At 59.1% G+C, this 56691-nt stretch carries 52 protein-coding genes, 1 tRNA gene and 1 CRISPR repeat array (2 of these 54 only partly in view); of the genes, 31 read left to right on the forward strand and 22 right to left on the reverse strand.

Annotated elements, in window-relative coordinates; all coding sequences use genetic code 11:
* The 6 genes from NW851_RS03595 to NW851_RS03620 form a co-directional block, all read left to right on the forward strand.
* Positions 1–117, forward strand: the 3' portion of a protein-coding gene (locus tag NW851_RS03595) for a cytochrome b6f subunit family protein (RefSeq protein ID WP_414332503.1). The gene continues 81 nt to the left of window position 1, outside the view; the window shows 117 of its 198 coding nt (coding positions 82–198); its start codon lies beyond the left edge, outside the window; it ends in the stop codon at positions 115–117.
* A 56-nt stretch (positions 118–173) separates the two neighbouring features.
* Entirely contained in the window at positions 174–470 is a 297-nt protein-coding gene (locus NW851_RS03600; protein ID WP_414337078.1) for an HU family DNA-binding protein, read from the forward strand.
* A gap of 12 nt (positions 471–482) precedes the next feature.
* Positions 483–1937, forward strand: a complete 1455-nt coding sequence (locus tag NW851_RS03605) for a DASH family cryptochrome (RefSeq protein WP_414337079.1) — start codon at positions 483–485, stop codon at positions 1935–1937.
* Positions 1938–2039: 102 nt separating this feature from the next.
* Positions 2040–2111: transfer RNA gene (locus NW851_RS03610), tRNA-Met, on the forward strand.
* A gap of 252 nt (positions 2112–2363) precedes the next feature.
* Positions 2364–3035 (forward strand): aminoacyl-tRNA hydrolase, encoded by a 672-nt coding sequence (gene pth, locus NW851_RS03615; RefSeq protein WP_414332575.1) that lies wholly within the window; start codon positions 2364–2366, stop codon positions 3033–3035.
* Between the two features lie 337 nt (positions 3036–3372).
* The gene (locus NW851_RS03620) at positions 3373–4821 is read left to right on the forward strand and encodes a cation:proton antiporter (protein ID WP_414332577.1); all 1449 of its coding nucleotides are present in this window, start codon (positions 3373–3375) and stop codon (positions 4819–4821) included.
* Position 4822: 1 nt separating this feature from the next.
* Here NW851_RS03620 and NW851_RS03625 read toward each other — a convergent pair whose 3' ends face one another.
* Entirely contained in the window at positions 4823–5413 is a 591-nt protein-coding gene (locus NW851_RS03625) for an FHA domain-containing protein (RefSeq protein WP_414337080.1), read from the reverse strand.
* A 104-nt stretch (positions 5414–5517) separates the two neighbouring features.
* Here NW851_RS03625 and NW851_RS03630 point away from each other — a divergent pair, with 104 nt between their 5' ends.
* The 4 genes from NW851_RS03630 (at position 5518) to NW851_RS03645 (ending at position 7864) form a co-directional block, all read left to right on the forward strand.
* Complete coding sequence (locus NW851_RS03630) at positions 5518–5736, forward strand: NAD(P)H dehydrogenase subunit NdhS (RefSeq protein ID WP_414332511.1); 219 nt, start codon at positions 5518–5520, stop codon at positions 5734–5736.
* 35 nt (positions 5737–5771) lie between these two features.
* Positions 5772–6515: a low-complexity tail membrane protein gene (locus tag NW851_RS03635; RefSeq protein ID WP_414332513.1), complete on the forward strand. Its 744-nt coding sequence runs from the start codon at positions 5772–5774 to the stop codon at positions 6513–6515.
* Positions 6516–6613: 98 nt separating this feature from the next.
* A complete protein-coding gene (locus NW851_RS03640) occupies positions 6614–7414 on the forward strand; it encodes a hypothetical protein (protein WP_414332515.1) in 801 nt (266 codons plus the stop codon).
* Between the two features lie 213 nt (positions 7415–7627).
* On the forward strand, positions 7628–7864 hold the full coding sequence (locus NW851_RS03645; RefSeq protein WP_414332517.1) for a DUF2949 domain-containing protein: 237 nt from the start codon (positions 7628–7630) through the stop codon (positions 7862–7864).
* An 89-nt stretch (positions 7865–7953) separates the two neighbouring features.
* Here NW851_RS03645 and NW851_RS03650 read toward each other — a convergent pair whose 3' ends face one another.
* Positions 7954–11151, reverse strand: a complete 3198-nt coding sequence (locus NW851_RS03650) for an efflux RND transporter permease subunit (RefSeq protein WP_414337081.1) — start codon at positions 11149–11151, stop codon at positions 7954–7956.
* 55 nt (positions 11152–11206) lie between these two features.
* The gene (locus NW851_RS03655) at positions 11207–12502 is read right to left on the reverse strand and encodes an efflux RND transporter periplasmic adaptor subunit (protein WP_414337082.1); all 1296 of its coding nucleotides are present in this window, start codon (positions 12500–12502) and stop codon (positions 11207–11209) included.
* A 280-nt stretch (positions 12503–12782) separates the two neighbouring features.
* Here NW851_RS03655 and NW851_RS03660 point away from each other — a divergent pair, with 280 nt between their 5' ends.
* Positions 12783–13562, forward strand: coding sequence for a hypothetical protein (locus tag NW851_RS03660; RefSeq protein ID WP_414332523.1), 780 nt, complete (start codon positions 12783–12785; stop codon positions 13560–13562).
* A gap of 37 nt (positions 13563–13599) precedes the next feature.
* On the opposite strand, the gene NW851_RS03665 is transcribed toward NW851_RS03660, so the two are convergent.
* The 7 genes from NW851_RS03665 to NW851_RS03695 form a co-directional block, all read right to left on the reverse strand.
* The gene (locus tag NW851_RS03665) at positions 13600–14895 is read right to left on the reverse strand and encodes a class I SAM-dependent methyltransferase (protein ID WP_414337083.1); all 1296 of its coding nucleotides are present in this window, start codon (positions 14893–14895) and stop codon (positions 13600–13602) included.
* A 30-nt stretch (positions 14896–14925) separates the two neighbouring features.
* Positions 14926–16008, reverse strand: coding sequence for a glycosyl transferase (locus tag NW851_RS03670; protein ID WP_414337084.1), 1083 nt, complete (start codon positions 16006–16008; stop codon positions 14926–14928).
* A gap of 4 nt (positions 16009–16012) precedes the next feature.
* Complete coding sequence (locus NW851_RS03675; protein WP_414332529.1) at positions 16013–16906, reverse strand: DMT family transporter; 894 nt, start codon at positions 16904–16906, stop codon at positions 16013–16015.
* Positions 16906–17241, reverse strand: coding sequence for a hypothetical protein (locus tag NW851_RS03680; RefSeq protein ID WP_414337085.1), 336 nt, complete (start codon positions 17239–17241; stop codon positions 16906–16908). The genes NW851_RS03675 and NW851_RS03680 overlap by 1 nt, the downstream gene beginning before the upstream one ends.
* A 66-nt stretch (positions 17242–17307) precedes the next feature.
* Positions 17308–17604 (reverse strand): hypothetical protein, encoded by a 297-nt coding sequence (locus NW851_RS03685; RefSeq protein WP_414337086.1) that lies wholly within the window; start codon positions 17602–17604, stop codon positions 17308–17310.
* A gap of 89 nt (positions 17605–17693) precedes the next feature.
* Positions 17694–18686, reverse strand: coding sequence for a leishmanolysin-related zinc metalloendopeptidase (locus tag NW851_RS03690; protein WP_414337087.1), 993 nt, complete (start codon positions 18684–18686; stop codon positions 17694–17696).
* Between the two features lie 203 nt (positions 18687–18889).
* The gene (locus NW851_RS03695; RefSeq protein ID WP_414332537.1) at positions 18890–19357 is read right to left on the reverse strand and encodes a hypothetical protein; all 468 of its coding nucleotides are present in this window, start codon (positions 19355–19357) and stop codon (positions 18890–18892) included.
* A gap of 673 nt (positions 19358–20030) precedes the next feature.
* Here NW851_RS03695 and aroA point away from each other — a divergent pair.
* Positions 20031–21365 carry a 3-phosphoshikimate 1-carboxyvinyltransferase gene (gene aroA / locus NW851_RS03700; RefSeq protein ID WP_414332539.1) on the forward strand — a complete coding sequence of 445 codons (1335 nt, stop codon included), beginning with the start codon at positions 20031–20033 and terminating at the stop codon, positions 21363–21365.
* Between the two features lie 24 nt (positions 21366–21389).
* Positions 21390–21719, forward strand: coding sequence for a TIGR03792 family protein (locus NW851_RS03705; RefSeq protein WP_414337088.1), 330 nt, complete (start codon positions 21390–21392; stop codon positions 21717–21719).
* On the opposite strand, the gene NW851_RS03710 is transcribed toward NW851_RS03705, so the two are convergent.
* Positions 21720–22490, reverse strand: coding sequence for a DUF502 domain-containing protein (locus tag NW851_RS03710; protein ID WP_414332543.1), 771 nt, complete (start codon positions 22488–22490; stop codon positions 21720–21722). It lies immediately after the preceding gene.
* A gap of 286 nt (positions 22491–22776) precedes the next feature.
* Here NW851_RS03710 and NW851_RS03715 point away from each other — a divergent pair, with 286 nt between their 5' ends.
* From NW851_RS03715 to NW851_RS03725, 3 genes are all read left to right on the forward strand, one after another.
* A complete protein-coding gene (locus NW851_RS03715) occupies positions 22777–23244 on the forward strand; it encodes an SRPBCC family protein (RefSeq protein ID WP_414332545.1) in 468 nt (155 codons plus the stop codon).
* Positions 23245–23323: 79 nt separating this feature from the next.
* Positions 23324–23827 carry a GNAT family N-acetyltransferase gene (locus NW851_RS03720; RefSeq protein WP_414332547.1) on the forward strand — a complete coding sequence of 168 codons (504 nt, stop codon included), beginning with the start codon at positions 23324–23326 and terminating at the stop codon, positions 23825–23827.
* A gap of 122 nt (positions 23828–23949) precedes the next feature.
* Positions 23950–26049 carry a thioredoxin domain-containing protein gene (locus NW851_RS03725; RefSeq protein ID WP_414337089.1) on the forward strand — a complete coding sequence of 700 codons (2100 nt, stop codon included), beginning with the start codon at positions 23950–23952 and terminating at the stop codon, positions 26047–26049.
* 63 nt (positions 26050–26112) lie between these two features.
* On the opposite strand, the gene NW851_RS03730 is transcribed toward NW851_RS03725, so the two are convergent.
* A complete protein-coding gene (locus NW851_RS03730) occupies positions 26113–26535 on the reverse strand; it encodes a Fur family transcriptional regulator (RefSeq protein WP_414332551.1) in 423 nt (140 codons plus the stop codon).
* Positions 26536–26736: 201 nt separating this feature from the next.
* Between NW851_RS03730 and NW851_RS03735 the strand changes: the two genes are divergently transcribed.
* From NW851_RS03735 to NW851_RS03755, 5 genes are all read left to right on the forward strand, one after another.
* Positions 26737–27918, forward strand: a complete 1182-nt coding sequence (locus NW851_RS03735; RefSeq protein ID WP_414337090.1) for a metallophosphoesterase family protein — start codon at positions 26737–26739, stop codon at positions 27916–27918.
* 138 nt (positions 27919–28056) lie between these two features.
* Entirely contained in the window at positions 28057–28401 is a 345-nt protein-coding gene (locus tag NW851_RS03740; protein WP_414332555.1) for an ArsR/SmtB family transcription factor, read from the forward strand.
* Positions 28402–29178: 777 nt separating this feature from the next.
* Entirely contained in the window at positions 29179–29724 is a 546-nt protein-coding gene (locus tag NW851_RS03745) for a DUF3110 domain-containing protein (protein WP_414332557.1), read from the forward strand.
* Positions 29725–29764: 40 nt separating this feature from the next.
* Positions 29765–30490, forward strand: coding sequence for a hypothetical protein (locus NW851_RS03750; RefSeq protein ID WP_414332559.1), 726 nt, complete (start codon positions 29765–29767; stop codon positions 30488–30490).
* A 33-nt stretch (positions 30491–30523) separates the two neighbouring features.
* Positions 30524–30898, forward strand: a complete 375-nt coding sequence (locus NW851_RS03755) for a hypothetical protein (protein WP_414332561.1) — start codon at positions 30524–30526, stop codon at positions 30896–30898.
* A 24-nt stretch (positions 30899–30922) separates the two neighbouring features.
* Here NW851_RS03755 and NW851_RS03760 read toward each other — a convergent pair whose 3' ends face one another.
* The 3 genes from NW851_RS03760 to larE form a co-directional block, all read right to left on the reverse strand.
* Entirely contained in the window at positions 30923–31204 is a 282-nt protein-coding gene (locus NW851_RS03760; RefSeq protein ID WP_414337091.1) for a DUF1830 domain-containing protein, read from the reverse strand.
* Between the two features lie 280 nt (positions 31205–31484).
* On the reverse strand, positions 31485–33305 hold the full coding sequence (locus NW851_RS03765) for a DUF3769 domain-containing protein (protein WP_414337092.1): 1821 nt from the start codon (positions 33303–33305) through the stop codon (positions 31485–31487).
* A 48-nt stretch (positions 33306–33353) separates the two neighbouring features.
* Positions 33354–34229, reverse strand: coding sequence for an ATP-dependent sacrificial sulfur transferase LarE (gene larE / locus NW851_RS03770; RefSeq protein WP_414332567.1), 876 nt, complete (start codon positions 34227–34229; stop codon positions 33354–33356).
* Positions 34230–34485: 256 nt separating this feature from the next.
* Between larE and ebsA the strand changes: the two genes are divergently transcribed.
* From ebsA to NW851_RS03815, 9 genes are all read left to right on the forward strand, one after another.
* Positions 34486–34857: a type IV pilus biogenesis protein EbsA gene (ebsA, locus tag NW851_RS03775; protein WP_414332569.1), complete on the forward strand. Its 372-nt coding sequence runs from the start codon at positions 34486–34488 to the stop codon at positions 34855–34857.
* On the forward strand, positions 34847–36538 hold the full coding sequence (cimA, locus tag NW851_RS03780; RefSeq protein ID WP_414332571.1) for a citramalate synthase: 1692 nt from the start codon (positions 34847–34849) through the stop codon (positions 36536–36538). The genes ebsA and cimA overlap by 11 nt, the downstream gene beginning before the upstream one ends.
* A 116-nt stretch (positions 36539–36654) precedes the next feature.
* Positions 36655–37314 (forward strand): dephospho-CoA kinase, encoded by a 660-nt coding sequence (coaE, locus tag NW851_RS03785; protein ID WP_414337093.1) that lies wholly within the window; start codon positions 36655–36657, stop codon positions 37312–37314.
* 36 nt (positions 37315–37350) lie between these two features.
* On the forward strand, positions 37351–37878 hold the full coding sequence (locus tag NW851_RS03790; protein ID WP_414335938.1) for a hypothetical protein: 528 nt from the start codon (positions 37351–37353) through the stop codon (positions 37876–37878).
* A gap of 98 nt (positions 37879–37976) precedes the next feature.
* The gene (locus tag NW851_RS03795; RefSeq protein WP_414337094.1) at positions 37977–40208 is read left to right on the forward strand and encodes a DNA polymerase III subunit gamma/tau; all 2232 of its coding nucleotides are present in this window, start codon (positions 37977–37979) and stop codon (positions 40206–40208) included.
* A 40-nt stretch (positions 40209–40248) separates the two neighbouring features.
* A complete protein-coding gene (locus NW851_RS03800; protein WP_414335941.1) occupies positions 40249–40791 on the forward strand; it encodes a hypothetical protein in 543 nt (180 codons plus the stop codon).
* 50 nt (positions 40792–40841) lie between these two features.
* Positions 40842–41744 carry a PD-(D/E)XK nuclease family protein gene (locus NW851_RS03805; RefSeq protein WP_414337095.1) on the forward strand — a complete coding sequence of 301 codons (903 nt, stop codon included), beginning with the start codon at positions 40842–40844 and terminating at the stop codon, positions 41742–41744.
* A 417-nt stretch (positions 41745–42161) separates the two neighbouring features.
* Positions 42162–43286, forward strand: coding sequence for an ABC transporter ATP-binding protein (locus NW851_RS03810; protein ID WP_414337096.1), 1125 nt, complete (start codon positions 42162–42164; stop codon positions 43284–43286).
* Positions 43280–44224 (forward strand): ABC transporter permease, encoded by a 945-nt coding sequence (locus NW851_RS03815; protein ID WP_414335931.1) that lies wholly within the window; start codon positions 43280–43282, stop codon positions 44222–44224. Before NW851_RS03810 ends, NW851_RS03815 begins: the two co-directional genes overlap by 7 nt.
* Here the strand turns inward: NW851_RS03815 and NW851_RS03820 are convergent.
* On the reverse strand, positions 44207–45226 hold the full coding sequence (locus NW851_RS03820) for a Rieske 2Fe-2S domain-containing protein (RefSeq protein ID WP_414337097.1): 1020 nt from the start codon (positions 45224–45226) through the stop codon (positions 44207–44209). The genes NW851_RS03815 and NW851_RS03820 overlap by 18 nt on opposite strands.
* Before the next feature lie 275 nt (positions 45227–45501).
* Between NW851_RS03820 and crtH the strand changes: the two genes are divergently transcribed.
* The gene (gene crtH / locus NW851_RS03825) at positions 45502–47025 is read left to right on the forward strand and encodes a carotenoid isomerase (protein ID WP_414337121.1); all 1524 of its coding nucleotides are present in this window, start codon (positions 45502–45504) and stop codon (positions 47023–47025) included.
* A gap of 45 nt (positions 47026–47070) precedes the next feature.
* A CRISPR array of direct repeats spans positions 47071–49095; the repeat unit is 36 nt; unit sequence GTGCTCAACGCCTTACGGCAATCAAAGGAAAATCAT.
* 176 nt (positions 49096–49271) lie between these two features.
* Here the strand turns inward: crtH and cas2 are convergent.
* The 6 genes from cas2 to cas3 all read right to left on the reverse strand — a co-directional run.
* Positions 49272–49565 carry a CRISPR-associated endonuclease Cas2 gene (gene cas2 / locus NW851_RS03830; RefSeq protein WP_414335565.1) on the reverse strand — a complete coding sequence of 98 codons (294 nt, stop codon included), beginning with the start codon at positions 49563–49565 and terminating at the stop codon, positions 49272–49274.
* Positions 49566–49568: 3 nt separating this feature from the next.
* Positions 49569–51317: a type I-MYXAN CRISPR-associated endonuclease Cas1 gene (cas1, locus tag NW851_RS03835; RefSeq protein ID WP_414335567.1), complete on the reverse strand. Its 1749-nt coding sequence runs from the start codon at positions 51315–51317 to the stop codon at positions 49569–49571.
* Positions 51318–51379: 62 nt separating this feature from the next.
* Entirely contained in the window at positions 51380–51979 is a 600-nt protein-coding gene (gene cas5, locus NW851_RS03840; RefSeq protein ID WP_414337098.1) for a type I-MYXAN CRISPR-associated protein Cas5/Cmx5/DevS, read from the reverse strand.
* Entirely contained in the window at positions 51976–52896 is a 921-nt protein-coding gene (locus NW851_RS03845; RefSeq protein ID WP_414335571.1) for a DevR family CRISPR-associated autoregulator, read from the reverse strand. The genes cas5 and NW851_RS03845 overlap by 4 nt, the downstream gene beginning before the upstream one ends.
* A gap of 85 nt (positions 52897–52981) precedes the next feature.
* The gene (gene cas8a1 / locus NW851_RS03850; protein ID WP_414337099.1) at positions 52982–54541 is read right to left on the reverse strand and encodes a type I-MYXAN CRISPR-associated Cas8a1/Cmx1; all 1560 of its coding nucleotides are present in this window, start codon (positions 54539–54541) and stop codon (positions 52982–52984) included.
* Positions 54538–56691 carry the 3' portion of a CRISPR-associated helicase Cas3' gene (gene cas3, locus NW851_RS03855; protein ID WP_414337100.1) on the reverse strand. The gene runs 264 nt beyond the window's last position, so only the last 2154 of its 2418 coding nucleotides appear in the window; its start codon lies off the right edge, out of view; the stop codon is at positions 54538–54540. Before cas3 ends, cas8a1 begins: the two co-directional genes overlap by 4 nt.

Consider the following 56691-nt stretch of genomic DNA (forward strand, 5'->3'; position numbering starts at 1 on the left):
AAAGAGGCTGTGGTGCTGGCCCGGCGGGTGGTCGATGGCAGCGGTGTCGGCTACGTTTTGGAGTTTCCTGATCGCTCTCGACACTGGTTTTTCGAGAGCGAGCTGGAAGCGCTCTAGGCCCCTGTCTGTGTTGCTGTTGTCTGGACGGTCGGTTGGTGGCTCCTCCTCCCCATTTGAATCGCCGTTTGCTGGCCCGCCAGATGGCCGCCCAGGTGGATGGCCTGACGGTGGAGCTGGCTGCTGCTGCTCTGGAGGCTATGCTGGATAGCATCAGTCAATGCCTGGCCCAGGGCGGTTCGGTGCGGCTGTCTCGCTTCGGCACGTTCTCGCTGCGCCATCGTCCTGCCCGGCAAACCTACCACCCGCGCACCAAGGCTCCCATTTACATCCCGGCTGCCAATGTGCCCCATTTTGTTCCCAGCCCTGAGCTGGGACGGGCGCCTAAGTCTGAGTCTGCGGGATCCGTCTAGGGTAGCTGCAGAATGACCGTCCTGCTCTGGTTTCGCACCGACTTGCGCCTGCTGGATCACCAGCCGCTGACGCGGGCTTGCCAACAGGGATCTCCCCTGATTCCCTTGTATTGTTTGGATCCCCGCCAGTTCGGTCAGGCTTCCTTGGTACTCCGCCCCAGAACCGGCCCTTTCCGCGCTCAGTTTTTGCTGGAGAGTTTGGCGGATCTGCGGCAGCAGTTGCGGGCGCGCGGCTCGGATTTGGTGATCCGCCGGGGCCAGCCGGAGCAGGTGATCCCCAGCTTGGCACGGGAGTGGGGGGTGAAGGCGGTCTATGCCCATGAGGAGGTGGGCACCGAGGAGACAGAGGTGACGGCTGCTGTTGAGAAGGCTTTGCTGGGGATCCGGTTGCACCTGGAGTGGGGCCACACCCTCTATCACCCTGAGGATCTCCCCTTTGGTCTTTCCCAACTGCCGGAGCTGTTCACCCGTTTTCGCAAGCAAGTCGAGGGGAGCACCCCCATCCGGGATCCCCTGCCCATTCCTTCTCTTCCCCCCCTGCCGTCGGGGTTGGATCCCGGCCCGTTGCCTACTCTGGCCGAGCTAGGGCTGAGTTTGCCCCCGCCGGATCGCCGCGCCCGCTTCACCTACACCGGTGGGAGCACCGCTGCCCAGGCCCGCCTGCAAACCTACTTTTGGGATCTGGATCGGCTGCGCATCTACAAGGAAACCCGCAACGGCATGTTGGATCCCAACGACAGCTCGCGGCTGTCTGCTTGGTTGGCCTTGGGCTGTATCTCGCCTCGCATCGTCTATGCCGAAGTCAAGCGTTATGAACAGGAGCGGGTGCGCAATGAGTCCACCGACTGGCTGGTCTTCGAGCTGCTGTGGCGAGATTATTTTCGGTTTGTCTTGGCCAAGCACGGCGCTAAACTGTTCCGTCCTTCTGGGATCCAGGGGATCCCCATCCCTTGGCAGCAGGATTGGCCCCGCTTTCAGGCGTGGTGCCGGGGCGAGACGGGCTACCCCTTGGTGGATGCCAACATGCGGGAGCTGGCGGCTACCGGCTTTATGTCCAACCGGGGACGGCAGAATGTGGCCAGCTTTCTGACCAAGAATCTGGGCATCGACTGGCGCATGGGCGCTGAGTGGTTTGAGTCGCTGTTGATCGACTACGACGTGGCCAGCAACTACGGCAACTGGAACTACGCTGCCGGTGTAGGGAATGATGCCCGCGGCTTCCGCTACTTCCACATCCCCAAGCAATCTCGCGAGTACGACCCCAAGGGAGACTATCTGCGCCACTGGTTGCCGGAATTGGCCGGGATCCCAGGGGACAAAATCCACGAGCCCTATCGCCTCACCGCTGCCGAGCAAAAGCAATTTGGGGTTCGCTTGGGAGTGGACTACCCTCGTCCTGTGGTGGATCTGGAGAAATCCCTCGCGGCCAATCGACGGGTTTACGAAGCTGCCCTGGCCTCGCGGTGAGCGTTGGCTTCCCAATTTCTCCCAAGAGGGCAAAGGGGGCTGAGGTGATTTTTCAAGAAGCAGTTCCAGCCCAACGGTGCTATTCTAGTTAAGCGCCGTCTCGGCTCAGTAGCTCAGCGGTAGAGCAGGGGACTCATAAGCCCTTGGTCGCGTGTTCAAATCACGCCTGAGCCATCCACGCTCAACCTTTGTCCAAGGCTTCCCAGCCTGCCAGACACCATAGCTGGGTTGCGGTAGGGGCTTGGTTAGTATATTGGGATCCCTGCCTTGAGAATCGGTTCTGCAGATGGCCGTTCCGGATTACCAGAGCTTGCTGTTGCCGCTGCTCCAGTTTGCAGCAGGCGAAGGAACTGAAATCTCAACATAACCTAGCCCGAGGAGGCGAAAAGCGCTGTGACTCAGGTCAAGACCAAGGGAACCGATGAGATGGCTTTGCAGCTTATTGTGGGTTTGGGCAATCCCGGCCCACAATATGCCGATACCCGCCACAATTGCGGCTTTATGGTGCTGGATCGGCTGGCGCAGCGCTGGGGGATCCCGTTGGTTTTGGAAAAGCGGTTCCAAGGCAGCTACGGAGAAGGTTTTGTTCTGGGGGGCAAGCGGCGCCTGCTCAAGCCGGAGACCTACATGAACCGTTCCGGCCAAGCGGTGCGGGCAGTGCTGGACTGGTACAAACTGGATCCCGCCGCGGTGTTGGTGGTGTACGACGATATGGACTTGCCCCTGGGTCGCCTGCGACTGCGGGGATCCGGCTCTGCCGGCGGACACAACGGCATGAAGTCCATCATTCAGCACGTGGGGAGCGAGGCGTTGCCGCGGCTACGCTTGGGGGTGGGCAAACCCAAGGGCAGCGAAGATGTGATTGGCCATGTGTTGGGTGGATTTGCCCCTGCAGAACAAGAGGTGCTGGAGCAGGTGTTGGATACGGCGGTAGAGGCGGTGGAGTGCTGTTTGCAAGAGGGGCTGATGACGGCCATGAACCGGTTTAACCCCCTAGATCTGTCTGGGCCAACGTCCGAGCGAGATGGACAAAATCCTCCCCTGGGCCCAAGCAGGACTTTTCGTGAGGAGCGGGCGACCTCAAAGTGCGAAGGTTAAAAAGTGGCTCCCCTCGATTGCCGGTTTTGAGGGAGTGTGGTCTTGTCTGGCAAGAGAGCGGGCAATTCTATTGGGAAAGCGATACTCCAGATAAGTGTTAATTATCTGGAGTATCTACAGATGGAACCGGGCCTAGTTCCAGGCTGCTCCGCTCGACAGAGATGGGCCTGAGCAGAACAAAGTGCCGATGTAAGCGTTGCAAGCGGATCCCGATGAGGGTTAGCCTTTGTAACAGTCTTCTGGCCAAGCGATGCTGCTCGTGCCAGCCCAAGACGAAAACAAGACCCAAAGCAGTCCACCTGAGGTTGAGATCTTGCTGTTGAATTGCCCGGATCCCATGTTGCTTGCCGTCGAAGCTGCTGCTCCCGTGGACGCCAATCTTGCCCCTCTGATCCTGGTAGCGGTGCTGATGTCTCTGGTGGTCATCTACCTGGCCAGCCGCGTTGCCGGAGAAATTGCCGTTCGCCTGAGTTTTCCCCCCGTGCTGGGAGAGTTGCTGGGGGGCGTCATGGTGGGAGCCTCTGCCCTGGGGTTGCTCGTCTTCCCAGAGGGGCCAGTTTCCGGCCAAGAGCTGCATACCTTGGCTCAATCCTCAGCCCTGATGCAATTTTTGCAAACCACTGCCGGCCTCGACGAGGGATCCCTGGTGCCGGTGTTCTCCGCCCAAAGCCAGATCATCGACACCCTCTCGGAAATCGGGGTGGTGATCCTCTTGTTTGAAATTGGCCTCGAATCGGATCTGGCCGAGCTGTTGCGAGTCGGCCCCCAGGCCGCAGCCGTAGCCGTCATCGGTGTTGCTGTGCCCTTCCTGGCGGGAACACTGGGCTTGCTCTACCTGTTTCATGTGCCCACCATCCCCGCGGTATTTGCCGGGGCCGCCCTCACAGCAACCAGCATTGGTATTACCGCCCGCGTCTTGGCCGAGCTGCAAAAACTCACCTCCCCCGAAGGGCAGGTGATCATCGGCGCTGCCGTCCTGGACGACGTGTTGGGCATCATCATCTTGGCCGTGGTGGCGGGCTTGGCCAAAACCGGGGAGGTTGACCTAGCCGATATCGGCCTCATCATCGTCAGCGCCATCGTCTTTCTGGTCGGCTCCATTGTTTTGGGGCGCCTCCTCAGCCCCTACTTTGTAGCCCTCCTTAACAACCTAAGAACCCGCGGCAACCCGCTTTTGCCCGCCCTTGTGCTGGCTTTTCTGTTGGCCTACGTGGGCCAGGTGATCCACCTGGAGGCCATCTTGGGCGCTTTTGCCGCTGGCCTCATTCTGGCCGAAACCGAGAAACGGCAAGAGCTGGAAGAGCAGATCAAACCCGTCTCTGACCTGCTGGTGCCCATCTTCTTCGTCTGCGTCGGGGCCCGAACCAAACTCGGCGTGCTCAACCCCACCCTCCCCGCCAACCGCGAGGGTCTGATCATTGCCGTCTTCTTGATTGGCGTTGCGATTGTGGGCAAGCTGGCCGCCGGCCTGGGGGCGTTCGGCAAGCCGGGCATCAACCGCTATGCCATTGGCGTGGGCATGATCCCGCGCGGCGAGGTGGGCCTGGTGTTTGCCGGCGTGGGATCCACCAGCGGCGTTCTCTCCGATGCCCTGGACGTCAGCATCATCGTCATGGTGATCGCCACCACCTTTATCGCCCCCCTCTGGCTGCGGGGAGTCTTGCCCGGGGCAGCAGACTCTCCTCCTTCCCTTCTGGATCTGCAGGCAGAAGCATCAGAGCAAGACCGCGTCGAAACCCCATCAGCGCGCTCAGACTCAGAGCAGGTGGGCATTCCTGAGGGTTAAATCACCTCGGCTTTCTCCCCAAACGCCCCCAGAGCGTCTGGAACAGCAGCCGCAACGGGTTGCGACGGCGGGAGCCCACGTGTTCAACCTGCTCCGTCCTCTCCTCTTGGGGCAAAATCACCTGCAGCGAGGGCGGCTCAAACCGCTGCATCGTTGTGGAGCGCCGATCCACCACCTCCGTCTTCACGCTGCGAAAGCTCACCGACTGGAGATATCGCTGAAAATCTTCGTCCGACAACCGGCGAATGCAATACTGCATCCGCACCTGATCCCCCAACTGGATCTGATCCCCGTCCTTGAGATCCCAGCTCAAACATTGCTGCCCGTTTACCGAGATGCCATTGGTGCTGCGCTTGCCTTCGATATTGCCGTCCAACAGCCGGTAGGTGTACTGGCCGTCTTTTTGGGGTAGCCGCAGCAGCAGCGCATGTTGCCGAGAAACAGCCGCCGAATGGATGACAATGGCGTTGCCGGGATCCCTGCCGATGGAGTAAGTGGCCGCGCTGAGGGCCACCGCCCGCCGTCCCTGCTCATCATCGATGACCAGCACGTGCCAAACCTGGGATGGGAAAGACTTTGCGTCGGTAGACATTGTCTGGGGTCTGCTTTGCCAGAGAAAGGCTCGGCAAGAGAGGGCCTTTCCCCCATAATGATAGGGTAGGGTTTCCCCACCGGTAAGGATTGTTAACAGCAACCATGACTGCAACTCCATCTCTTCTCCAAGACCTGCCCCCCATCTACCCCGGCGTTGCCGTGCGGGTCATCAATCCCAACGACACCTACTACCTCTTTGAAGGACAAGTGCAGCGGGTTACCGACGACCACGCCGCCGTTCTCTTTGAAGGCGGCAACTGGGATAAATTGGTCACCTTCCGCCTCACAGAACTGGAAGTGATCGACAAATCCCGCCCCTAGCTCTGTTCTTTTTCCGATCCCCCCAGAACCCACCCATGCGCAGCCATTGGCAGGAACCTTTCCTCTGGATCCACGCCGCCGGGATCCTTGCCTTCCCCCTGTGGGTGGGGCTGACCTTGATCGGGCTGGCCACGGGGGATCCCCTCCTCCCGGTGGGGGTGGAGCAAGCTTGGGTAGCTGTGGTGGGCATTGCGCCGGTCTTTGCCATGCAGTGGCGCAAACCGTTCGACATCTTCAGCCTGTTGGTGGCCTCTGTTCCCCCAGAGGAACTCACCCCCGACCAACGCCGCATCTTGGCTGCCTTCCTCAGCCCCGAACACAAGATCTTGACGCTGTTGGCGGCAATCCTGATGCTGGAAATCGGTGAGCGCCTTTACGACTTTGCCCCCCTCTTTGCCCCCCTCACCCCTGGCAACGGCACCCGCTTAGCCGGCCTGGCCGTAGCCGCCTTTGGATTTTGGGGGGCCAACCTGTTCTTGCAGATCCCCCTTGCCGCCATACGGGTGCTCCTCCTCAGCGAGCCGGAGCTGGCCCAACTGGATCCCATCCCTGCTGAGGAGATCGAGAGCCGCTTCTCCGTCGTCGGCGATCGCCACATCCCGCTGCTGCAACGGCTGCTGCGCCACCTCTCTGAAGGCGACTTGAAAAAACCAGGAGACAAGGTTAAAGGCAGTCAAGGCAATGAAGTGGCAGGAGACCCACGACCCGAATCCCAGAAACGGGATCCCTCCGCAGAAGTTGCCCTGCCGGCCCCTGAAACTCCCCTCGATCCCACCTAAGGGTTGTGGCTCGATGTTAGATTGGAGTCAATCCAGACAACACACTGTGAAACCGAACCATCGGCATTCCCCTGATCTTCGAGGCTACCGCACCGGCAATGGCGAGCAACTTTTCCTTCCGCTTCAAACAGTTCACCCAACGCCTCAGAGAAACCACCCAACTTCCCCAGTTTTTCACCGAGCAAGCCACCAGCGAAACCCAAAACCTCGCGCGGGAGTTGGCTTTGGTTGGGGAATACGCCACCCAGCTCAGCCAGGTGGTGATGGAGGTGGACTTCCTCAACCAGCTCTACACCCGTCTTTTGCATGAGCGGGAAGTTTTGCAGCAGGAAAAAGACAACCTGGAAGCACGGGTCTTTGAGTTGCAGCAGGAGCGCAACGAGACAGAGCCGCAAGTGATGTACTTGCGAGAGCAGCTGAGCCAAGCCAGCTTTCAACTGGAACAAACCCAAAACCGCGAGCGCAGCCTCAGCGAGCGGGAACGGCAACTGTCGGAGATCGTGGCCCAACTGGAGCGCCGGCGGGCTGTGCTCAACCAGGCCATCGAAAACCTCACCAACCAAGAGGCCGACTACACCGTTCGTACCAAAGAGCTGGAGGCGGTTGTCCACGAAAACGAAAAGAAAGCCAAGCAGTATCTAGAAGCCGCCAACCACTATCGCGCCTACCTAGAAGAGCTCAATGCTCAGGTGCAAGAAACGCAAGCCAAGCTGAGAAACCTCGGTGTCGAACCCAAGCCTGCCGACCTGCCGCGGCTTGAGGATATGGAAAAGCCGACTCCCATCCCCACACCGCCGCCCTCTACTCCCATCGGCTACCCACCACCCCAACAGTCTCCTCTCCCCCAGTCGGGTGGCTACTGGCAGGACAGCCCCTTCGAGGACGATCCCTGGAGCTAGGGGTTATCCCAACAGCACCTGTAAGCCAGCTCTGCGGCAAAGCTCAGTGCCCTCTGCCCTGACCCGCCTTGGGGAGAGCTGAGGGGAGCGCTTACCCTGGAAGAAATCCATTGAAAGGGATCCACAAAAAGATCCTCAAGATTCCTGCAGAGATCCCGACCCCTGACGTTCAATCCATGCGTTTCTTGTCCAGCCAAGCCTATGGAACCGACCATGCCGGATTTACAAGCCCTCAGCCAATGGGATCGGCAGTTCTGCCGCTTTGCCGAGCAGCAACAGCTCCTCAAGCCCAAACAACTGGCCTTGGCCCTGAAGATCCAGCGGCAGCAGCACGGCCCCCTGGCTTTGATCCTCTGGCAGTTGGGGTTCGTGGGCCTGCAACACTTGGCCCAGTTCTGGGAGAGAGTATCTAGCGGCGCCGAGCTGCTCCGAGATGAGGCCCTCGGCTGAGAAAAGGGGCAAGAGCCCCAAGGTTCTGCGCTATCCCTCTGTGTCCCTGGAAGAAGCTGGAATCCACAGGCATAGGTCTTGCCCTGCAATCAAGTCGATTCTTCCGGCAGCAGACCTTTGGGATCCTCTGGCGGCGGCAGATGCGCCAGATCCACAGTCGCTCCCCCCAACAGCCGGGCTTGGATCCCTTTGAGGACGACATACAGCACCGGCACCACCAGCAGGCTGAGTAGGGTTGAGACGAACATACCGCCGATAACAGCCGTGCCCAGAGATTGGCGGCTGGCAGCCCCGGCGCCACTGGCCACCGCCAGCGGGAAAATGCCCAGGATCGTGCTCAAAGCCGTCATGAGGATGGCGCGGAAACGCGTCTCCGCCGCCTGGATCGCGGCCTTGGCCAGTGGGATCCCTTGGGCAACCAGTTGGTTGGCAAACTCCACGATCAAGATCGAGTTCTTGCTGGCCAGACCGATCAACATCACCAGCCCCACTTGGCAAAAGATGTCGTTGGCCAGGCCCCGCAGCAGTTGGGCCGAGAGCGCCCCCAAAACCGCCAGCGGCACCGCCAGCAGAATGATCAAGGGATCCACATAGCTCTCAAATTGGGCCGCCAGCACCAGGAAGACGAACACCGACCCCAAAGCAAAGATCAGCGGCGCCTGCCCCCCCGACTCGATCTCTTCTAAGGACAGGCCCGACCACTCGAAGCCAAACCCCTGGGGCAGCAAGCGGGCAGCCAGACTTTCCATAGCCCGAATGGCCTGGCCCGAGCTGAAGCCCGGCAGCGGGCTGCCCTGGATCTCCGCCGAGCGGAAGAGGTTGAAATGATTGATGAGCGCCGGGCCGGTGGTCTCCTCCACCTGAACCAACGTGCTCAAGGGCAAGAGCTGCCCCTGCCCACCGCGCACGTAGAACTGGCCAATACGTTCGGGGCTGCTCCGGAAAGCCTGGTCCGCCTGGACGTAGACCCGGTAGTTGCGGTTGAACAGGTCAAAGTCGTTGACATAGGTGCCTCCCAGCAGCGTCTGTAGCGTGCCGAAGACCTCGGCCAGCGGGATCCCCAGCACCTGCGCTATGTCCCGATCCACCTTGACCTGCAACCGGGGGGAGTTGGCGTTGAAGGTGGGCGGATTAATCCGCACGCCCAGGGGGGGCTGGCCCGGCGGGGGCGGCGAGTTGCCCACAAAGAAAAAGGCGTTGGCCGTCTGCTGCAGCAGGTTGAAATCGTTCACCCCCCGATCCTGGAGTTGGAAGGTAAACCCGCCCGTGTTTCCCAGATCGGGAATGGCTGGCGGCAAAATCGGGATCACCAACGAGCGGCTGATCCCGCCCAAAAAGAGCCCGAACAGCCGGTTGACAATCGCCTGCGCCGATTGTTCCGGTCGCCGCCGCTTGTCCCAGGGCTTGAGGGTGGCGAAGATCAACCCGTTCCCCGGCGAGGGCCCAGTAAAGCTGAACCCCCCCACGATCACCTGGTTTTCGATTTCCGGGATCCCGTCCAAAATGGCGCTGGCCTGCCGGATGACCCGGTCGGTGTAGTTGAGCGAAACCCCCGGCGGCCCCTGCACAATGGTGATGAAAAAGCCCTGATCCTCATCCGGCACAAACCCCGTTGGCACGATCTGGAACAGCCAATAGGTGAGGCCCAGACAGGCGACAAACCCCGCCACCACCACCAGCCGCAGCTTCACCACCAGCTCCAGCAGCCGGCGATAGGCGGCGCGGATCCCTTCCACCGCCCGGTCAAACCAGCGCAACAGCCAAAACATCTGCTCAGAACGTGGGCGGATCAGCAGCGCCGACAACGCCGGGGCCAGGGTAATGGCATTAAACGTAGACAGGGAAACCGATACGGCAATGGTGACGGCAAACTGCTGGTAGATGCGGCCACTGGTGCCGGGAAAGAACGCGATCGGCACAAACAAGCCCAGCAGCACCAGCGTCGTGGCAATCACCGCCCCCAGCACCTCGTTCATCCCCGCCGAGGCCCCCTGCAGAGGCCGCATGCCGCGGTCGCGGATGTAGCGGGAGATGTTCTCCACCACCACGATGGTGTCGTCCACCACCAAACCGGTGGCCAAAGTGAGGCCAAACATGGTCAGGGTGTTGATGGAAAAGCCGAATAGGCGCACAAAGGCGAACGTCCCCAGCAGCGCCACCGGGATCGTGACGGTAGGGATAAGGGTGATGCGCCAATCTTGCAAAAAGATAAACAGCACCAGCACCACCAGGACGATAGCCTGGAGCAGGGTGAAGATCACCTCTTGTACCGACTCGGTGATGAACAGCGTGGCGTCGAAGGCGATCTCGTAGATCAAGCCGGGCGGGAAATTTTTCGCCAGCTCGGCCAACGTCTGCCGCACCTGCCGCGACACCTCGAGGGCGTTGGCATCCGGCTGCTTGGTGATGGCGATCCCCACCGCCTCCTGGCCGCCGATGCGGAAGAACGTATCGTAACTTCGGGCTCCCAGCTCCACCCGGCCCACGTCGGCAATGCGCACCAAGCCGCCATTTGGGCTGGCTTTGAGGACAATTTGGGCAAACTCCTCCGGCTGGGAAAGCCGACCCGTGGCCTGGACGCTGATCTGAAACTCCTGATCCGGCAGGCTGGGCTGGCTGCCGATTTGGCCGGCAGGCACCTGGATATTCTGCTGGCGCACCGCGTTCACCACATCCAGCGCCGTCAGCCCGTAGCCAGCCAGCCGCGTCGGATCCAGCCAGATGCGCATGGCATAGGTGCGCTCCCCAAAGACGATGACATCGCTAACGCCACGGATGCGCCGCAGGGCATCCCGCACGAACAGCTCGGCGTAGTTGCTCACAAACAGCTCGTCGTATTCCCCCGCCTCTGAGCGCAGCGCCACCACCTGCACAAAAGCGCTATCGCCCGCCTTTTCCACGCTGAGGCCGTTTTGAATCACTTCTGCCGGCAGCCGCGCCTGCACGCGTGCCACCCGGTTCTGCACATCCACAGCTGCTGTGTCCAGATCCCGATCCGGGCTGAAGGTGACGGTGATCTGGCTGGTGCCGTTGCTGCTGCTGACCGAGGAGATGTACCGGATGCCCTCGACGCCGTTGATCTCCTGCTCCAGCACATTCGTCACCGCCGTCTCCACCGTCTCGGCATCGGCCCCGGGGTAAACAGCGGTCACCGTCACTGCCGGCGGCGCCACCTGCGGGTAGTAGTCCACCGGCAACAGGGGGATACTCACTGCTCCCACCAGCACGATTAGGATGGAGCAGACGCTGGCAAAGACAGGGCGGCGAATGAAAAAGTCAACAAACATAGACAGGGATCCGCATGAGGAGTAGAAGGGAGTGGCCGAGCTCAAGAGGGGAGATCTAGGGCGGGGATTCAGGTGGTCTCCCTCCTCCTTGCCTCCTCTGCTGCAAAAGCACCTCATCGACGATGGGGGCGCCATCGCGGATTTTTTGCAGGCCGCTCAGCACAATCGGCTCATTGGCCTGCAGCCCCTCCAGCACCTCGTAGCTGTTGCCGTGGATGGATCCCAGCCGCACCGGCTTTTGCACCGCCACCGCTCCAGGGGGCTGGCCCTCTTCTGCAGGACCTGCAGTCTGCACCGTGTAGACAAAGGTTTGGGCGCCCAGACGGGCTACCGCCGTCACCGGCACCAACAAAGCTGGCCGCTCCTCCCAGACGATGCGGGTTCGCACAAACTGGGCGTTACGCAACTGGCCGGCGGGGTTCTCCAGCAAGGCCTTGGCCAGGACCGACTGCGTGCCGGGATCCGCTTCAGGCGCAATGAAAGAGACTTGGCTGGTGCCGATGACCTCGCCGCCGCTATCTAGGATCTGCACCGGCGTGCCGATGCGCAGGCGGGGGGCCTGCTGCAGCGGGATGTTCAGGTTCAGCTCCAGCGCCTGGGTTTGGGTCAGGGTGGTCAAAACCGTCTGGGGTGTCACATAATCCCCCTGCCGCACCAACACCTCGCCGACAATGCCGGCAAAGGGAGCCGTGACCTGGAAAAACTGCAGTTGCACCTGCTGCCGCTCCGCCTCGGCCCGGGCCCGCTCCACCTCTCGCTCTGCCCGCAAGATGGCCGCCTCTTGGGCCCGGATCTGCTCCTGCTGGGCCGCCAAGGCTGCCTCCGCCTGGCGCAGATCGCGGCTGGACTGATCCGCTTGCGCCTGGCTAATAGCCCCCTCGGCCAAGAGGCGCAGGTTGCGCTCGTGCTGCTCCTGGGCGAACTCTGCCGCCGCCTCCAGCCGCAGCCGCTCCGCCCGCAACTGGCTGAGCACGGCTCGGCTGCTCTCCAGGTTGGCCTGGGCCGCCGCGATCCCCGCCGTTTGGCCGGCCACCGCCGCCTGTTGCTGCCGGCTGTCGATCGCAAACAGGGGCGCCCCGGCAGAGACCTGGGATCCCAGCCGCACGAACACCTGGGTTACCTGGCCGCTCACCTGGGGCCGGATGCTTGCCACCTGCTGGGATCCGAGGCTGGCGATGAACTCCGCAGTCTCCTGAATGGGCCGTTCTTCCACGGCGCCGATGGCCACCGGGGTGGGCTGGCTTTGTCCACTTCCTCGGCCTTCCATGCCGCGAGGGGGCCCCCCCGCTCGACAGGCAGCCAGCAGCAAAGAAAAACACAACAGCGGCAGAGCTGTTCGCAATCGCCTCATGATTACAACTGCTCCCACAACAGAGGCATCCCCTCTCTGCATTGGCTCAACTAACCAAGGTAATGAGCCTGTGCCTTCCTGCACCTGTGCAAAAGCGCTTGCCATCCTTCCCAATCCAGAACTAAGGTGTATGCTTAGCCAAAAGCCCAGCTTAGCGTCCAGAGCCCCAGCTCGCCGGACAACGGCCATCTTTGGCCAGACGGTTCTAAACTTGTTGCGCAAGCATCGGATCTTTTGTTACCTGACGCGAAGGCAAGTCGCTGCAGTTGAGGAAGTTGATATGAGGACTGTAGCCGTAACCTGGTTTCGCCCGCTGCAGCTCGACTGTCGTCCTCAGCACTGGCTGTGGAGCTGCCTCGGAGCAGCAGCCATCACAGCCTTCACGGCGGTTGCTGCTTGGGCGCGGCCAGTATTGGAAGTGCGCATGACCATGGGCTTGCCCATCAGCCCCAACTATTGGTACCTGGTGGCCCTCAGCCGGGCCGGCAGCCCTGGCCCCACTGCCAACCTGGTGGATCCCAATGTCCGCGTCGGGCCCAATGAGTATGCCTTTGTCCAGAACTGGGACTACCTCATCCGGGTTACCCCCCTCAACGAAGAATCGGTCTTGCAGTCCACCATCCAGCGGTTTGGCGAGCCGGAGCGGGAGTTTGCCGTCGGCTTTAACCAGGTGCGGGCAGAGCGCCTCAGCCGCGACCGCGACACCCTCCGCTTCCAGATCGACATCTCCGAGCTCCAGGGCCTGGACGGGCGGGATCAGGATATCCAGGTGGCGCTGCTCACCGCCCGTGCCCCCTTCCGCGTTGCTCCTGAAGAAACCAACCTGGCCATTGACGCCACCCGTGGCGAGCTGCCCCACTACTACCGCCTCAGCCTCTCCAACCAGCGGCAGGTGGTTGTGGACGATCCCCAGCGGCAAGAGACAGTGCGCCGCAGCCGAGAATTGATCCAACAAAGTGGCTCTGGGGCTGCCCTCACCCGCGACCTCATCGAGGGGGGAGCTTTGGAGATTTTGGCCGCCAACATTCTTACCTTTGAGCTGCGCCTGGTGGACCGCTAGGGATCCTCTCCCCTGCAGGCCCAAGATTGCCGCCATTTCAAATCCCTTCTTCGGCAAGAGAAGCTGGGCTGGGATCCAACATCACAAACAGAAACGACTCCAGCCCTGCCAGGTAGGTGAGCACCTGCTCCTGGGCCGCTTCCTGGTCGATCCGATGGGCTTGGGCCGCCTGCTCGATCAGGCCGGCCACCGCCACTGGCCCCTGCAACAGGGATCCCAGCCAGGCCATCTGGGGGGCTGGTATGGTCAGGCGCCCACGGCTGGCCCCCGGCCAGTTCATGGCAAACTCCAGCTTCTTGTCGTGGGCCTGGGCAAAGTTGTGGCGAAACTCGGCGTTGTCCATCAGGATGGGGTTGAGCTGCACCCTGCCCTCCAGCCAGTCGGCGTCGCTCCAGGGCAAGACCAGGGAAGAGCCGGGGTGCTCCGCCCAAAAGTCGATTAGGCGGTGGTTGGGGTAGATTAGCTCGTAGAAGTGGTTTTGCTCGGCAGGGGAAAGCTTGTCCAGCTCCGCCTGCAGCCAAGCCGGCATGGCCCTGTCTTTGAAGAGCAGCGTCGGATCCCAGTCGGCGTAGTCCACTAGGCAAACCAAGCCCAGCTCCGCCTCTTGAAGCATGCGCAGGAGATCCGGGAGCAAAAACCCTTTGTCGCCGGGTAAGAGGTAGTTGGCGCGGATGTTGGTGTCGTCGCTGTAGATCTGGGGATCCCAGTGTAGCGCAGCCCGCAGCTCGTCAGAGGCCAGGCTGGCCATGAACTCCCGCACCCGCCGGCAGGCTTCGGGGGTGGGCAGCTCAAACAGGCCCAGCAGCCGGAACGCCTCCTGCAGGCGGAAGATCACCTGCCGCTGGTAGGCGTGGTGCAGGTTGGCCCGCAAGATCCCGTCCGGCTTGAGCACCCGCTTAAGCGCCTTCAAGCCCGCCACGGGATCCTCAAGCAGATAGAGCACGTCGTTGAGGCTGATGAAGTCAAACCGCTGCCCCAGTTGTTCAATCTCCAACAGGTTGAGGGCATGCAGCTCCACCTCCCCAAAGCCGTGGTAGCGCAGGCGCCGCTCCGTTGCCTGCACCGACGCCGGCGAGAGGTCGCAGGCCACCAGCCGCGCCCCTGGGTTGGCCTCCGCCAAGATCAAGGTCTCCCAGCCGGAGCCACAGCCGACGTTGAGGATGGCGATCCCCTCGCTGGGCAGGATGGCGCGGGTACGGGCGTATTGGGCCGTCGTCCAGCTCAGGCGGTACAGACTACCGATGGCGCTGCGGCCCGACGCCTCAACAGGTACGTTGGGATAGGGCAGTTCCTCGTAGAGTTGCCGCAAAGACTCGGTTGTGCTGCCGGCCATGGGATCCACTCCAGGAAGCTGCTCCCTATGCTACTGCCTCAGGAACGCCGCAATAGCGTCGGCAATGGCCTCATTGCCCTTGCGATCCAGCTCCTCCGACGCCTGGGGTGGGTGAGGGGGATCCCGCAAGAAGTCCCAGGATCCCGCAAAGAACTCTTCCGGCGAGAGGATACGATGCCAGCCGTAGCGCCGCAATCCCTCCACCAAGAGGGGCGACTCGGCAAAGCTGGAACGGTTGACACAGGCCATGGGGATCCCACAGCGCAGCGCCTCCGCTAGGGTGCCATAGCCCGGCTTGGACACCACCCAGCGGCAGAGGGGCATGACATCCACCGGGCGCCACCTCTGCCCGTCCAAAACCTGCAGGTTGGGCAAAGGGGGAGCCTTGGGGTCGAAGGTGAGAAACTGCCAGTCGGGAAAATCCAAAAGCCGCTCATAGGGCAAGCCCTGCAGCCCTAGCCCGCCAAAGGTCAACAAAACCGTGGGCCGCTCCCGCTCCAGCCCTAGGCGCTGGGCCACCTCCTCAGCCAAGTAGCGGGGATCCGACCCCGTCAACCCCACGGGTTCCTGGTGGGGAAAGGCGCCCATAGGCTCAGCAAAGGGCAGGCGAAACAGCCGCTGGCAGCGCCCGTACAGCTCGCGGATCCAGCTTACAAAGGGCTGAAACTGGGGGCCGTACTCTTGATAGATAAAGTCCCAGCCGAAGTTGCTGGCCATCCAGCAGGGGATCCCGGCGGCCTCGGCAATGGCGGCGGCAATGGGGGGCACATCCCCTAGCAGCAACGGCACCCCCTGGCTGCGGATGAACTCCGCCTCTTCTCGGATGAGGTCGGCAGACCCCGCTTGGAACGCCCGCAGGGCCGCTAACGTCGCCGGCAGATCCGCCTGCAGCCCATCCGGCTGCACCACCCCCACGTCCAAAGCGCGGGGCCGATGCAGAAACTCCCCTTCCCCGTAGCGCTCCAGCAGCCAAGCGGGAGCCGGCGTCACCCAAATGGGCAGGATCTGCGGCTCCCGCCGCCGCAAAGTGTTCACCACCGCCGTCAGCCGGGTGACGTGCCCAAACCCATGGGCCGTTGCCGCCACATAGAGAGGAACTGGATTCACCGCCATAGCCTTAGGAAAGCACAGGCTGAGACTTTTCCCGCCGGGATCCCCAGAGGTTGCTGGCCAAGATGAGGCCCAGGCCCAGCAGCGATCCTGGCGCGATCGGCTCCTGCAACAGCACCGCGATCAACCCCAGCGACAGGAATGGCGTGACATAGACCCAATTGGCCAGGGATCCGCGCTCGTCCGCCAGCTCCAGCGCCCGCAGCCAGAACACAAAAGTCAGGCCCATCTCCGCCAAGCCGATGTAGGCCGCCCAGCCCAGCCCTGCTAGAGTCCACCTCAGCTCCTGCAACGGCAATAGCGCCAGGCAATAGCCGCTGCCGAAGACAAACCCCAGGAACAACTTCAGCACGGCATCCCGTCCATCCCGCACATTGAGCAGCCAGTAGAGGGCCCAAATAGCGGCGCTGCCCACCGCCAGTCCCACTCCCCAGGGATCCTCCACCTGCAGGGTGCCCCAGGAGCCCCCCGTGGCCACCAGCACCACCCCCACCAGGCTCGTTCCCAAAGCCAGCAGCAGCCGCCCGCGCAGGCGCTCCCCCAACAGCGGCACCGCCAAGAGAGCCAGTAGCAGCGGCCAGGTGTAATTTAAAGCCAGTGCCGCCTGGGCCGAGAGGCGATCATAGGCTTGGAAGAGCACCCCGTAGTAGCCAAACGGGTTGAGCAGCCCCTGCAGCGCCGACAGGCCAATTTGGGATCCCTTCTGCTGGCGGACAAGAGGCGCCCGCCCTGTTACCACCAGAACCATCCCCAAGATTAGGCAGGAGCTACACGCCGAAAAAATCAGCAAGACCGTCGGTGAGAGGTGCTGCAACCCGAACTTAAAGGCGCTGGCCGCTGTGGCCCAGCCCAAGATAGCCGCCGCCAGGTAGGCGCGGGCCCGCCAGGGATCCCTGCGCATCAAAAGCTGTCCAGATCCCTGTCTTCTGCCTTTGGCCTCGCTCCGGTGGGAAGGCCCAGCCGCGGCGCCACCACCCAGACGTAGAGCAGGTAGCCCAGACCCACCACCACCGCCCACTTGAGAACAGTGGTGAAAACCCGGAAGACCAGCCCCACCAGCAAGATACAGCCCAAAATGGCCAAAACCGTCAGCAGTGGACGCCCCCACTCAGCCCAGGTGCGAACGGCATTTTTCCCCTGAGACGAGCTCAGCGCCCCAGAGGCCGCAGCCGCCTGCTCCAGTTCGCGCTCAAGCTGTTTTAGCCGTTCTTGTTCTGAGAAAGAAAGATCCGACATAGGGAGCAGTCTCCAGAATACAGGGCCATCTCCATCTTACGAGCTGCTCCCCAAAAGCAGGGCAAGCTAGGCCCGCGCCGACGGGATCTCTTGGGCCATGGCGCGGAACAGATCTAGAGCTGGGCCAGGGCGACGGTTAGGACGCGGAGCCGGGATCTCGTTGGGCACAAAGGGCCTTTCGACCACCACTTTGGGCTTGGCAGGCGCAGCCGTTGCCGCAGAGTTAGAGGAAGTTGCCGACTGGCTTGGAGCGGATTGTCCAGGCGCCGAGCGAAAAGGCCCGGTTACAAAATCCACTAGACCGCCGAAGAGAATGCCAAAGAAGGAAAAAAGACCGCCGAACAGCTTTTTGAGAATGCCCATTTTGCCGATGTCGTAACGTTCTGCAACTGGCCACTCATTATTGTTAAGAACGGGCAGCTTGGCTATAGGTAGATATGCTTTTTTCAACCTCAGGGATCCCCCACCGGTCTGCCTGTGGCATCGAAGCGCCGCAGCGGTAGGGCCAGCTCCAGCTCCTGCAGCTCCAGGGGTTCCGAGACGGGCCGGCTGCGCCCCAGCTCAAAGCCATCGGCTGCCGCCGGGTTCACTGCGTAGCCCATATCTGCCATCGCTCCCACCGTAAGGATGCTTAAGGGATTGGGCACCCCCCGGTCGAGGCGGGTGGTCATCAGCTCCCGACCCAAGACGCTCTCCCGCCAGTGGGAATCGCGGGATCCCTCCCCAAACTGGTTCTCTAAGGGAACAGAAGGGGCATTCCCCCCCAACGTGGTAAAAGCGGCAACCGCCCGCGGGCCAATAAAGTGGGGGTCATAGCCCGGCGGCGTCGGCTGATCCCGCCCCACCAAGCCCACCGTCAGCCCCTTGGGATCCCAGACGCTGGGCAAAAAGCCAAGCGCATGGCCCAACTCGTGCAAAGCAGTAATGGGCAGGTCACCCCGCTCTTCCAAAGCCGAGAGGTTTTGGCTGTTGAACACAACCACAGAGTAGAAAGGCAGGCCATTGGAGGCCCGCACAAAACAGGGAGCCGCTCCCCCCAAAATCCGCTCGTTGCCCAGGTCTCTCGCCCGCACCTCCACTAGCAGATCGTCAATGGGGAAATTGAGCGACGTGCTGGGAAACCCTGCAGCGCACTCGTCGGCCCGGATGTTGGTGGGCCGCAGATCCGGCTGATCCCCGACGATGATCTCCTGCCACCTCAAGGCCGCGCTGCGGACAATGGCTTGCTGGCTGGGAGTGAGGCTGTTGTCGGGAAAACGAACGTCAATCGCGAACTGGGGAACAGAGGTAGCCGTCGGCGAAGGGAAAACAGTCGGGGTAGGGGTGAGAACGACAGTTGGAGTAGAGGTGGGAATGACGGTTGTGGGAGCGGGAGTGACACTTACCGAAGAGGAACCACCACTTCCCCCGCAAGCCTTGAGCGCCAGTACCAGAAGCACAGCCACCAGGAATCCGAACAGACCCCCTACTCTGCCCAGAAGCTGCCGTCGCCTTGAAAAAACCTGCACACCACCCCCAAACTCGAAAAGCTCTCCGAGTCAAGTGGATCATACCGGCTGCGACCCGCCTCCCAAGAATGATCTGCATCACACTGTGCCGGCCAACTTCAGGACGAGATGGGCGGCCTAATTCTTCGGGTTAGAATCCTTTATTCTAGGGAGTCAGAAGAACTTTCCTCTATGCCCCAGCCTGCGGCCAAAACGTCCACTGCCGCCTGCAACGCCCGGTTATCCCCCAAAAGTTCCGCGGGATCCGACCGCGGCTCCACCAGGGGGACCAAGCGCAAGATGCGGCTGTCCTGAACCAAGTCAATAACCACGCCCGCTCGCTCCTTACCCAGGTCAGCAAGCTCCTCCGCCGCAGCAGGATCCCGCAGACAGGCGTAGTCAAAGCTATTCACATTCAGGTAAAGGCTGCCATTTACCACCAGCGTGGCGGCGGTGGGATCCTGAAAAACATCCATCACGCAGCCTTCCCCCTGCTTGCGTACCGTGCCATCCACGATGTCGAAGTAACGGACACGTCCCAAATCGGATAGCAGCCGGTAAATATCCCGCTTATTTACCAAAGTTCCCGTATCCACAATACAGGGGGCACAAGGATGAGTATCTGTCATAGGGCAGTCGGTCTCGAAAGGTCAATGGGCGAAGAACAGGCCAAAGGAAGGCAAAATCAATAGTATCTACAGACCCTCTAGAAAAACACCAGTCCTCGGCAATTTTAGGCACGGCTGTGGCTGACCGGCAACTGAGGATCCTACTTGACAAAAACTTTAACCAACCAAAAAGGAAAGGTAATTTGCCTTGCTCTGCAAAGTTGTTGAGTTACCGAAACTACAGGATCGCTTTCTCCCTTCTGGCCACCCAGCCCTGAGACCGTTAGACCGCTTTCTGGGAAAGCTCGTTCACAACTCCTATTGACTCTATCACAGCCTTCCCGAAAAGATCACAGGCCGCCGCTCAGTCACAATCTACAGGCAAGGGCGACAGAAGCCAATGGATGTTCCGCCAGCCGAGATTGCCTGCATATTGTGGGAGAATGAGTGGCTGGGAAGCTTTAGGCACTAGATATCGTAGATAACATCTGCAAAATCAGGGCTGGCAAAAAAAAGGCCGAGGCCAAGCCCCGACCGAGGAATCCATGTTGTTAAGCTCATCCTCAAGGACGAGAAGGGCTGCTGTCAAAAGACGGCCTGTCTTCCCCGAGTTCAACCGCCGGCGAAAGCGGTGCAGATCCACGCCTGAGTATGATCAAGACTGCCCCTGTCTTTATCTGCTGTCACGGCTCCTGTGCTGACCACCGCCTCTTCTCCCGACCTCCTGACACTTTCGCCAGTCCGTAGCCTGCGCGGCCAAATCAAGGTTCCAGGCGATAAGTCCATCTCCCACCGCGCCCTGATGCTGGGATCCCTGGCGGAAGGGGAAACCGTCATTCACGGGCTGCTGCTGGGGGAGGATCCTCGCAGTACGGCGGCCTGTTTTCGGGCGCTAGGGGCTGGGATCCCCGAGCTCAACAGCGAGTGCGTCCGCATTCAAGGGGTGGGCTTGGATCGCCTGCAGGAGCCGACAGATGTCTTAGACGCCGGCAATTCCGGCACCACCCTGCGCCTGATGCTAGGGATTCTGGCCGGCCAGCGGGGGCGCTTTTTTGCTGTCACTGGGGATCGCTCCCTGCGCTCACGGCCCATGGGGCGGGTGGTGGAGCCGCTGCGGCAGATGGGAGCCAACATCTGGGGGCGGGCGGGGGGCACCTTGGCTCCTTTAGCGGTGCAGGGGGGATCCCTGCAGGGAATTCACTACCACTCGCCGGTGGCCTCGGCCCAGGTGAAGTCCTGTCTGTTGCTGGCGGGCCTTTTGGCAGAAGGCACCACGCAAGTTACAGAGCCGGCCCTCTCCCGCGACCACTCGGAGCGGATGCTGCGGGCCTTTGGCGCCCAGATCCACGTCGATGTCGAGGCGAAAACCGTGGCTGTGGTGGGAGGATCCCGCCTGGTGGGCCAGACGGTGCAGGTACCGGGGGACATCAGCTCAGCAGCCTTTTGGCTGGTGGCCGCCTCGATTGTGCCGGAGAGCGAGTTGCTGCTGCAGGATGTGGGCCTCAACCCCAGCCGCACCGGCGTGCTGCAGGTGTTGCAGGAGATGGGGGCCGATATTCAAGTGGAGAACCGGCGAGAGATGGCGGGTGAACCCCTGGGGGATCTGCGGGTGCGCTCGGCTCGCTTGCGGGGCTGCAGCATTGGTGGCGATCTCATTCCCACGCTAATCGACGAGATCCCGGTTTTGGCGGTGGCGGCAGCTTTTGCCGAGGGGACTACGGTCATTCGCGATGCGGCGGAATTGCGGGTTAAAGAGAGCGACCGCTTGGCGGCCATCGCCCAGGAACTCAGCCGGATGGGGGCCCAGGTCACCGAGTATCCCGACGGCCTGGAAATCAAAGGCGGGATCCCGTTGCAAGGGGCCGAGGTGGACAGCCACGCCGATCACCGCATCGCCATGAGCCTGATGGTGGCCGCCCTGGCCGCCCAGGGATCCACCACCCTTCGAGGGGCCGACTGTGCCCGCATCTCCTACCCCGACTTCATCCCCACCCTGCAGCGGCTGATCAACCCTTCGTCCGCGTCCTAGCCAGCCAAGAGCCAACTTTTGCCGATGTCAGACCAGCCCATCGCCATCGAACACCTCTGCTTCCGGGTTCCTCCCGGCGGCCAGATGGCCTTCATTCAGGAAGACGAGCGGATCTGGGGGCCTGCCCTGCGACAACAGCCGGGCTTTTTGGGCAAAGAAGTCTGGCTGGACCAAGAGGATCCCGAACTTGTTCACCTCATCCTCCGCTGGGCCAGCCGTACTGCCTGGAAAGCCTTCTCCCCCGACCAAGTGGAGAGGTTGGATCGGCAGATGCAGCCTTTTTATGTACGCCTGGAGCAGGCCAAAGAATACCAGCTCTGGCAGCCCGACCTATTGGGAGAAGGACAAGCCTGATTAGGGGATCCTTTGGCTCTCAAAGCCCACTTCGGGTTCCATTGAGTCGGCTCTAGCGGATGCCGCCGCCCGCTCTTGTTCCACCAACTCCCGCAGGCTGGGCATGGCCAGGGCCCCTTCGCGCCGTTGCAGCCCGGCCTCAAAAGTTTCCGGGGTCACGATCCCACCGGAGATGAGCATCTTGAAAGCGTCCTCTACCGGCATGAACACCTCCACCACCTGGTCTTCCGGCACGATGGCGTACCAGCCCGTCGTTGGGTTAGGGGTGGTGGGCACGAACAGGCTGAGGGAGCGCTGCGGCCCATCCGGCCGGATTGGGGTTTGAATGGTGCCGGTTACAAAGGCCAGCGCCCAAGCCCCAGGCCGGGGATATTCCACCAGCACCACCCGCCGAAAGCGCTGATTGTTGGGGGCAAACAAAACGCTGACCAATTGCTTCAGGGTCTTGTAGACCAACCCCGCCACCGGGATGGCGTGGAGCAACTGCTCGCTCAGGTTGAGCAGCCACTGGCCGACAATGTTGCGGGCCATGAAGCCGATCAGCAGGATGAACACAACCGGCGTCAACAAGCCCACCGCCAGATCGATGAGGTTGATCAAAATGGGGTGCAGCCCCTGGATGGGATTAAACTGCTTGGGAATGCTGGTCAAAAAGCCGATGCTCCAGGTGGCCACCTCCACCGTTAGCCAAATCGTGGTTGCCAGAGGGATCACCACCAGCAAACCCGCCACGAAATAGTTCTTAAGATGCTGTTTCCATTGAGAAACCATGGTGAGGTCGTTCCATCAAGTCAAATGAGTGGACGCACCGAGCCGACGTAAGTGAAGCTTGCAGATGGCAATCATCATACCTGCCTTCTGCCTTGCCCCTATGGGGGCAGCTACAACTTGCTCGGACCCAACAACCGGGCTGCCAGAAAGTGCAGAGCCCCGAACTTTCATGAGGCCGATAATGCTATCTTAGGTCGATATAAAATTTTGTAAAGCGGGGAGCCTGTCCCGAGGCGCTGTGGTCAAGCCCTGGGATAGTTCTGCCGGATGTCGTGTGGGAGGCCCCATGTCCGAGTCAGATTGGTTAGAGCACACCTGTCAGGTGGAGGTGCCTGTTCCCATCGAGCAGGTGTGGGAGCTGTGGGCCAACCTTGCCCTCATGCCGCGCTGGATGAAGTGGATCCGCTCAGTGGAACTGCTGGATCACGAGCTATCGCGGTGGACGCTGGATACGCGCGGCCTCACCTTCAGTTGGATCTCCCGCACCCACACGGTGGTGAAACACCAGCACATCGGCTGGCAATCGGTGGAAGGCTTGCCCAATCGCGGGGCACTGCGCTTTTACGACCGCAAGGGCAGTACCATTGTTAAGCTGTCGGTGGCCTACAAGATCCCGGGGATCCTGGGCAAGATCTTGGATGGCCTGTTTGTGGGCAAAGTTGTGGAGAGCACCATCCAGGCGGACTTGGAGCGCTTCAAAGCCTATGCCCTAGAGCAGGCGGGAGCGAGCGCCAGCAATACTCCGGCCAGCTAGCCCTGGCCAGGTTTGTTCTCCGTTTTGCGACGACCCCTTGATTCCTTGTTAACTCTCGCTGCTGCCAAGGTCTGAATCTATGTCCGATCCCCCTCCTGAGCCTGTCATCGCCCTTTCTCATCAACCGGTGGACAACCGCAACATTCGCTTCTCCCTGGAGCGGGGCGATCTGGATCTGGAGCAGCTCCTGCTGTTGTTGAACCGCAACGCCTTTTGGGCCCAGAATCGCCGGCGGGAAGAGATGGAGCGGGCCATCGCCCACAGCCACCCGGTGGTCAGCGCCTGGGACGGGGAGCGCCTGATCGGCTTTGGCCGCGCCACCTCTGATGGGGTTTACCGGGCTGTCCTCTGGGACATTGTGGTTGATCACGACTACCGCCGCCAGGGCATCGGGCGCAAGCTGGTGGAAACCCTGATCAGCCATCCCCACCTGCAGTCGGTGGAGCGCATCTACCTGTTTACCACCCATCAGCGCGGCTTTTACGAGCGAATTGGTTTTGTGGAAAATCCCAGCACCACTCTGGTGTTACACGGGCGTCCGCTGGGGTTTTTGATCCCGGCTGCCGAACAGGAGCAGGTCTGACCAACAGGGAGCCTCAGGGCAAGAAGAGGCGTGGGTGAGTGTATCTTGAACAACAGTGGGTTGGCTCGGCCTCGGGAAGAGAACGCGCTAGCCTGAAGCAAAAAGGGTGAGAAGGTGTACCTATGGCCAATCGCCTCGCCACGTGTTCCAGCCTTTACCTGCGCAAGCACGCCGAGAACCCGGTGGATTGGTGGCCTTGGATCCCGGAGGCTCTGGAGAAAGCCCGGGCCGAGGACAAGCCGATTTTTCTGTCCATCGGCTATTCCAGTTGCCACTGGTGCACAGTCATGGAGGGGGAGGCTTTCTCCAACCCGGAGATCGCCGCCTTTCTTAATGCCCATTTTTTGCCCATCAAAGTGGATCGCGAGGAGCGGCCCGATCTGGACAGCATCTACATGCAGGCGCTGCAGCTCATGAGCGGGCAGGGGGGGTGGCCCCTCAATGTCTTCCTCACCCCCGATGATCTGGTGCCGTTTTACGCGGGCACCTATTTCCCGGTGGAACCCCGCTTTGGCCGTCCGGGTTTTTTGACCTTGCTGCAGCGCATCCTCCAGTTTTACCGCCAGGAAAAAGACAAAATCGAGGAGATGAAAGGCCAGATTTTGATGGCCCTGACCACCCTCAGCGACCTGGTGCCGGAAGACCATATTCCCCCTGATCTGTTGCGCTCCGGGATCCCCAAAATCCAGCCTTTGCTGGCCAACGCCGGGGCGGTGCAGCAGTTCCCCATGATGCCCTACGCCCAGTTGGTGTTGCGCTCGGCCCGCTTCGACCCACCGGAAGGGATCCCCGGCTCGCCGACGGCGCTGGAACGGGCTAAGGAGCGGGGCATGGCCTTGGTGTTGGGAGGGATCTTCGACCATGTGGCCGGCGGGTTTCACCGCTACACCGTGGATCCCACCTGGACGGTGCCCCACTTTGAAAAAATGCTCTACGACAACGGGCAGATCTTGGAGTTTCTGTCTGAGCTGTGGGCCCACGGGATCCAGGATCCAGCTATCGAGCGGGCGGTGCGCCTGACGGTGGAATGGGTGGCGCGGGAGATGACTGCCCCTGCCGGGTATTTCTATGCCGCCCAGGATGCCGACAGCTTTGCCCGGGCGGAGGACACGGAGCCGGAGGAGGGCGAGTTCTACGTTTGGCGCTGGCAGGAGCTGCAGGATCTGCTGGATGAAGCAACCTTCCGCGCCCTACAGCAGGCGTTTGACCTGTCGCCCAATTTCCCCGATCGGCCCGGCTGCATCGTCTTGCAGCGCAAACAGGGAGGAGAGCTGCCGCCGGAAGTAGAGACCGCCTTGACCACCCATCTGTTTCGGGCCCGCTACGGCTCCACAGAGCGGAGAACCCCCTTCCCACCCGCGGTAGATGCCCGCTCGGCCCGCCAACGCTCTTGGCCGGGGCGGATCCCACCTGTCACGGACACCAAGATGATCGTCTCTTGGAACGGCCTGATGATCTCTGGACTGGCGCGGGCCTACCAGGTGTTCGGTGACGAGGACTGTCTGCAGTTGGCCCTGCGAGCCGCCCAATTTATCCTCAGCCAGCAGCGCCACCCCCAGACGGGATCCCTGCTGCGCCTGAACTACGACGGCACAGCCCAAGTACCCGCTAAATCGGAAGATTATGCCCTGCTGATCAAAGCCCTATTGGACTTGCACCAAGTCAGCCTGCCGCTGGTGGGGGATCCCACCCCCCAAGATTGGTTGCAGGCTGCCCTCCAGCTCCAGCAGGAGATGGACGCGCAACTGTGGGATCCGGCCAGGGGGGGATACTTTGTCAGCGATGCCCAGAGCACCCCTGAACTGTTGGTGCGGGAGAAGGAGTTTCAGGACAACGCCACGCCCGCGGCCAATGGGGTGGCCATTGCCAACCTGGTGCGCCTAGCCGCCATCACCGGAGATCTGGACTACCTGGAACGGGCAGAACAGGCCCTGAAAACCTTTGCTCACATCATGAGCACCCAGCCGCGCACCTGCCCCAGTTTGTTTGCTGGGCTGGATTGGTACAGCAATTGGGTGAAAGTCACCCTAGAGGCCGAGCACATCCCTGCTTTTCAGCAGCGCTCTTGGCCCACCACCGTCTTCGCCCTGCCCACGGAAGCGGAGCCGCTGCCAGAAGGGGCGCTAGGCTTGGTGTGCTGGGGCAGCAAATGCCTGGCTCCGGCCAGCTCGCTGGAACAAATCCAGTCGCAGATCGGCAAAGGGCAGAACCGAGCCTACTGACAGCGATTCAGCCTTCTCCAGAACAAGCCGGGATCCCTTCTGCTCTACCCAAACCGCCAAGGCTTAGCTCTGGTTCTCCACCCCAAAAAACTCGATGCGGTAGCTCTGGATGCGGGTGCCGGTTTGCCGCTCTACCTGGGCCAGCAGCTCCGGCGGCAGCTCCACATCTACGTCCAAAATGCGGTTGCTGTCCAGGCAGTTGACATGGCTGTGAGGATGGGTACGATTGCCGTAGCGACGCCCATCGGCGCGATCCAGGCACTCGATAATGTTGTGGCTGGCCAGGGCCTCCAGATTTTGATAGACGGATGTGTGGCCAATGGGCTTGCCCTGCCGATTGAGGCGATCATAGATCTCTCGAGCGGAAAGGTGCTCGCCGCATTGCCACAGCAGTTCCAAAATATAACGACGCTGCCGGCTGAGGCGCAGATTGCACTCTCGGCATCGCTCCAAAGCAGCTTCCAAAGAGTCTACAGGGCGAGGCATGGGCAAACCTCAAGTCATACCGAGTCTGAGATAGCCAGTTGCTCATTTATACTAGTCTAACATTTGCAAGTCGAAGTTTCTGAAGATTTGTTGCAAAATCTCCACTGGCGTAGACCTCTCTAAGCAGTGTGCAGAAGAAGTGGGGTCAATTATTGACGATATCCCTTCTACAATACCGCTGGGGTGTTGAGGAGAAGCAGGATGCGGCGGCGCCAAATGATCTTGGGCTTGTTGGGACTAGCCGGCAGCAGTGGATTGGGGGGGGCCTATTGGGCTAGTCGGCAGCGTCCTACTTCGGTACCTCTGTCCGCAGTGGTGGGATCCCCCCCTACCCCTCGGCCTACGCCCACGGTTGTCCCCCATCCAGAAGCTCCCCGGGGCCTCTACATCCCAGCCCGCCGCGATCTTCGCCTGTTGGTCATCAGCGATATGAACGGCATCTACGGCTCGGTGGACTACGACCCAGAGGTGGATCGGGCTATCCGCCTCATCCCCTACTTCCAGCCGGATATCGTCTTGGGAGGAGGGGACATGGTGGCCGGGCAGGATCCCCGCCTCTCGGAAGAGCGCATTCGCGCCATGTGGGCAGCCTTCGACCGGCATGTGGCCGGCCCGCTGCGAGCCGCCAAACTCCCCTACGGCTTCACGCTGGGCAATCACGATGCTTCCTGTGCCCGCACCACGCGGGGCGGTTTTCTCTTCCAAAAAGAACGGGATTTGGCCCGTGAGTTTTGGAACGACCCGGCCCACGATCCGGGCTTGAACTTTGTGGATCGAGGCGACTTTCCCTTCTACTACACCTTTGAAAAAGACGGGGTATTTTACTTAGTCTGGGACGCCACCTGCAACTACATCCCGCCGGAACAGATGGCCTGGGCGGAAGCAGCACTGGCCAGCGAACGGGCTCAGAAGGCCAAGTTGCGCATCGTTATCGGCCACCTACCCCTCTATGCGATTACCGTCGGGCGCGACGATCCAGGAGAGGTGTTGCTGGAGGCCGATGCCAAGCGGGCCCTGCTGGAGAAGTACCGCGTCCACACCTACATCAGCGGCCACGACCACGGCTACTACCCTGGCCACAAGGGGCAACTGCAACTGCTCCATTGCGGCATTCTTGGCTCCGGCCCCCGCCCCCTCCTGAATAGCCCCCTGCCCCCCCGCAAGACCCTCACCCTTATCGACGTGGATTTCAACACTTCGGAGGTTACCTACTACACCACCTACCACATGCGGGATCTGAGCGTGATCGACCAAGCCGAGCTGCCCCGCTTCATCACCGGGCACAATGGCTTGGTGCTGCGCCGCGACGTCAATTGGGACAACCTCACCCCCGAAGAAATCGCCACCTGCCAAGCTCGTATTGGATCCCTGTGTCGGGATTAACTCTGTCGATTCCATGGAGGGAAACGCTGCCGAGCCGATGCGTTGTCTTACTTTTCCCCCACCATCCCATCCATCAGTCCAATCAATCAAGAGTTGGGGCGCACAACTCCTGCTACTTTAGTTAAGAGTTGATTACAGATGGTCTCGTTGCTGGTCGAGGTAAAAGGGGATCTGCTGGATAAGCAGGTGTGGGAGCGGTTCCACGCTCTCTCTGACCCGCTCCGTCTACGCGTGCTGCAACTGCTGCAGGGGCGCGAGTTGTGTGTTTGCGAGCTCTGCGAAAAGCTACAGGTTAGCCAGTCTAAGCTTTCATTTCACTTGAAAACTCTGCGAGATGCCAAGCTGGTTAACGCTCGCCAGCAGGGGCGCTGGATTTACTACAGCCTTAACCCACCCGGTTTTCAGCTCTTGCAGCATTTTTTGGATAGCTTGGGACAGGCTGGCCCCCCCAAAGCCGCGGTTCCCTGTGCCGAAGATCCCTGAGAAGATCCCTAGGTGTTGGGCGCGGCAACCCAAAATACCCCCGGAAAAACTGTTGGATCCCGCCATACTGAAGGTGGGCCAACAGAAGCGCATCTCTATTTCTCTCCTGGCAGCCCCAGGGATCCCGTTGGCTTCACTCGCTGCGCCATCTCCCAAAGTCCGTCAAAATTCCCTGACACCGGCCATTGGGCTCTTTGTTAGGATCGATACAACAAAAGTGGGGACGGCATGACACGCGACCCGAGAGAGGAGTTGAAACGCATCCACCGGGCACACCTGCGGAATCGCCTCAAAGAGCGGGTGAAACGCGCCCAGTCGGATCCATCTTTGCTGGCACGAGAAGCTTTTGAGTTGGGTTTCTCGCTTCCCGCTTTACTCGAGCAACCCAAACTCAATTCCCCTGCCAAGCAACCTCAAGATGGCAGCAACGATCACGGAAGAATTTCTCCCCGGCGACTCTCAGAGCAGTTAGCCTAGGCGATGATTTGGAATCGTGCCTTCTCCTTAAAAGGAGGGAAACAGCTTCCCCGTGGTGGTACCCTGAGTTTGGGACTCAAGAGAGGGAGCCTGGTCGAGCACCCCAAATTGGGACTGAGCTTTGTGGGCGGAAGTTCTGGTGGAAAACTCAGCCTGCATTGTTGAGCAAGCGGAAAAAAGATTAACGCAAACAGCGAAAAAAGAAGATGTGCGGTTTCTCGGCTTTTGTTCGTGGAGGTGTTATGCCTGAAGTGGACAAAGCCGTCCTAAAGGACAAGGGTTCAGACCCAGGAGGTTTTGATGATGAGCACCGCCGAAGCCCTTAAAATTCTCAGCCTTCCGCCGGATGCAAGCGAGCGGCAGATCCGGGGGCGATTGTTTCAGGAATACCAAACTCTCGGCACTGCTCTCGCAGAACTGGAGGATGAGCGACAAAGGCCCTTGCTAGAGGCGCAACTGGCGCGGCTGAATGAGGCGCGGGATGTGCTGCTGGGCGGGGGATCCCAGGTAGAGAGAGGGTTATCTTGGGTTAGCCCGGAAGACTTGCCTTCCCAGGTGATCGTGCTGCTCTACCAAGCCAATGGGCAGGAGGGGATCTGCACGCGCCAGGTTGGTGGTCAAGATATTGTTATTGCTTTTGAGAGCTCGTTTGCGGCCAGAAAATATGCCCAGAGGCTGGCTCAACAGGGACTGCCTAAGCCTGTAGCAGAACGTTTTGACACGCAGGAGATCGTCGATTTTTGTCGCGAAGGGGGCTACGGATTGATGGTGGTTCCGGCCAACGAGATGCTGGAGCCTCTGGAGGAGAGCACGGAAACCGCGCGGGATTGGCAGAGCAAATCCTAACGGCCTGGACTTCAGCCAGATTGCGTTGCGAGGGTCTTCGATGATCACTGCCGAACCGATCTCTGCAGAGGAGTTTCGCCAGATCATGGATGCGGATCTGGAGGCTTGCTGTGAAGCATTTGGCCTGAGGGAGGGGTACCTGCGTCTGCAACAACAACAACTGCGCTTCTGGATTATGCTGGCCCTTTGCCTGTTGGTGGTTGCTCTGGTGATCTTCTCGGCGATGCGGGATCCCGGCTATTGGCTGCTGTACGCGGTGGCCGTCCTGTTGCTGGGGGTGGTTTTGCTGGGGCTGCTCTGGGCCATCCTGGAGTTGCGGCAAAACCTGCGTCGCATTCGTCAGCGTTGGCAGGAGGCCCATCTCCTCAACAGCCCGCCCAAGATCATGGAGTTCGCCAGCGACCTGGCCCGCAAGGTGAAGGAGTACAACCGCTGGGTGCAGGAGCTGCAACAATCGCTGGAAAGAGGGCAGTATTGGCGCGATTTTCGCCAACTGAACGAGGCAGAGCAGAAGTACGTCCAGTCCCTCTTTTTGCAGGTGCGAGCCCAGTTGATCACGGCTTTGCAGATGTGCAGAGCCTTGATCGAAGACCCGCGGGTTTCCGTAGAGCAGTACTTTAACCAGATGGTTGCCCGGGATCAGCAACTGCTGGAGCAATTTATCGCCAAAAACTTGACTGCCAACCGCTACGTAACCATGGCCCGCGAGCTATCTGCCCTGGAAGCAGATTTGCAAAGCCGGCTCAGAGTCCTGGGATCCCGGTGATAGTCTGGTGGGTCGATGTTCGGCAGCTCGTTTATGAGAAGCAGAGGCACTGCAACGCTGTACATCCTGCTGGGGCTGGGCCTGCTGGGGTGCGGGGATCCCAACGTGCCGCTGACCCAGCCGCCCCCTGATGCTTTCCGGGTCAGCACCCCGCGCCCCCCGCGCTTGGATCTGTACCCCACCCCACCACCAACGCCCACCCCTACTCCCACACCGCCCCCCGGCTTGCTGGAGCTCACGGCCCGTTGGCTGGGGATCCCTTGGCCGCCGCAACGGCGAGAGACCAGCCCGGTGAGGTTGAGCGCCCGTTTCCTCGAGATCCCACTGCCGCCCAAGCCTCGCCCCTCACCCCAACCTTCCCCTAGCCCGGAAGCAGAGGAGAGAAAGCAGCAAGGCCGCGAGACCTAGTCCACACCGCTGGCCTCTGGGGATCTAGGCGCCCACAGTCACCGGCTCCGTCTCTCGCACCCGCATCTTTTCGCAGGGGATGATGTCTGTCAGGATAGAGCTGGCCATCATGCCCGTGTGGATCTCCAGTTTGGCTCCCGGCACTGCCTCAAACAGCAGCCGCTGCCCTGGGAAGACCACCCGCTCAAAGTACCAGTTTTCGATATTTGTGATGCGAACCACCTGAACGGAGCTGGTCGCATTGATGTAGCTACAGGTTATTCGCTCTGTTTGTTTTTTGGCGGGGATTGCATCAAGTGTTTGCATAATTAGATCACCAGCCCACTCTGCTCAGCCTAGCATCTACCCTAACACCGCCTGGGGATCGCTGCGGTAGTCTGCGATACGGCGATCCCAACCAGCAGAAATTAATCCTGGAAAAGCAATTTCTGTATTTTATCTTACCGTTTTGATTTTTTCAGAATGGCTCCTCAACTCAGGACGGACTTGGATTGAGATTTCTTCCTGCGGCGAGGCAATTTCTCACAGAAAATCTCCACAGAGTAGTAATCAAGATTACATTTTGAGTCCCCTTGGAGTTTGGGGATCAGGGCTCGTGGACGCTCGCTCCGGTCGTCGGTTTTTGCGGCGACTGGCGGGGATCCCAGTTCAGGCCCTCCACCCGCAGCTCCAGCGCCCCCGACTGGCGCACCGGATTGTATTGCAAGCTAAATCCATAGGTGCGGCGGTCGTAACCCAGGCGGTAGGTGATGTCCACCTGCTGGCCTGACTGCAGATCCACCGTCGTCTCTGCCCCTACCCGCAACGGACCATACAGTTGCTGTAAAAAGCCCAAAACAAGCTGCTCCCGCGTGGTGATGCGGTCGAACAAAAACGGCGAGGCTCCGGCCAAAAAACCGTTGGAGTAGGTCACCCTCAGGTTGGTGTAGTCGAAGGTATCGGCCACAAAAGCCCCGATTACCGCATCGATGCCGATGCTGCCGGCAGTATAGCTTTGGACACGGCCATTGGAGTAGAGTGACTGGCTGCTGCTGACGCCGGTGTTGAGCCAGATTCCCTGTTCGATGGGCAAAGCGGAAAAGCGGGGCGGCGGATCCGACGCCGTCTTAGGGGGTCGCCAGAGGGGAAAAGAACGAGTTAGGGCTGCCCCCAGTTGCAGTCGAGCGAGCTGAATGCGGTCGGTGGTCTTGGCCAAGGCCAGATCGGGATCGGTGTCGATGTCGCCGAGTTGCCCGAGGGCGTCGATGTAGTCGGCGGCTATGCGGTAGCTGAAATCCAAACCGGTGTTGCCGAGGCGGAGGGTGGGCGAGCTGTAGCTAGCACCAAGGCGATTCTCCACAATCTGAAACCCCAGCCGCCCGCTGAAAAAACGCTCCTGATACGCATAGGTGTAGGTGACTTGGCCGCCGTTGCCGGTGGTAACGCGGTGTTCGACCTGAGCCCGCAAGCGCCGGGCAAATTCCTCGAAGACGATCCCGCGCAGCTCGGCAAACAGCGAGGTTTGGGCATTGGCTTCCGGTTGCCGCCAACGAAAATCAGCCCGCAGCCCGATCCCATCGCGGATCCCTTGGTCGCTGCCCCAAAGGCGTTGCGGATACAGTTGCGGGGAGAGCACCAGGCTGAGATGGGGATCCTGCAGCAGCTCGAAGTTGGCCTGCAGGATCAGGCCGCGCCGCAGCTCTTCCCGGTCGAAGTCATCGTAGAAAAGGCTGACCGGAGGCTGACGGTTCAATGAGTCAAAGCGCAGCCGAATGGGCAGGGGCAGAAACAAGACCTGGTCGAAAACCAGTTGGCCAGCTTCGGCAATCAACAGGCTGGAACCATCCGCCTGCAAGGTAGAGGTCGCCCGCGGGCTGCGGATCTCCAGCTCCGGCGGATCCAGCGGGTCATTGGTCAGCCGCACCTGCTCTCCTTCCCAGTTGTTGGCATCGAAGCGGATGCGGGCAGCGCGAAAGCGCACCAGCCGCTGCGGCGAGAGGGCCGCCGCCGGGGATCCGGCAGCTTGCAACTGGCCGATATCCACCTGGCCGAAGGCTTCTTCCAACACTCCTCGCTCTTGCTCAAAGTCGTATTCCAGCCGGGATCCCTGGATGCGCTGCTGATCCAACTCGATGGAAACGTTGCCCTCGGCCACGGCTCGCCGCTGTTGCAGCTCGATGCGCAAGCGATCTGCCCGCAGCACAGAGCGGCCCAGACGCATCTCCACGTTGCCCTCGGCCAGGAAAACCTGCGCCCGCTGGTCAAAGGTTTGGCGGTTCGAGCGCAGCCGTAACGTGCGCTCCGCAAGGGCGTCAGTCGTATCCCCCGGCGGAGCGGCTGCCACCCGGCCTTTCTGGGCTGAGGCAGGAGCAGCCGTTGCCAGACCAAACACCCCCAAGCAAAGCCAGAGCCACCAAAACCCTTTCATATTCCCCTAAACCTGGCACAAAACTTCAGCCCAAGCCCCTAGGCTGGCTCAGCCCGTTGTCGGCGGGGGCGGGTTGAGGGCGCGGTTGAGCTTGCCGCTGCGGTAGCCCTCCAAATCGAGACTGACGTAGAGATAACCAAAAGATTGCAGGGCCTTGACCAGCGCTGCCAGATCGGTTTTTTGCACAAATTCCACGATTTGATGAGGGAGCAGTTCGATGCGGGCAGTATCTTTCTCGGAGCGCACGCGCACTTGCTGCCAGCCCAAGCTGCGCAGATAGCGCTCTGCCAATCCCACCCGCCGCAGCTTCTCGGCGGTGATTGCCTCGCCATAGGGAAAGCGGGAGCTGAGGCAGGGCTGGGCCGGCTTGTCCCACCAGGGCAGGCCCAGGTGGCGAGACAGTTGCCGCACCTCCAGCTTGCTCATCCCCACCTCCGCCAAGGGAGAACGCACGCCTCGCTCTCGGGCCGCCTGCGCTCCCGGTCGATAGTCGGCCAGATCGTCGGCGTTGAGGCCATCTGCCACGTGGTCGTATCCCTGAGTTTTAGCCACCTGACGCAGGGTGTCGTGCAAGTGGCTTTTGCAGAAGTAGCAGCGGTTGGCGGGGTTGGCGGCGTAGCGGGGATCCTGCAGCTCCTGGGTCTCGACGATCTGGTGGCGAATGCCGATGTATTGGGCTTGCCGGATGGCCTCCTCCAGATCTTCGGGCAACAGCGCCGGGGAAGCGGCAGTGACGGCCAGGGCCCGCTCCCCCACCTGATCCCAGGCCAGTTTGGCCACCAGGCTGCTATCGACCCCGCCTGAGTAGGCCACCAAGACCCGCCCCATCTCGGCGAAGATTTGGACAAGCTGGTGGAACTTGCCTTGCAGGACGGGATCCAGCTCCAGCAGAGGGTCGGCAGTGGGGTTTGGGGCTATGTTCATAAGGCCAGCAATTCGGTAAGTCGGGGCCAAGGGGACGCCGTCCTGGCCCGGCGGAGGAGAACCTGGGGCGGTTTTCCCTTCCTATTGTTTCTCAGAGTTTCCCGACTTTCCAACGCTTCCTTCCCAAGTGAGGTGCGGGATCCCCCCACAAGCGGGCAACCTGTCTCTAGGCCAGCAGCCCGCCGACGCGGTAGGCTGGATGGCAGTGAGTCCCTTGCTTTGTTGCCGCAATCGACGCTTCTCTCCTCTTGCCGTCATGGCTCTGCAACTCGAACCTGCCAGCCCGCCAGAAGTGGCCGTCTATCAGCCCTATTACGCCGTTGCCCGCCGACAGTACTTAGCCCTGGCGGTGGGCCTCTACAAAAGAGGCAACCTGGAGGGGCAAAGGGCTATTGAGGGGGCGGATCCCGTCCGCTTCTTGGCCAGTTGGCACATGTCCCCGCTACCTTCAGATTTAACGGTGGTTCAGGTGATCTTCGCTCAAGATGCCGAGCTCACCTATCAGCTTTCCATTGCCAACTACGAGTTTGTGGACTATCTCATCGATGTGGTGACCCTGATGCAGCGGGGGCAGCCGCCGGATTTCTCCACCGCCTTTTACAAAAAGCTGATGCGCTATGAAGATTGACCGTTCGCGCCAGCAGGACGCAGTCCTTGGTTGCTTAGCCGCCATCACCCTCTACGACACCACGCTGCGGGATGGGGCGCAGCGGGAGGGGCTGTCGCTGTCGGTGCAAGACAAGATCCAGATCGCCAAGCTGCTGGATCGGCTGGGGATCCCGTTTATCGAGGGGGGCTGGCCGGGGGCCAATCCCAAGGATGTGCAGTTTTTCTGGCAACTGCGGGAAGAGCCTCTGGAGCAGGCGGAGCTGGTGGCCTTTTGCTCCACCCGCAAGCCGGGGCGGCGGGCGGCTGACGACCCCCTGCTGCAGGCCATCTTGGCGGCGGGCACCCGCTACGTGACGGTGTTCGGCAAGTCCTGGGATCTGCATGTGACTGAGGGGCTGGGCACCACCTTGGCCGAAAACCTGGCCATGATCCGGGATACCATCGCCTATTTGCGCTCCCAGGGGCGACGGGTGATCTACGATGCTGAGCACTGGTTTGACGCCTATCGCCATAACTCCGACTACGCCCTGCAAACCCTCGTGGCGGCGGCAGAAGCGGGGGCGGAGTGGCTGGTTCTCTGCGATACCAACGGCGGATCCCTGCCCCCCGAGATTGCCGCCATCACCGCAGCCGTCTTGGCCGAGTCCCATCACCTGGGGCATTTGCCCCTGGGGATCCACACCCACAACGATTCCGGCACTGCTGTGGCCAATGCCCTGGCGGCAGTCCAGGCGGGGGCGCGCATGGTGCAAGGCACCATCAACGGCTATGGGGAGCGCTGTGGCAACGCCGACCTGTGCAGCGTCATCCCCAACCTGCAACTAAAGCTGGGCTACCGCTGTCTGCCGGAAGGGAAGCTGCAACACCTGACGGAGATCTCCCGCGCCATCAGCGAGGTGGTCAACCTGGCTCCGGATGACCATGCCCCCTTTGTGGGCCGGTCGGCCTTTGCCCACAAGGGCGGGATCCACGTTAGCGCCGTCCAGAAAAACCCCCTCACCTACGAGCACATTGCCCCGGAGCAGGTGGGCAACTGCCGGCGCATCGTGGTTTCGGAACAAGCGGGGCTGAGCAATATCCTCAGCAAAGTGGCCGGCTTCGGGATCCGGCTGGACAAGTCAGATCCCCAAGCCCGCTTGATCCTAGAGCGGTTGAAGACCCTGGAGCTGCAGGGCTATCAGTTTGAGGCGGCTGAGGCCAGCTTTGAGCTGCTGGTGCGGGAGCTGTTAGGTCAGCGCTTGCATCCATTTGAGGTGCTTAGCTTTAATGTCAGCACCACTACCCGCTCCGACTGGAGCAGCAAAGACTGGGATCCCAGTGGTGAGGCGGGGGATGTGCAGTCCTTGGCGGCGGTGAAGATTGCGGTGCAAGGGCAGACGCGGGTAACGGCAGCGGAAGGCAATGGGCCGGTGGCAGCTTTGGATGGGGCGCTGCGCAAAGCCTTGCTGGAGTTCTACCCCCAACTGGAAGGGATTCACCTGGCCGACTACAAAGTGCGCATCTTGGATGGGCGGGCCGGCACCTCGGCGAAAACGCGGGTGCTGGTGGAGTTCAGCGATGGCCACCGCCGCTGGACCACGGTGGGAGTTTCCACCAACATCATCGAAGCCTCCTGCCGGGCCTTGGTGGAAGGCTTAGAGTATAGTCTCTTGACAGCACCTTGCCTTTCCCCAGCCTCTGCCCAGATGGCCTCGCCTTGAAGGGGGATCTTCAACCATCTCCCCTCTCCCTCTGGGAGAGGGGCTGGGGGTGAGGGCTGGGAGAGGGGCCGGGGGTGAGAGGCTGGCTCCAACTTGTGTGAAATCGTACAGCTCCCATGAGAATCATCGGCTTGACGGGCGGCATAGCCACCGGTAAATCCACAGTGGCCCGCATCTTGGAACGGCACGGGATCCCGGTGGCCGATGCGGATCAGATGGCCCGCCAGGCCTTGGCGGTGGGATCCCCCATCCGCGAGCGGGTGCTGCAGCGCTATGGCCAGGCCATCCGGGATCCCTCTGGAGAGCTGGATCGCCGCCAGTTAGGGCAGATTATCTTTGCCGATGCCGCCGAGCGGGCCTGGCTAGAAGCCCAGATCCACCCGTTTGTCAAAGCGCGGCTGCGGGAGTTTCTCCAGTCTCACGGAGCCTCTGCGCCGCCTGAGGAAGGGGTTGCAAATCCTCAAAAGGACGGCCCTCCCACCGTTTGCCTGATGATCCCGCTGCTGTTTGAGGCCCACATGGAAAACTGGGTCAGCGAGATCTGGGTGGTGACCTGTACCCCTGAGCAGCAGCGGCAGCGCCTGGCTCAGCGGGATCCCCTCCTGACACCGGCAGAAATTGAAGCTCGCCTGGCCAGCCAGTGGCCCCTGGAGGAAAAGGCCCGTCGCGCCCATGTAGTGCTGGACAATTCCGGATCCCTGGCGGAGCTGGAAGCCCAGGTGCAACAAGCGCTGGCTTCCCAGAAACCCCTGGCCTCGCCCCAGCAGGCTGGATAGAGTAGCGGATGGGGATGGTGGGTTGAGGAAGAGTCGATGCAAGAAACGATTTGCGGCGGCGAGCCTGTTGGCGATAGCAGGGCAGAGTCCTGGTGGGTGCAAGCGCTGGCGGCGCGGGAGCAGGAGATTCAGGCTTTGCGGGAGCGCAACCGCCTGCTGCAAAGCCAGATCGATCTTTTGGAGCTGCGCCAAGAAAAGCAACACCGACAGATTCGCAGCTATGAGGCCGAGATCGAGCAGCTCTACCAAGAAAAGCAGGTGTTGGAGCAGATGCTCCAAGAGCTGCCGGAGCTCTACCGGCGCAAGCTGCAGGCCCGCCTGCAGCCCATCCGCGAGCGCATCGCCGCCATTCAAGCAGAAAATCGCCAGCTCAAGAGGGAGCTGTACCAGCTCAGCTACCGCCTGCAGCACATAGATCAACTGGATGCCCCCCGCTGGAAGGTGCAATTGCCGCAGATGCCGCCCCTGCGCCGCCGGGATCCCAAGGCTTTGCTTGCCCAGGAAGCAGCATCTTCTTCAAGACTCGGTGTTGCTCCTGAGGGACACAGGGAGAAGCCAGAATAGGGGGAGCCCCCCTGGGATCGCCTCAGCATCGAGGGGTTGCGGCGGGGGCGCGCTTGCAAGGACTCCGTCCCGCTATTGCGACTGGAGATCTCCAAAAAATGGCCGCTGCCGGCAAGTACGAACCCCTTCATTTGAAATACCGCCCGCAGCGCTTTGCCGATGTGGTGGGCCAAGGGGCGGTGGTACAGACTTTGACCAATGCCATCCGGCAAAACCGGGTGGCGCCGGCCTACTTGTTCTGTGGGCCGCGCGGCACGGGCAAGACCTCCAGCGCCCGCATTTTGGCTAAGTCCCTAAATTGCGAGCAGGGGCCGACGCCGGATCCCTGTCAGGTGTGCAGCCAGTGCCGCGCCATCACCGCCGGCTCTTCTTTGGATGTGATTGAAATCGACGCCGCCAGCAATACCGGTGTGGACAACATCCGCGAGCTGATCGAGCGGGCCCAGTTTGCGCCGGTGAATAGCCGCTACAAGGTCTATGTCATCGACGAGTGCCACATGCTCAGCAATGCCGCCTTCAACGCTTTGCTGAAGACCCTAGAAGAGCCGCCCCCCCGCGTGGTGTTTGTGCTGGCCACCACCGACCCTCAGCGGGTTCTGCCCACCATCGTTTCCCGCTGTCAGCGCTTTGACTTTCGCCGCATTCCCCTCGACGACATGGTGGCCCACCTGGGCAAGATTGCCGCCCAGGAAGGGATCCCCATCACGGCAGAAGCCTTGCAGCTGGTGGCCCAACTGGCCCAGGGAGGGCTGCGGGACGCCGAGCGCCTGTTGGATCAGCTCAGCTTGCTGGAGGGATCCATCACCCCAGAAGCCGTGTGGGACTTGGTGGGCGGGATTCCGGAGCGGCAGCTTTTGGAGTTGACCGATGCCCTGCTGGCTCAGGATGTGCAAGCAGTGCTGGCCCAGACGCGGCAATTGCTGGAGCGGGGCAGAGAGCCGCTGGTGCTGCTGCAGAGCCTGGTGGCCTTTTACCGGGATCTGCTGCTGGCCAAGACGGCACCACAACAGCGACAGTTGGCGGCCGTAACGGATCCCACTTGGGCAGCCCTGCAGCAGCGGGCCCCTCGCTACTCGGTGGAGATGCTGCTGGCGGCCCAGAGCCATCTGCGCCAGTGCGAGCCGCAAATTCGCCAGGGCGGCCAGCCCCAGCTTTGGTTGGAAATTGCCCTGCTGGATCTGCTGGGCCAGCTTCGCCAGGGTGCCGTCCCGCTGCCATCGACAGAGGCCAAAGGCGGAAAGCCGCTCCCCGTTGCCGACCTATCCCCTGCTCTCTCTCCTGAAGCTGTTGTCGGCCCGTCTTCTGCTAGGGGCAGCAGCAAGCCGGAGGTCTTGAAGAACCTCGATGGGAACGTTGCCCCCGCTGTCGTAGGAGAAAAGCAGCAGGCTGCAGCAGCGGTTGAAAAGCTCCCAACCCCTGCCTCTCGAGCAACGGGGGACTCCACACCGCCACCGACAGCAGGGCCAAGCCGAGGGGAGACTTCCCCGGAAAAAGCGCAAGATCCCGCCGCTTCCTCCGCCAGGCTCTTGCGGCCCCGGTGGGAGGAGTTCCTCAAGGGCCTTTCCCCAATTACCAAAGCCCTGCTGGGATCCGGGCATTTGCAGCAAGAGACTCTGGAAGAGATTACCCTTGCCTTTCCCAGCAAAGGCTTGGTGGACAAGGTGCGCAGCAAAGAAGCCGAACTGCGGTCGGTACTCCACCATCTGTTGCAGCGCCCTGTGCAGCTCAACTTGGTTGTGCAGCGCTCCGGCAGGCCGGAGGTTTCCAATCGCACCGGCGAAACCAAGTCCAAGAGCTCCGCCCCGCTGCCGCCCACAGCATTTCTCCCCCCCGATCCCGTTGCCGCGCCAGGGTTGCCAAGCGATAACACCAGCAGCCCTGCTTCCTCAACGGAGCCCATCCCGCCAAGTACCGGGCACCATCCCCCCTCTGACCCACCTTCGCCAGAGCCTGAGCGCAACGATCCCGTGGGGGGCGCTCAGGTGAACGGCTCAGCAACCAGCATTGCTTCTCTAGGTTATGCAGAGCACCGTCGGCAGTCCTATGAACTAACCCATGAGCTGGCGGAGATTGCCCGCCGTTTTGCCGACCATTTCAACGGCAGCCTGGTGGACTTGGAGGGGGTGTTGGGATCCGCGGCAGGGCTCTCCTCAATGGAGACTTTAGAAGCCGAGGGATCCCTCGACCTGCTCTCCGGTGAGATCTACGACCCGCCGACACCGGCAGAAGGGTCTGCTGCAGAGTTTCCCAATGCAGCAGCAAAGCCGTCTTTTCCGCTTGTCGATCGCCAAGCAGAAAGGGAATCCTTAAAGGAGGAGCTGCCTTTTTAAGGGCTATCTTAAGCTTGGTGAAGCGAGCCCCCCTCTGCCCATGTTGATCTTCCCCATCTCCCCGTTGATTCGCTACGCTTTGCAGGCCTTGTACTGGGGATTGAGCCTGCCCCTGCCCATCTTGCTGTCCCGGCAACAGGCAACACCGCTTGAGCTGGGATCCCTTTGGGCAACTCTGCTGCTGGGATGGGGAGTAGTCCTGGGATCCCTGAGCCAGCAGATCCAGTTGGATGAAAAGGGCATGCAGGCCACCTACCCAGGCTGGGTGCCACCTTTTGTTCGGCAGGAGTGGCAGATCCGGTGGGCTGATGTGGAACGCATTGAGCCCCGCTCCACCAGCCAAGGCGGTATGGTGTACTACTTAGTCACCCAAGCTGGGGAGCGCGTGCTTTTGCCGATGCGGGTGGCCGGGTTCCAGCGTCTGTTGGCCGAGGTTCAACGTCACACCCAACTGGAGATCGGCGGGCTGCGCCCTTACGTTCAGCCTTGGATGTACGGGCTGCTCGGATGCTTGGCTCTGCTTTTGTTGCTCTGGGATGGGATGGTCGCTGTCTGGGTCTGGGCAAATTCGACAGGAGCCTAGCACAACCCCCAGCTTTTAGTGGAAGGTCAGTTCAAGTGTGCTCAGAGCAGTTGCACTCCTCCCATCCCCGCCAGGACTTGCCCATGTCTGGGATCCCGATTGCCCCTTTTGTAGGCTCTGCCCCCCCTTTGGAGAGGCTGAGCCTTGAGCAGGTCAACCTGTCTGCTTCCGCCTTGGCGCTCCTGGATCATTGTCCTCGCCTGTTTCGCTATGTGTACCTGGAGCGGTTGATCTGGCCTGCTGCCAATGCTTCTGAGCACGAACTGGAGCAGAGGCGCGGGCGGCAGTTTCACCGCTTGGTCGAGTGGCACAGCCGCGGTCGGCAGGTGGAGCCCCGCTTATCTGCTTTGGATGAGACAGTACGCCAGTGGTGGCAGGTGTTCTTGGCCAGTCCCCACGCTCATCCGCAGGGGCGGGTGTTGGCGGAATTGCCCCTCTGGCAGCGGATCGAGGGGTTTAAGCTGATGGCCCGCCTGGATCGGCTGGTGATTACCCCGGGATCCCTGCACATTGTCGATTGGAAGACGGAGCGGCAGCGCCCCCCCGATGAACAGTTGGCCCAGGACTGGCAGGTGCGCCTCTACCCCCTGCTGCTGTGTGGGGTGGCCGATCAACTGCCCCTGGAAGTCCCCTTCCAGCCGGAGCAGGTGCAACTGACCCTTTGGTATGTGCAACACCCGCAGCAGCCCTTCTACCGCCGCTACAGCGCCGCCGCTTACGAGCGGGATCTGGCCCACCTCAAAGCCACCCTGCACCACCTGCGCCAACTGGAGGCGCAAAACTTTCCCATGACCCCCCACACCGAACGCTGTGGCAGTTGCCTGTTTTGCTCCCGCTGCCACGGGCTAATGCCCCAAGGGATCCCTTCCCAAGACCTCACCGCTTGGGTCTGGCCCATGCAAGAGCCTACGCCGCCTGCGGAGACAGATTGGGAGAACGGTGTTCCGGCTTGAACCCATTCCAGACAAGTTCGACCAACCCAAGCGCTCCGCGCCGCCGACGCGACCACCCCCAGGCCCCTCACCCCCGGCCCCTCTCCCAGAGGGAGAGGGGTGGGAACATAGCAAGGAGCAGCTTCACTGCTATTGGAAATGGCCGTAGATGCAAAAGCACTCAGAGCAAGGCAGGTCGGGGCAGAATCGGTTTTGGCAACAGCCCATGCACACCTTTCACGGGAGTGTTTACCACCTGCGTGATGTGAAAGTGGCGTAGCGACACTATCTTTCATCCATCCTGTCTTGAAAAGCTGCAGACAGGGATCCCCATTTGCAAGGCTGAGTGTAGAACTTGCGCCCATGGCGCAAGAGACAGCTGCAATTTTCCCGGAGACTTGCATACTGGGTTAAAGGATGTTGTCGGCGCTGCCAACTGTGACTGCGGGTGTCCTCTCCACCACCGTCCGGGATCCCGACTGGGATGTGGAGCTCAAGGGGCTCCGCAAGCGCTTTGGCGACTTTGTGGCCCTCGACGGCATCGACTTGCAGATTCGGCGGGGCGAGTTTTTTGGCCTATTGGGCCCTTCCGGCTGCGGCAAGACCACCCTGCTGCGCATCATCGCCGGCCTGGAGATGGCTGACCTCGGGGAAGTGGTGATCCGGGGGCGCCCGGTGGGCCACCTGCCCGCCCACAAGCGCAACGTCAACACCGTGTTTCAGAGCTACGCCCTTTTCCCCTTCCTGACCGTGGAGGAAAACGTCGCCTTTGGCCTGCGCAGGCGGGGGGTGCGAGGGGAGGCCCTGCACAAGCGGGTGGCCGCCGCCTTGGAGTTGGTGGAGATCGGGGATCTGGCCAAGCGCAAGCCCCAGGAGCTCTCCGGGGGGCAGCAGCAGCGGGTGGCCCTGGCCCGCGCCTTGGTCAATGAGCCAGAGGTGCTGCTATTGGATGAGCCGCTCTCGGCGTTGGATGCCAAGTTGCGCAAGCAGCTTCAGGTGCAGTTGTGCGAGCTGCAGCGGCGGCTGGGCATGACGTTCATTTTTGTTACCCACGACCAGGAGGAGGCGTTGGTTACCAGCGACCGGGTGGCGGTGATGCGGGCCGGACGCATTGAGCAAGTCGGCCCCATTGACGAGGTGTACGAGCGGCCGGCAACCGCCTTTGTGGCGGACTTTTTGGGGGCCAGCAACCTCATCGAAGGGATCGCCTGTGGCACCGACTGCGTGGATACGCCCCTAGGCAAGCTCAAGGTGCCCGGGATCCAGCCCAACTTGGAGCCGGTGCAGTTGGCCATCCGCCCAGAAAAGATTCAGCTTTCCCGTAGCGGCTGGGATCTGCTGCCCAACCAAGTGCCGGTGCGGGTGGAAAACCTCATCTACACCGGGGCGGAGAACCAGTACTTGCTGCAGACGGCCAATGGACAGCAGCTCAAGGCCACCGCCCTCAACACGGATATTGAGGAGGCGGGGTTTGAGATCGGCGAGGCGCTGGTGGCCCACCTGCCCCCCAAGAGCCTGGTGCGCCTGCGGCCGGATCCCCGGCAGGAGGATCCCCCATGCTGAGATGGCCAGGGATCCCTTCTTCTGGCCAGCGTGCCCAGGTGCGCGCCGGGGAATTGCTCTCCCCCTGGCAGGAGCTGCTGCGCAGCCTCATCTTTGCCGGGCCGGGGGTGCTATGGGTGGTGCTGTTTTTGGTGCTGCCGGGAGTGTTGCTGCTGGTTTGCAGCTTTCTCAGCCGCGGCCAGTTTGGCGAGGTGGGACTGCCTCTGACGCTGGCCAACTACCTGCGCATTCTCGGCTACGGCCCCCTGGGCTGGACGCCCATCTACTGGCAGATCTTGGGCCGCAGCCTGCTGGTGGCGGCCGTCACCACCTTCTTTTGTGTGCTCCTGGCCTATCCCCTGGCTTTCTTTATTGTCGCCCACCCGCCCCGACAGCGGGATCTATTGCTGACGCTGGTGGTGGTGCCGTTTTGGACGAACCTGGTGATTCGCACCTACGCCTGGATGGTGGTGTTGGCGCCAGAAGGGTGGCTGGCCCGCCTGGCCGCCTGGCTGGGCTGGATCCCGCCCCAGACGGCTCTCTACCCCAGTTGGCTGGCCGTGTACCTGGGCATGGTCTACACCTTTTTGCCTTACATGGCCTTGCCCCTGTACACAGCAGTGGAGCGCATCGACTGGCGCCTGGCGGAGGCGGCGCGGGATCTCTACGCCAACGGCTGGCAGGTCTTCTGGTGGGTGCTTTTTCCCCAAACGCTGCCGGGGCTGGCGGCGGGCTTGATTTTGGTGGCCATCCCAGCGCTGGGTATGTTCGTGGTACCGGACTTGCTAGGGGGCAGCAAAACCTTGTTGATCGGCAATGTCATCCAGATGCAGTTTGGCGCCAGCCTGGACTACCCCTTTGGAGCGGCCCTTAGCTTTTTGGTTACCGGCCTGAGCCTGGGCTTGCTCTATGCCTACAGCCGCTATGCTGGCAGCCGCGGCCTAGAAGAGTTGATCTGAGGCATTGCCATGAGCTTTCAGCAGGGCGGCCAGTTGCTTGCGCATCAGGATCCCGGGTTTGTCGGTAAACATATGCTGCTCGGCGCTGAGGTCGAGAGGGACATCGGGATCCGTAGTTTCCAGAATGGCCCTGTCTTCCAAAGTTACAGCCCGGTCGAAGCGGACTACCTCTGAGGCTGGAGCATCCGCTTCCGTGTCGTTGCGCAGGCAAAACTGCACCACTTGCGAGGCCCGGTCGTTGATGGGGGTGGGGATGTTGACGATAACATGGCTGCGGCCATTGGGGTAGCGGATGTGAAGGTGGTTGGTGAAGGGCAGGTACCAGGTGGAAGTGGTGGTGCGCTCGGTTTTGGCAAGGGGAATGCCCAGGTTTTTTTGTTGCAGCTCTGGGTTGGCCACACCGACCACCAGGCGGGTACGGATGCCGTAGTCCAGCTCCTCGATCTCGAGATGACTGGGTACCAGGTTGTCTAGGCTGCCAAAGGTGTTTTGATGCACAAAGCTGAAGTGGGCAGCATCGAACTCGTTCTCGCAGATGCGCAAACTGGCGCATTCCCAACGTTCGTAAAACTCGTGGATGAGCCGGTAGCTGGGATCCTCTGCCTCTGGAATGACCGGGATGTCTCGCAGGGGTTGAGGATCCAAACAAACCCAGGCATAGCCGTAACGGGCCTGGCAGAGATAGGCGGGAATGCGGTAGCCCTCCGGAATGCGCGCGCGAGCCGGCAACTGCGGCACCTTGACGCAGGCACCTGTGCCATCAAACTCCCAGCCGTGGTAGGGGCAGCGAATGTGGCCATCGCAGACAATCCCCTTGGAGAGTTGGGCCGAACGATGACAGCAGCGGTCGGCAGCAGCTTGGGGCTGCCCGGCTTGATCCAACCAGAGGACGATCTTTTCTCCCAGCAGCTCAAAGGGTTGCGGGGCTCCCTGCTTCAGTAGGCTGAGGGGCATCACCGGGTACCAAAAGCGCCGAAAGACAGGATGCTGAGTAACCAACATGGCTGAAAATCCCCAGGGTGGGTGTGGGATCCTGGCTAGCAAATTGGCCGATTGGGTTCCGTAGCCTCTGCCACAATCCCGTTTGCGGATCCCCCAGCCGAAAAGAGGGAGTTGGGGTTGCTACCAAGCCTCTTCCCCAGGGATCCCGCTGCTCCGGGAAAATTAACTCTCGGGACTTCTGGTAGCTTGAGAATACCGGCTTTGCGTTCAACTCGAGGGATCCCTTGACCCAAACTCTGCCTTCTCAGGCTTCTGCCCAGCCCAAGTTCTCTGCCGTGTCTTCCCCCCCGGCTACTTGGGATGTGATTGTCATCGGCGCTGGGATCGGCGGGCTAGTGGCGGCCACCCAGTTGGCGGCCAAAGGCTACCAGGTGTTGGTGCTGGAAAAATACCTCATCCCTGGTGGCAGCGCTGGCTACTTTGAGCGCCCGGATCCCAACGGCAACGGGATCTACCGCTTTGATGTCGGGGCTTCCATGATCTTTGGCCTGGGCTCTCAAGGCACCACCAACTTGCTCACCCGCGCCCTGGCTGCTGTGGGCCAGTCTTTGGAATCCATCCCCGACCCGGTGCAGATTGCCTACCACCTGCCCCAGGGGCTTAGCCCGCGTGTGCACCGGGACTACGAGCAGTTTTTGCAGGAGCTAGCCAGCTATTTCCCTCAAGAAGCGGGCAGCATCCGCCGCTTCTACGACAGCTTCTGGCCCATTTTCAACAGCCTCAACGCCATGGAGCTCCTCTCTTTGGAGGAGTGGGGCTATCTCTGGCGCTCTTTGGTCGGCCACCCCCGCGCCTGCCTGACCTTGGCCCGCTACTTGCCGGTGAATGTGGGCCAGGTGGCACGGCGCCACCTACGGGATCCGGCGCTGCGGCGCTTTGTGGATATGGAGTGCTACTGCTGGTCGGTGGTGCCGGCAGATCGCACGCCCATGATCAATGCCGGCATGGTGTTTTGTGATCGCCACTACGGCGGCGTCAACTACCCCAAGGGAGGGGTGGGGCAGATTGCCCAGAAGTTGGCCCAAGGCCTAGAGGCCTGTGGGGGGCAAATCCGCTACGGGGCGCCGGTGCGGCGGATTTTGGAAGAACGGGGCCGCGCCGTGGGCGTTGAGCTCTCCAGGGGAGAAAAGCTCTTTGCCCGCAAGATCATCTCCAATGCCACCCGCTGGGATACCTTTGAGCGCCTCTGGCCGGGATCCCTGCCGGCGGCGGAGCGGCGCTGGCAGAGCCGCTACCAACAGTCTCCCAGCTTCTTGAGCCTGCACCTGGGGGTGCGGGCTGAGGCTCTGGTTGGCGAGCGCTACTGTCACCACATTCTTCTAGAAGATTGGCAAGACCTGGAGGCGGAGCAGGGCACGATCTTCGTCTCCATCCCCACCCTCTTGGATCCGGAGCTGGCCCCGCCGGGCCGCCACATCGTCCACGCTTTTACCCCCAGTTGGATGCAGACCTGGCAGGGCTTAGGCCCGGAGCAGTACCGGCAGCAAAAACAAGCGGCAGCCAAACGCCTTATCCGCCGCCTGGAGGCCCTCTGGCCAGAGCTGGGATCCCACATCGAGCTGCTGGAGGTGGGCACTCCCCGCACCCACCGCCGCTTCTTGGGCCGCGTCGACGGCACCTACGGCCCCATCCCTCGCGGCACTCCCTGGGGCCTCTTGGGCATGCCCTTCAACCGCACCGCCATTCCCAACCTCTACTGCGTGGGCGATAGCACCTTCCCCGGTCAAGGCCTCAACGCCGTCGCCTTCTCCGGGTTTGCCTGCGCCCACCGGGTAGATGTAGACCTTTCCAATTCCTAAGGAAAATCATCGGAATTGCACAGCACTGACCACAAACTTAGCCACGTGCTCAACGCCTTACGGCAATCAAAGGAAAATCATCAAAAGTTCTGTGGCCATGTCTATCTCGCCAGGTATCCATGCGCTTTCTTGAGGGTTTTGTGCTCAACGCCTTACGGCAATCAAAGGAAAATCATCAGCAGCGTGGCCGCAAGATCTACAAGCTCGGCACAGTGCTCAACGCCTTACGGCAATCAAAGGAAAATCATCAGCGAGTACCACATCATGCACTAGATGACAATAGAGTGCTCAACGCCTTACGGCAATCAAAGGAAAATCATCGACTGGGACTCGAACACCCGTCCCAAGATAAACTGGTGCTCAACGCCTTACGGCAATTAAAGGAAAATCATTCAGGGATGTTTTGGGGCCTTAGCCTCAAGACTGAGGTGCTCAACGCCTTACGGCAATCAAAGGAAAATCATGCACAGCCACTGCCACATGTGGCACAGCCACTGCCAGTGCTCAACGCCTTACGGCAATCAAAGGAAAATCATGTACGCCGACTTGCGCTACCTGGTACCGGTGACCGACAAGTGCTCAACGCCTTACGGCAATCAAAGGAAAATCATCCACGATGAACTGCAACCAATCGGGTCGGGCTGACGTGCTCAACGCCTTACGGCAATCAAAGGAAAATCATTTGCAACCGTCCGCAAGGGGCTGGACGAGAGGGAGGTGCTCAACGCCTTACGGCAATCAAAGGAAAATCATGGCGCGAGTCAGTGCCCAGAGACGGCTACGGATGTCCGTGCTCAACGCCTTACGGCAATCAAAGGAAAATCATGTCTATGGCCACCATCAACGATGCTGCAGCAAATCGTGCTCAACGCCTTACGGCAATCAAAGGAAAATCATTTGGGATGGCCATGCTATCGCGCCCAACTCTGCGATGTGCTCAACGCCTTACGGCAATCAAAGGAAAATCATAGCCAGTCAGGTCTTGCCGTCCACCCATCACCACGTGCTCAACGCCTTACGGCAATCAAAGGAAAATCATTGCTCAATTCTGTCGCGTGAGGTACTGCCCAGTGTGTGTGCTCAACGCCTTACGGCAATCAAAGGAAAATCATCAAGCAGTGCAGGTAAAGGCTGCAGACTGGAATCTCGTGCTCAACGCCTTACGGCAATCAAAGGAAAATCATTGTTACACGAAAATCTCACCAGCGAGTCAAGTCCGCTGTGCTCAACGCCTTACGGCAATCAAAGGAAAATCATGACAACGTCAGAGAATCGTAACGTACGTCGATAATGTGCTCAACGCCTTACGGCAATCAAAGGAAAATCATGACACCTTGAAGAGGCACAGAGGGCTTCTGGAGAGAACGTGCTCAACGCCTTACGGCAATCAAAGGAAAATCATGGATTGAGCCAGAAGTAATGTCTTCCAACAAGAGATGTGCTCAACGCCTTACGGCAATCAAAGGAAAATCATATCCATCTCTTTGGGGAGCTATTGCAAGTGGAGCCCATGTGCTCAACGCCTTACGGCAATCAAAGGAAAATCATGGGAGTGAGCTAGGGTAAAATGAGAGAGCATAGTAGTGCTCAACGCCTTACGGCAATCAAAGGAAAATCATGGAGACGTGTTCCAGCGCGTCTCCCCCTTTCTTTGACGTGCTCAACGCCTTACGGCAATCAAAGGAAAATCATTCTGGATTGGTATGGTCAGCCCGCCCAGATTGGCTCGTGCTCAACGCCTTACGGCAATCAAAGGAAAATCATCTCCAACAAGACCCGTGCCCCGCCCACCTCGTCCGCCGTGCTCAACGCCTTACGGCAATCAAAGGAAAATCATCTCCCTGAGCCTCAGCAACAAGGCGCGCATACTTCTCGTGCTCAACGCCTTACGGCAATCAAAGGAAAATCATGCGATTCTCTCCATAGCTCTACCCACCGACTATGCTTGTGCTCAACGCCTTACGGCAATCAAAGGAAAATCATGCCGCACCTCAGAATCCTTGCTTTGCAAGGCTCCGATAGCCACTTGGCAAGGTGCTCAGCGCCTTACGGCAATCAGAGGAAAACCATGCGCTTCCATTGTACCCTAACTGGCAGTCAAAGCCTAGCGAACAGGCTTCCCATGAGGGTTCTGAGGTTTTGCAAGCATCTCCAAGCAAGTGGAAACGGCTGGGATCCGCTTACAGCAAGGCTTTGAGGTTTGTTAGAAGCTGAGATACCTCTCACAACGGTGGATCCTTGTTTCTTCAATAGATCCTGTAGCTGCTCTGCTGCTGTGGCCAACTTCCTGGTCGGTTCGAGGTGAGCACCCGCTCCAAACAACGGTTGCAGATCCCCACGATGAGAAGGCCATCTTCCGGCTTGAGGATCTTCTCTAGTTCCCAGCGCAGTTTTTCTCGTTCTCGTAATGTTAGCCAAGTGCGGAAGATTGAGTACTGAATTCGCTCTCCATATCCCTCTAACAACTTCGACGCTTTTCGCCATCGCTTTTGGCAACGTATGTCATAGCATACTAAGTAGCAAACTTTATATTCAGCCATGGTTTACCTCACAACCAAGTTTCCAAATAAGTCACCCTCTCCATTCCATTCTTTTTCTAAAAGGCGAACCTCTAGCTCTAACAAACGACGATAGGTTAAGGAATAGTTAGTGACTGGATGCTTCCACTTTTCCTGCTTGCGATCTTCGTAAATTTGAATCATCTTTTTCCGCCCTTCTTCGCTAAGCCAAACTTGTTGTCCTCGTATGATGAAGTCTGCTTCCGGATCCCATTGTTTACGATTCACTGAAGCTACGATTGGCATATCCACAAGAGGCACGCGAAAGATTTCCATCAAGTCGAGAGCTAGAGGGGGTGCTTGAGAGCGAGGCTGGTGATAGAAACCGAGAGCAGGCTCTAGGCCTACCGTCAAAATAGCGTTCATGACGTCTTTAAGCAAAAGGGCATATCCAAATCCCAGTAGAGCATTAAAGCGATCCTTAGGGGGCCTTCGGTTTCGGCCTGAAAATCGCATCTCCTCTGGCACCTTATCTGATAGCACATAGGGCAAAGCGGCAAAGTAAAGTGCCGATAGATTTCCTTCCAAACCCAGCAAGCTTGATAATGACTCTGCTCGATCGACTTGCTTGAGTACTCGCCTCATTTGGTCAATGGCTTGCTCTACCTCTGGTGGACGAGCAGATCCCAGCCGCATCAAGAACTTACGCTGACTTTGACCTCGACACGCAACCAGCTTCCGAGCTAACTTCAAGCACATTTGAGGATCGCTCAGGGCCTGGTACTGTCGGATCCGGCGTTGGATGCTTCCGTGCCGGGGATCTAGGCTACCAACGTAGCGTCCACCCCCAGAGATTAGGTGAATCCCAATGCCTTGCTCAGCACAGAAATAAATGGCCTGAGTTGAGATTTGAGAAAAACCGTGCAGCACAATTTGCCCGGTTTGCTGAGCAGAGATAAACTCTTCGTTTTGGTTTCGGTAGCTTACTTTAAGACGGAATCCGCTGCGCCCTACCCGCGCCCCCGGCTCTAGAATGTGGACACACTGCCGTTCATCGTCTTCCGGGAAGAGGCGAATAGGCTGCCATTCTCTATCATGAGCCAGCCGCGCTTCTTCAGGTAAGCACACAGGGGCCAGAGAGCAGCCTGCGCAGAGTCGCTCGTTGTCAGTAATTGGGGGACGGAGATGGGATTGGCGCAGCAACCTTGCTTGCTCGATTGCCTGACGCACAGCTTGGCGCCCGGCATCATCGAGGGGAACGCGCACTAGCACATTGTCGCCGTGGTATCGAATTCGTCCTTCAGGGATTGGGATCCCCAGGACAGTTTCCATCAGATAGGCATAGGCCAAGATCTGCAGCCGGTCGCTTTCCCAGGCTTGGGGCTGGTTGTCCGGATCCCGGGCTGCCCGACCCCTTTTATGCTCATAAGGAATAATCTGACCGTCGCGAGTACGCAGGGCATCTACCCGTCCCCGCAAACCCAGATCCTCGCTTTCTAGAAATAGATCCTCCCAATCTTCCCCCTCTTGCTTTTCTAGCTCTGTATGTAGCCGCCGACCAGCAAAAATAGCTGCGTTTTCACTGTAGAGCTCCTCAACTTCTTCTAGGTAAAATAATCGTGGGCAGTAGGCCAATGCATGCAACGCTGAAACACGAATCAAATCTGAATCTATCTGTACAGAGAAATCAGCCAACGATAGCGGCATAATCCAAAGCTCCAAAACATAAACAACATGAAGAATATGAGAAAACCTCAACAATACTGAAAAAACCTTCTCCTCAGATAGAGGCAAAATCTAGCCTCAAAGCACTGCCCGTTCTCGCATACATGTGCAAGGATGACAGCAGACAGCGGCTAATCTGGCCGAATTTCTGTCCAGGCCAATTCAGGTATCTCCTCACTCTCAAGAGTTTGGAGCAAGTACCTTTGCCAGCGGGTGCCACGGGCTCCTACGTGATCGACCCAATACGGCAAAGTGAGGATCCCGTCCTCATCTCGAATTAGCCATCGACTCTGCTTGGGAACTACTGGAATTGGCGTTATCGAGTTAACAAGGTCACGGCTCTCCCCCAAGCTCAGTCCTCCGGATCGGTTAATCGATTCGGGATTCTCAAAGGCTCTTTCCAAATCATGAGCAAGGGATCCTTTAACCAGCACTGCAATCTGCACATCAGTGAGTAATTGCTGATAGTCAGGACGGGCGTTGGCCGGATCCTGAATATCTTTGCTTTTAAAGCGACGAAAGGTGCGGATTACCGTAGAAAGCTGCGGTTGGCTCAGTAGAGCAATCGCTAGCTGAGCACCACAATAGCGATGCCGATCCCACTCTCCCAGCAAGGAAAGCAGCATTCCATAAACAGTAGCAGGTGGCGGCACCGGATAGGTTTCGGCAAACTCCCTGGCCCAAGATTGACGAAAGCAAGCAATAGGTACCTCAACCTGAAGCTGAATCATGCTGCCTCCCTAGAAGAAATTTGACTTTGAATTATGGCAATTAGGTCGTCAACCGTTGACTTAATGCCCGGACTTACATGAGCACCTAATTCAGCTAGCTTCTCCCCGTCCTCGGTTTCGGCAGCAGCTCCTGCTAGCCATAGCTCTTGAGGATCTATATCTCCTACTTGTACTCGACGCACCAAGTCTGGCATGCTTATTTCTCCTTCAGAGTTTTCTTCAAAGCAGTAGAGCAGGCGGGGCGAAAAGTCGTGCGTCCAGCGCAAGACGATGCTATCTGGTGAAAAATCGTAGAGAAAGCGGGAGTGATTGCCGGCTACCTCTCCTAAAGAAACCAGTCCCCTCACTACTTCAACTACTCGCTCTTGCCGCTGAAGTCGAGCAGGGGTCATTGCAAAACCGTATTGATAGCGAGTGGCATGCACCTCTGTTCCGTAGAGAGAAGTGGATCCCTTCTGACCGCTTCTTGCATTGAAGGTTATATCTCCACTGTACGGTCGGGTGGAGATTGCCCGAGTTACCTCTAAAACACCGCGCCTAGCAGTGGTAGTGCCTTTGGCCGGCTTTTTCCCCTTTCCTTTAGATGAGCTTTCGTCTGAGGCATCTACTTTAGCTCCCTCCGCGCGCATAAAGCCTAAAACATCATCATCAATGTACAGATCAGGGGCAAAGTTAGGCTCTTCCCACTCGTTGTCGTTAGTTTCGTCATTCCAGCGTCGGTTGACCTTGCAACCGCTTCCTGATGTTTGCCAGTAGTAACGCAATGCCCAGCGAATTGCTTCAGCAGAAACAGTAGTATGCACTTCATTTTTCCAGAGAATCTTTTGCAGGGTAGTAATATTGCCCTCACTCTCGCCGCGATTGTTTGCAGCAGTACCATAGTTGGTCAAAATGTTGCCGAACAGGTGAAAAGTCATGGTTTTCCTCCAAACTAAGTTGCTAAGTTACTGCTACGTTGATTTTTTGTCTGGCTCACAAGCTTCTACTTTGAAGATTATAGTCTTAGTCCTCTTCTAATTCGGCAGGAGCAATCAAGTCAGTACCGTTCTCATCGGGCTCATCTTGAGTTTCTTCCTGACGCTCCTTACCTTTGTAGCTTGCTAACGCCAGAAGAGCTAGATCCCGTGCTTTTCTCCACTCTTTGGGATCCATAACCAAGTCCATCAAATCATCCCAGTGCTCTTGAAGCGTTGGTATTATCCCAGCTTTTGCCCAAAAGTTAGTAATAAACTCACGGAAGCTTTCTGCATTTTTACATCGAGCTAATCCAGTACGAATACGTACGTTTTCCCTATCAAAGTTAGTCTGCTCTCCTCGATCTTGAGCCTTCTGATATAAACGACCATAGGTAAAGCGAATAGCCTCATGGCAAGTCTGGACAAACCAGCGCTCTCTATCATCCATGTCTGCTCTCATGACCATCTCACTTAAACCTCTGCGTTCGTAGCACAGTTGTTTGAACCGCTCGTTACTGTTAATCCAATCTGAAAACCCGGCATACCAAGGATGATCTCTCGCCAGATTTTCAGCAATCATCTCACGAGCAAAGCTTGTTGCGATAAAGTTTCCTTCCTCCGCTTTTGTCTTAAGGATAACTCGATCTGGTAGTACCGCTTTGCAGATCTGGTAGTTTTTGCAGGCATGATACTTTGCTTCTACAGTAAATAGATCTGTGCGAGACTTTTGTTGTTTCGACCAGGGGACAGAACCTAGAGTGAGAACCTGACATCGAGTTACCTTAAATCCTCGAGAAGATTCTGCAACCTCTTGATATGTCAGAAACTTAAGCCCAGCATCTCCCAAACCGGCAGCATGTAAATCTCGATAACTTGCATAACGGAGCCGAGGATCTTGCCGATAGCCTGCATAGACCTCCATATCGGTGATCTCAGGAACCACCAGAGCATATTGAGCTTTTTGATTCTTCAACCGTGACCGAAGAATGTAGTAGAAGGAAGAAACAGAGGCGTAGAGGAGTATAAAGGCCATCTCTGGAGACTCTTCAAAGCTTGTATCTGAGGAAAATGCATTGTGTCGCACAACGGCACCTGGATTAAGCCAGCCAGCAATGCTAATTGGCTGCGTAAGCCAATTACCGTCTTTATCGCATAGATTTTCAGCAAATTCCTGATGGACGTAGCTTTCTAAAGCTTTATACTTAATGATGATGGGTGGGTAGTTCTCATCGATCTCTAGAGATTCAGTTTGCTCACCAAGAACTTTGCGAGTTTTGCCATGTTGTAAAAATGTTCCCAAGATCCCCTGGTGAACGATTACCTGCGAGTCTTTCCGCATCGACTTACTATCAATTCCTCGAAGTGCAATAAGTCCATTGTTGAGCTGAAAAGACTCTTTAAGCAGCCAGTCAATGACCTCAAAGTCATTTCCCTGCCAGAACAGTTGGACTTGTCGAGGCGTCAGTTCCCAAGTTAGCGACCCTGGTCGTTTCTCTGGTGGAATTTCTTGTTCTATCTGCTTAAGAGTCATCCACAGCCCAGCCAGCCCTGCTCGATGCAGCAGTGTTAACCCAGGATGTCCTATGTGTAGCTTTAGCTCAGTCATGGCGTGCCAAATTCCTCACTATAGCTGATGTATCCAGGCTCTGTGACGAAATAAAATCCGCGTCGCTGCCAATTCCACCACTCTATCTCTTTATCTGGGATCCGAATTGGAATTGCCCAAGCTTGAGCCTCTTGCAGAAAAGCTTGCATCTTCGATAGCTTTTGCCCCCTAGCCATAGCTTTTTCCTGCCGACCTTTAGCAGCTTCCCAAATAGACTCCTGATCCTCTGCTAGAAGCACCGTTATTGTGTGTCCACTTTCGCGTAGGAAACTTGGGTAAGCGCACCAATCTTGATCAAGCCAGGCCGATTTTACTTCAACAGGCTCTTTTTGGCTGAGCTGAGAAAGAATGCTAGCTAAATCCCGCTGTGAAACGCGCTCTAGTCCTCTGTCTTTAACCTCATTAACTAGTTTTTGCCCGCTTTCTAGTTCTTCTGCAGTATAGGGAGAGCTTTTATCCCATCTGTAGAGGAGAGCTGTACAAGGTTCTTCTTTTTCGCTTTTCATTCTTCGATTTAGCCGACCCAATCGCTGAACCAAAGCCGTTGCTGGAGCCATGGCAGAGACAAGCAAATCTGCACTTAAATCTAAGGACATTTCACAGACTTGCGTAGTGACAGCAAGAACAGGTTCTGGCCGACTAAAAGCATTGATAACCTGCTCATGCTTGGTGAGTCTATCTTTGTAGCGAAAACGACTGTGGTAAATTAAAACTTTGGCTTTTATATTTTCTAGTTTTTCCTTGGCAACTTGATAAATATCAATACAACTGGACACTGAATTAGTTACCCATAGAACCTTTTGCCTCTCCTGAACTGCCTTGATGACTTCCGGCCAAATGCGCTCAGAGTGGGTGGGATCACCTTCTGCTTGCACCTCTTGTATTTGATAGCGCTTCAGTTCTTCTAGCTCTCGCGGTCCTTCAACGGGATCCTCTATAGGTTCACTCAACTCATCCATCACTCGCTTAATTGCCTGGAGCTGTCCTGGGGTAAAGCTAGCGCTCATCAAGAGGACAGGTGCACCTCGAAAAGTCCGTAAGAATCTCAGTAAAGCGCTGAACAATTGATTGTCATAGGCATGCACTTCATCAAAAACAAAGGTAGATTGAGCTAGAACTGGCCATGAAAACAGTGACCTTCTATTGTTTTGCATTAAACCTAAAATGGAATCCACGGTGCAGATAATTAATTTCTTTCGCCATGCTTGCAGCGCAGCCAGACGAGATGAAGCTGCCTCATCTTTTTCGCCCTCTCCGGTTAGCAGCAGTTCTCGATCTAAGTCTGCCCGCGAGTGCATCAGCATTTTTTCTATTGGGGATCCCTCGGCATAGTCTAGGTAGCCCTGAGTAGCTGTTCCAGTGGTAGGGTAGCCAAAAAACAGCCGCTTTCCCACTGCCCACTTTTTTGCCCAAGCATAGGCTCCTAAGGTTTTCCCCGTACCACAGCCTGCTTTTACCAGTGTTACCCGACAGCGGGTATTAGCAATTTTCTCTTGGAAGGGTCGTAGAGAATTTCCCCCTAGTTTCTGGGTAACTAGTTGCTCTAGTTCGCTTTCCTGAAGAACCAAACTCAGGGTATTAGAGATCCAATCCTGTAGGTTTTCTCCCTCTGATGGCAAGATCGATCCTGCCAGATCTGCAGCGATGACTGTGGCTTTAGCCGCCGCCACCAATGCCCGCTGATCTGAGCTTAGACTTTTGGCAAAGTCTCGGAACTGTTTTGCCAAGGTATGTAAATGCTCTTCTAGCTGTTCTTTTTTCCAATTTGCCGAAGGTACATCTGGAATCTTTTCTGGCAGTCCAAGTTTCTGGGATCCCAGTCTCAATATGGATTGAAAATCCCGATGGTCAGTGTAAATACGAACCTCAGTTCCTGTGCCATCCGGCAACTCTGTAATTTTGTGTGATTCCTTGCCCTGTAAATCCACTCCTGCCTTGAGATGATGTCCGATTGCTGCCCAAGTAGCCAAGAGCAGCTCCTCTTCGGTAAATGCTTTCCGTAGCCACTCCCGAAATGGGCTAACCTGTAAGGCGAGTATGCCGCTTAAAAATTCATGTCGAATAAGTTGTTGCTTATTGTGAGCCCTCCAAGCCTTCTCAAGTCTTGCTTTTGATTCGGCATCTAGAATTGATGACTTGAGATAAATCAT

Source organism: Synechococcus sp. H55.7 (assembly GCF_047462395.1).
Lineage (GTDB): Bacteria > Cyanobacteriota > Cyanobacteriia > Thermostichales > Thermostichaceae > Thermostichus.

Excerpts from the sequence above, each read along its gene's own strand:
- NW851_RS03605 (WP_414337079.1), top strand. The coding sequence starts at position 483 with ATGACCGTCCTGCTCTGGTTTCGCACCGACTTGCGCCTGCTGGATCAC.
- pth (WP_414332575.1), top strand. The coding sequence starts at position 2,364 with ATGGCTTTGCAGCTTATTGTGGGTTTGGGCAATCCCGGCCCACAATAT.
- NW851_RS03620 (WP_414332577.1), top strand. The coding sequence starts at position 3,373 with ATGTTGCTTGCCGTCGAAGCTGCTGCTCCCGTGGACGCCAATCTTGCC.
- NW851_RS03625 (WP_414337080.1), bottom strand. The coding sequence starts at position 5,413 with ATGTCTACCGACGCAAAGTCTTTCCCATCCCAGGTTTGGCACGTGCTG.
- NW851_RS03630 (WP_414332511.1), top strand. The coding sequence starts at position 5,518 with ATGACTGCAACTCCATCTCTTCTCCAAGACCTGCCCCCCATCTACCCC.
- NW851_RS03635 (WP_414332513.1), top strand. The coding sequence starts at position 5,772 with ATGCGCAGCCATTGGCAGGAACCTTTCCTCTGGATCCACGCCGCCGGG.
- NW851_RS03640 (WP_414332515.1), top strand. The coding sequence starts at position 6,614 with ATGGCGAGCAACTTTTCCTTCCGCTTCAAACAGTTCACCCAACGCCTC.
- NW851_RS03645 (WP_414332517.1), top strand. The coding sequence starts at position 7,628 with ATGCCGGATTTACAAGCCCTCAGCCAATGGGATCGGCAGTTCTGCCGC.
- NW851_RS03650 (WP_414337081.1), bottom strand. The coding sequence starts at position 11,151 with ATGTTTGTTGACTTTTTCATTCGCCGCCCTGTCTTTGCCAGCGTCTGC.
- NW851_RS03655 (WP_414337082.1), bottom strand. The coding sequence starts at position 12,502 with ATGAGGCGATTGCGAACAGCTCTGCCGCTGTTGTGTTTTTCTTTGCTG.
- NW851_RS03660 (WP_414332523.1), top strand. The coding sequence starts at position 12,783 with ATGAGGACTGTAGCCGTAACCTGGTTTCGCCCGCTGCAGCTCGACTGT.
- NW851_RS03665 (WP_414337083.1), bottom strand. The coding sequence starts at position 14,895 with ATGGCCGGCAGCACAACCGAGTCTTTGCGGCAACTCTACGAGGAACTG.
- NW851_RS03670 (WP_414337084.1), bottom strand. The coding sequence starts at position 16,008 with ATGGCGGTGAATCCAGTTCCTCTCTATGTGGCGGCAACGGCCCATGGG.
- NW851_RS03675 (WP_414332529.1), bottom strand. The coding sequence starts at position 16,906 with ATGCGCAGGGATCCCTGGCGGGCCCGCGCCTACCTGGCGGCGGCTATC.
- NW851_RS03680 (WP_414337085.1), bottom strand. The coding sequence starts at position 17,241 with ATGTCGGATCTTTCTTTCTCAGAACAAGAACGGCTAAAACAGCTTGAG.
- NW851_RS03685 (WP_414337086.1), bottom strand. The coding sequence starts at position 17,604 with ATGGGCATTCTCAAAAAGCTGTTCGGCGGTCTTTTTTCCTTCTTTGGC.
- NW851_RS03695 (WP_414332537.1), bottom strand. The coding sequence starts at position 19,357 with ATGACAGATACTCATCCTTGTGCCCCCTGTATTGTGGATACGGGAACT.
- NW851_RS03705 (WP_414337088.1), top strand. The coding sequence starts at position 21,390 with ATGTCAGACCAGCCCATCGCCATCGAACACCTCTGCTTCCGGGTTCCT.
- NW851_RS03710 (WP_414332543.1), bottom strand. The coding sequence starts at position 22,490 with ATGGTTTCTCAATGGAAACAGCATCTTAAGAACTATTTCGTGGCGGGT.
- NW851_RS03715 (WP_414332545.1), top strand. The coding sequence starts at position 22,777 with ATGTCCGAGTCAGATTGGTTAGAGCACACCTGTCAGGTGGAGGTGCCT.
- NW851_RS03720 (WP_414332547.1), top strand. The coding sequence starts at position 23,324 with ATGTCCGATCCCCCTCCTGAGCCTGTCATCGCCCTTTCTCATCAACCG.
- NW851_RS03725 (WP_414337089.1), top strand. The coding sequence starts at position 23,950 with ATGGCCAATCGCCTCGCCACGTGTTCCAGCCTTTACCTGCGCAAGCAC.
- NW851_RS03730 (WP_414332551.1), bottom strand. The coding sequence starts at position 26,535 with ATGCCTCGCCCTGTAGACTCTTTGGAAGCTGCTTTGGAGCGATGCCGA.
- NW851_RS03735 (WP_414337090.1), top strand. The coding sequence starts at position 26,737 with ATGCGGCGGCGCCAAATGATCTTGGGCTTGTTGGGACTAGCCGGCAGC.
- NW851_RS03740 (WP_414332555.1), top strand. The coding sequence starts at position 28,057 with ATGGTCTCGTTGCTGGTCGAGGTAAAAGGGGATCTGCTGGATAAGCAG.
- NW851_RS03745 (WP_414332557.1), top strand. The coding sequence starts at position 29,179 with ATGATGAGCACCGCCGAAGCCCTTAAAATTCTCAGCCTTCCGCCGGAT.
- NW851_RS03750 (WP_414332559.1), top strand. The coding sequence starts at position 29,765 with ATGATCACTGCCGAACCGATCTCTGCAGAGGAGTTTCGCCAGATCATG.
- NW851_RS03755 (WP_414332561.1), top strand. The coding sequence starts at position 30,524 with ATGAGAAGCAGAGGCACTGCAACGCTGTACATCCTGCTGGGGCTGGGC.
- NW851_RS03760 (WP_414337091.1), bottom strand. The coding sequence starts at position 31,204 with ATGCAAACACTTGATGCAATCCCCGCCAAAAAACAAACAGAGCGAATA.
- NW851_RS03765 (WP_414337092.1), bottom strand. The coding sequence starts at position 33,305 with ATGAAAGGGTTTTGGTGGCTCTGGCTTTGCTTGGGGGTGTTTGGTCTG.
- larE (WP_414332567.1), bottom strand. The coding sequence starts at position 34,229 with ATGAACATAGCCCCAAACCCCACTGCCGACCCTCTGCTGGAGCTGGAT.
- ebsA (WP_414332569.1), top strand. The coding sequence starts at position 34,486 with ATGGCTCTGCAACTCGAACCTGCCAGCCCGCCAGAAGTGGCCGTCTAT.
- cimA (WP_414332571.1), top strand. The coding sequence starts at position 34,847 with ATGAAGATTGACCGTTCGCGCCAGCAGGACGCAGTCCTTGGTTGCTTA.
- coaE (WP_414337093.1), top strand. The coding sequence starts at position 36,655 with ATGAGAATCATCGGCTTGACGGGCGGCATAGCCACCGGTAAATCCACA.
- NW851_RS03790 (WP_414335938.1), top strand. The coding sequence starts at position 37,351 with ATGCAAGAAACGATTTGCGGCGGCGAGCCTGTTGGCGATAGCAGGGCA.
- NW851_RS03795 (WP_414337094.1), top strand. The coding sequence starts at position 37,977 with ATGGCCGCTGCCGGCAAGTACGAACCCCTTCATTTGAAATACCGCCCG.
- NW851_RS03800 (WP_414335941.1), top strand. The coding sequence starts at position 40,249 with ATGTTGATCTTCCCCATCTCCCCGTTGATTCGCTACGCTTTGCAGGCC.
- NW851_RS03815 (WP_414335931.1), top strand. The coding sequence starts at position 43,280 with ATGCTGAGATGGCCAGGGATCCCTTCTTCTGGCCAGCGTGCCCAGGTG.
- NW851_RS03820 (WP_414337097.1), bottom strand. The coding sequence starts at position 45,226 with ATGTTGGTTACTCAGCATCCTGTCTTTCGGCGCTTTTGGTACCCGGTG.
- cas2 (WP_414335565.1), bottom strand. The coding sequence starts at position 49,565 with ATGGCTGAATATAAAGTTTGCTACTTAGTATGCTATGACATACGTTGC.
- cas5 (WP_414337098.1), bottom strand. The coding sequence starts at position 51,979 with ATGATTCAGCTTCAGGTTGAGGTACCTATTGCTTGCTTTCGTCAATCT.
- NW851_RS03845 (WP_414335571.1), bottom strand. The coding sequence starts at position 52,896 with ATGACTTTTCACCTGTTCGGCAACATTTTGACCAACTATGGTACTGCT.
- cas8a1 (WP_414337099.1), bottom strand. The coding sequence starts at position 54,541 with ATGACTGAGCTAAAGCTACACATAGGACATCCTGGGTTAACACTGCTG.